This window comes from Mesorhizobium sp. WSM4840, from assembly GCF_055811755.1.
The window spans coordinates 1-54,216 of the sequence record NZ_JBVVQD010000009.1 but is presented as its reverse complement, the minus strand read 5'-3'; the positions used below and the strand labels follow the sequence as shown (position 1 = coordinate 54,216).

Annotated in this window: 59 protein-coding genes, 1 tRNA gene and 3 pseudogenes (1 of these 63 only partly in view); 28 read left to right on the top strand and 35 right to left on the bottom strand. The window is 62.4% G+C overall.

Features of this window, described 5'->3' with window-relative positions; translation table 11 throughout:
- From AC0L3I_RS14400 to AC0L3I_RS14340, 13 genes and pseudogenes are all read right to left on the bottom strand, one after another.
- A protein-coding gene (locus AC0L3I_RS14400; RefSeq protein ID WP_473527299.1) for a hypothetical protein crosses the window boundary here: on the bottom strand, window positions 1-371 show its start. 1,129 nt of this gene lie to the left of the window's left edge; 371 of the gene's 1,500 nt are visible here — the first part of the coding sequence; it begins with the start codon at window positions 369-371; the stop codon falls past the left edge of the window.
- 77 nt (window positions 372-448) lie between these two features.
- Entirely contained in the window at window positions 449-1,150 is a 702-nt protein-coding gene (locus AC0L3I_RS14395; RefSeq protein ID WP_473488014.1) for a class I SAM-dependent methyltransferase, read from the bottom strand.
- Window positions 1,131-2,180: a glycosyltransferase family 2 protein gene (locus AC0L3I_RS14390; RefSeq protein ID WP_473488013.1), complete on the bottom strand. Its 1,050-nt coding sequence runs from the start codon at window positions 2,178-2,180 to the stop codon at window positions 1,131-1,133. The genes AC0L3I_RS14395 and AC0L3I_RS14390 overlap by 20 nt, the downstream gene beginning before the upstream one ends.
- A gap of 172 nt (window positions 2,181-2,352) precedes the next feature.
- Window positions 2,353-2,535, bottom strand: coding sequence for a hypothetical protein (locus AC0L3I_RS14385; RefSeq protein ID WP_165848837.1), 183 nt, complete (start codon window positions 2,533-2,535; stop codon window positions 2,353-2,355).
- Entirely contained in the window at window positions 2,535-2,723 is a 189-nt protein-coding gene (locus AC0L3I_RS14380) for a DUF3606 domain-containing protein (RefSeq protein WP_473373169.1), read from the bottom strand. Before AC0L3I_RS14380 ends, AC0L3I_RS14385 begins: the two co-directional genes overlap by 1 nt.
- 216 nt (window positions 2,724-2,939) lie before the next feature.
- Entirely contained in the window at window positions 2,940-3,200 is a 261-nt protein-coding gene (locus AC0L3I_RS14375; RefSeq protein ID WP_352965393.1) for a DUF982 domain-containing protein, read from the bottom strand.
- Between the two features lie 295 nt (window positions 3,201-3,495).
- Entirely contained in the window at window positions 3,496-3,720 is a 225-nt protein-coding gene (locus AC0L3I_RS14370) for a hypothetical protein (protein WP_473488012.1), read from the bottom strand.
- A 122-nt stretch (window positions 3,721-3,842) separates the two neighbouring features.
- The gene (locus AC0L3I_RS14365; RefSeq protein ID WP_473488011.1) at window positions 3,843-4,604 is read right to left on the bottom strand and encodes an NYN domain-containing protein; all 762 of its coding nucleotides are present in this window, start codon (window positions 4,602-4,604) and stop codon (window positions 3,843-3,845) included.
- Between the two features lie 88 nt (window positions 4,605-4,692).
- Window positions 4,693-4,881 (bottom strand): annotated as a pseudogene (locus tag AC0L3I_RS14360) (Atu4866 domain-containing protein); the annotation flags it as partial.
- 87 nt (window positions 4,882-4,968) lie between these two features.
- Window positions 4,969-5,673 (bottom strand): outer membrane protein, encoded by a 705-nt coding sequence (locus AC0L3I_RS14355; RefSeq protein ID WP_473527298.1) that lies wholly within the window; start codon window positions 5,671-5,673, stop codon window positions 4,969-4,971.
- 344 nt (window positions 5,674-6,017) lie between these two features.
- Complete coding sequence (locus AC0L3I_RS14350) at window positions 6,018-6,311, bottom strand: Atu4866 domain-containing protein (RefSeq protein ID WP_473488052.1); 294 nt, start codon at window positions 6,309-6,311, stop codon at window positions 6,018-6,020.
- A 70-nt stretch (window positions 6,312-6,381) separates the two neighbouring features.
- Window positions 6,382-6,770 (bottom strand): annotated as a pseudogene (locus AC0L3I_RS14345) (carboxymuconolactone decarboxylase family protein).
- A gap of 97 nt (window positions 6,771-6,867) precedes the next feature.
- Window positions 6,868-7,593: an SDR family oxidoreductase gene (locus AC0L3I_RS14340; RefSeq protein WP_473527297.1), complete on the bottom strand. Its 726-nt coding sequence runs from the start codon at window positions 7,591-7,593 to the stop codon at window positions 6,868-6,870.
- Window positions 7,594-7,715: 122 nt separating this feature from the next.
- Between AC0L3I_RS14340 and AC0L3I_RS14335 the strand changes: the two genes are divergently transcribed.
- The 3 genes and pseudogenes from AC0L3I_RS14335 to AC0L3I_RS14325 all read left to right on the top strand — a co-directional run bounded on the left by AC0L3I_RS14335 (window position 7,716) and on the right by AC0L3I_RS14325 (window position 9,859).
- Window positions 7,716-8,606 (top strand): LysR family transcriptional regulator, encoded by an 891-nt coding sequence (locus AC0L3I_RS14335; protein ID WP_473527296.1) that lies wholly within the window; start codon window positions 7,716-7,718, stop codon window positions 8,604-8,606.
- Between the two features lie 162 nt (window positions 8,607-8,768).
- Window positions 8,769-9,166: pseudogene (locus tag AC0L3I_RS14330) on the top strand (hypothetical protein).
- 237 nt (window positions 9,167-9,403) lie between these two features.
- The gene (locus AC0L3I_RS14325; RefSeq protein ID WP_473488007.1) at window positions 9,404-9,859 is read left to right on the top strand and encodes a YybH family protein; all 456 of its coding nucleotides are present in this window, start codon (window positions 9,404-9,406) and stop codon (window positions 9,857-9,859) included.
- Between the two features lie 250 nt (window positions 9,860-10,109).
- Here AC0L3I_RS14325 and AC0L3I_RS14320 read toward each other — a convergent pair whose 3' ends face one another.
- A complete protein-coding gene (locus AC0L3I_RS14320) occupies window positions 10,110-10,298 on the bottom strand; it encodes a DUF3606 domain-containing protein (protein ID WP_473527295.1) in 189 nt (62 codons plus the stop codon).
- A gap of 138 nt (window positions 10,299-10,436) precedes the next feature.
- Between AC0L3I_RS14320 and AC0L3I_RS14315 the strand changes: the two genes are divergently transcribed.
- A complete protein-coding gene (locus AC0L3I_RS14315; protein ID WP_473527294.1) occupies window positions 10,437-11,267 on the top strand; it encodes an ATP-dependent DNA ligase in 831 nt (276 codons plus the stop codon).
- 592 nt (window positions 11,268-11,859) lie between these two features.
- Here the strand turns inward: AC0L3I_RS14315 and AC0L3I_RS14310 are convergent.
- Window positions 11,860-12,285: a hypothetical protein gene (locus AC0L3I_RS14310; protein WP_473488005.1), complete on the bottom strand. Its 426-nt coding sequence runs from the start codon at window positions 12,283-12,285 to the stop codon at window positions 11,860-11,862.
- A 1,339-nt stretch (window positions 12,286-13,624) separates the two neighbouring features.
- Between AC0L3I_RS14310 and AC0L3I_RS14305 the strand changes: the two genes are divergently transcribed.
- A complete protein-coding gene (locus AC0L3I_RS14305; protein WP_473488004.1) occupies window positions 13,625-13,852 on the top strand; it encodes a hypothetical protein in 228 nt (75 codons plus the stop codon).
- Window positions 13,853-13,964: 112 nt separating this feature from the next.
- Here the strand turns inward: AC0L3I_RS14305 and AC0L3I_RS14300 are convergent, their stop codons facing one another.
- Both AC0L3I_RS14300 and AC0L3I_RS14295 read right to left on the bottom strand, forming a co-directional pair.
- Window positions 13,965-14,297, bottom strand: coding sequence for a hypothetical protein (locus AC0L3I_RS14300; protein WP_473488003.1), 333 nt, complete (start codon window positions 14,295-14,297; stop codon window positions 13,965-13,967).
- Between the two features lie 323 nt (window positions 14,298-14,620).
- Window positions 14,621-14,710 (bottom strand) — tRNA-Ser (locus AC0L3I_RS14295).
- A 413-nt stretch (window positions 14,711-15,123) separates the two neighbouring features.
- Here AC0L3I_RS14295 and AC0L3I_RS14290 point away from each other — a divergent pair.
- The 3 genes from AC0L3I_RS14290 to AC0L3I_RS14280 all read left to right on the top strand — a co-directional run bounded on the left by AC0L3I_RS14290 (window position 15,124) and on the right by AC0L3I_RS14280 (window position 17,384).
- Window positions 15,124-15,441, top strand: coding sequence for a hypothetical protein (locus tag AC0L3I_RS14290; protein WP_473527293.1), 318 nt, complete (start codon window positions 15,124-15,126; stop codon window positions 15,439-15,441).
- Window positions 15,442-15,523: 82 nt separating this feature from the next.
- Window positions 15,524-16,186 (top strand): peptide-methionine (S)-S-oxide reductase MsrA, encoded by a 663-nt coding sequence (msrA, locus tag AC0L3I_RS14285; RefSeq protein ID WP_473527292.1) that lies wholly within the window; start codon window positions 15,524-15,526, stop codon window positions 16,184-16,186.
- 208 nt (window positions 16,187-16,394) lie between these two features.
- The gene (locus tag AC0L3I_RS14280; RefSeq protein WP_473527291.1) at window positions 16,395-17,384 is read left to right on the top strand and encodes a BMP family lipoprotein; all 990 of its coding nucleotides are present in this window, start codon (window positions 16,395-16,397) and stop codon (window positions 17,382-17,384) included.
- A gap of 319 nt (window positions 17,385-17,703) precedes the next feature.
- On the opposite strand, the gene AC0L3I_RS14275 is transcribed toward AC0L3I_RS14280, so the two are convergent.
- Window positions 17,704-17,910: a SlyX family protein gene (locus AC0L3I_RS14275; RefSeq protein WP_473527290.1), complete on the bottom strand. Its 207-nt coding sequence runs from the start codon at window positions 17,908-17,910 to the stop codon at window positions 17,704-17,706.
- 317 nt (window positions 17,911-18,227) lie between these two features.
- On the opposite strand from AC0L3I_RS14275, the gene AC0L3I_RS14270 reads away from it, so the two are divergent.
- From AC0L3I_RS14270 to deoA, 6 genes are all read left to right on the top strand, one after another.
- Window positions 18,228-19,760 carry an ABC transporter ATP-binding protein gene (locus tag AC0L3I_RS14270; RefSeq protein ID WP_473527289.1) on the top strand — a complete coding sequence of 511 codons (1,533 nt, stop codon included), beginning with the start codon at window positions 18,228-18,230 and terminating at the stop codon, window positions 19,758-19,760.
- A complete protein-coding gene (locus AC0L3I_RS14265; RefSeq protein ID WP_473527288.1) occupies window positions 19,757-20,896 on the top strand; it encodes an ABC transporter permease in 1,140 nt (379 codons plus the stop codon). Before AC0L3I_RS14270 ends, AC0L3I_RS14265 begins: the two co-directional genes overlap by 4 nt.
- A 1-nt stretch (window position 20,897) precedes the next feature.
- Window positions 20,898-21,869: an ABC transporter permease gene (locus AC0L3I_RS14260; RefSeq protein ID WP_352954527.1), complete on the top strand. Its 972-nt coding sequence runs from the start codon at window positions 20,898-20,900 to the stop codon at window positions 21,867-21,869.
- Between the two features lie 118 nt (window positions 21,870-21,987).
- Window positions 21,988-22,380, top strand: coding sequence for a cytidine deaminase (gene cdd / locus AC0L3I_RS14255; protein WP_352965424.1), 393 nt, complete (start codon window positions 21,988-21,990; stop codon window positions 22,378-22,380).
- A 30-nt stretch (window positions 22,381-22,410) separates the two neighbouring features.
- A complete protein-coding gene (locus AC0L3I_RS14250; protein ID WP_473527287.1) occupies window positions 22,411-23,229 on the top strand; it encodes a purine-nucleoside phosphorylase in 819 nt (272 codons plus the stop codon).
- Window positions 23,229-24,548 carry a thymidine phosphorylase gene (gene deoA / locus AC0L3I_RS14245; RefSeq protein ID WP_473527286.1) on the top strand — a complete coding sequence of 440 codons (1,320 nt, stop codon included), beginning with the start codon at window positions 23,229-23,231 and terminating at the stop codon, window positions 24,546-24,548. The genes AC0L3I_RS14250 and deoA overlap by 1 nt, the downstream gene beginning before the upstream one ends.
- Before the next feature lie 59 nt (window positions 24,549-24,607).
- Here deoA and AC0L3I_RS14240 read toward each other — a convergent pair whose 3' ends face one another.
- From AC0L3I_RS14240 to AC0L3I_RS14230, 3 genes are all read right to left on the bottom strand, one after another.
- On the bottom strand, window positions 24,608-25,171 hold the full coding sequence (locus tag AC0L3I_RS14240; protein ID WP_473527285.1) for a TIGR02281 family clan AA aspartic protease: 564 nt from the start codon (window positions 25,169-25,171) through the stop codon (window positions 24,608-24,610).
- Between the two features lie 107 nt (window positions 25,172-25,278).
- Window positions 25,279-25,908, bottom strand: coding sequence for a uracil phosphoribosyltransferase (upp, locus tag AC0L3I_RS14235; RefSeq protein WP_123151264.1), 630 nt, complete (start codon window positions 25,906-25,908; stop codon window positions 25,279-25,281).
- A 250-nt stretch (window positions 25,909-26,158) separates the two neighbouring features.
- Window positions 26,159-27,133 (bottom strand): adenosine deaminase, encoded by a 975-nt coding sequence (locus AC0L3I_RS14230; RefSeq protein ID WP_473527284.1) that lies wholly within the window; start codon window positions 27,131-27,133, stop codon window positions 26,159-26,161.
- A gap of 148 nt (window positions 27,134-27,281) precedes the next feature.
- Here AC0L3I_RS14230 and ubiE point away from each other — a divergent pair, with 148 nt between their 5' ends.
- The 3 genes from ubiE (at window position 27,282) to coaBC (ending at window position 31,182) form a co-directional block, all read left to right on the top strand.
- Complete coding sequence (gene ubiE, locus AC0L3I_RS14225) at window positions 27,282-28,058, top strand: bifunctional demethylmenaquinone methyltransferase/2-methoxy-6-polyprenyl-1,4-benzoquinol methylase UbiE (RefSeq protein WP_473487986.1); 777 nt, start codon at window positions 27,282-27,284, stop codon at window positions 28,056-28,058.
- 13 nt (window positions 28,059-28,071) lie between these two features.
- Window positions 28,072-29,646 carry a 2-polyprenylphenol 6-hydroxylase gene (gene ubiB / locus AC0L3I_RS14220; protein ID WP_473487985.1) on the top strand — a complete coding sequence of 525 codons (1,575 nt, stop codon included), beginning with the start codon at window positions 28,072-28,074 and terminating at the stop codon, window positions 29,644-29,646.
- A gap of 66 nt (window positions 29,647-29,712) precedes the next feature.
- Complete coding sequence (gene coaBC, locus AC0L3I_RS14215) at window positions 29,713-31,182, top strand: bifunctional phosphopantothenoylcysteine decarboxylase/phosphopantothenate--cysteine ligase CoaBC (RefSeq protein ID WP_473527283.1); 1,470 nt, start codon at window positions 29,713-29,715, stop codon at window positions 31,180-31,182.
- Here the strand turns inward: coaBC and AC0L3I_RS14210 are convergent.
- From AC0L3I_RS14210 to rpsU, 4 genes are all read right to left on the bottom strand, one after another.
- On the bottom strand, window positions 31,179-32,615 hold the full coding sequence (locus AC0L3I_RS14210; protein WP_473487983.1) for an MFS transporter: 1,437 nt from the start codon (window positions 32,613-32,615) through the stop codon (window positions 31,179-31,181). The genes coaBC and AC0L3I_RS14210 overlap by 4 nt on opposite strands.
- A 295-nt stretch (window positions 32,616-32,910) precedes the next feature.
- Entirely contained in the window at window positions 32,911-33,384 is a 474-nt protein-coding gene (locus AC0L3I_RS14205) for a DUF992 domain-containing protein (protein ID WP_123151260.1), read from the bottom strand.
- Window positions 33,385-33,549: 165 nt separating this feature from the next.
- Entirely contained in the window at window positions 33,550-34,395 is an 846-nt protein-coding gene (locus tag AC0L3I_RS14200) for a tetratricopeptide repeat protein (protein ID WP_473527282.1), read from the bottom strand.
- Between the two features lie 150 nt (window positions 34,396-34,545).
- Window positions 34,546-34,818 carry a 30S ribosomal protein S21 gene (rpsU, locus tag AC0L3I_RS14195; protein ID WP_023675331.1) on the bottom strand — a complete coding sequence of 91 codons (273 nt, stop codon included), beginning with the start codon at window positions 34,816-34,818 and terminating at the stop codon, window positions 34,546-34,548.
- Between the two features lie 408 nt (window positions 34,819-35,226).
- Here rpsU and AC0L3I_RS14190 point away from each other — a divergent pair, with 408 nt between their 5' ends.
- The 3 genes from AC0L3I_RS14190 to AC0L3I_RS14180 are packed head-to-tail and all read left to right on the top strand — an operon-like array spanning window position 35,227 to window position 36,166.
- Window positions 35,227-35,736: a ferritin-like domain-containing protein gene (locus AC0L3I_RS14190; RefSeq protein WP_473488051.1), complete on the top strand. Its 510-nt coding sequence runs from the start codon at window positions 35,227-35,229 to the stop codon at window positions 35,734-35,736.
- Window positions 35,723-35,875, top strand: a complete 153-nt coding sequence (locus tag AC0L3I_RS14185; RefSeq protein WP_473527281.1) for a hypothetical protein — start codon at window positions 35,723-35,725, stop codon at window positions 35,873-35,875. The genes AC0L3I_RS14190 and AC0L3I_RS14185 overlap by 14 nt, the downstream gene beginning before the upstream one ends.
- Before the next feature lie 45 nt (window positions 35,876-35,920).
- On the top strand, window positions 35,921-36,166 hold the full coding sequence (locus AC0L3I_RS14180) for a DUF6766 family protein (RefSeq protein ID WP_473527280.1): 246 nt from the start codon (window positions 35,921-35,923) through the stop codon (window positions 36,164-36,166).
- Between the two features lie 87 nt (window positions 36,167-36,253).
- Here AC0L3I_RS14180 and AC0L3I_RS14175 read toward each other — a convergent pair whose 3' ends face one another.
- The gene (locus AC0L3I_RS14175; protein WP_473487981.1) at window positions 36,254-36,640 is read right to left on the bottom strand and encodes an SET domain-containing protein; all 387 of its coding nucleotides are present in this window, start codon (window positions 36,638-36,640) and stop codon (window positions 36,254-36,256) included.
- A 109-nt stretch (window positions 36,641-36,749) separates the two neighbouring features.
- Window positions 36,750-37,508, bottom strand: coding sequence for an SDR family oxidoreductase (locus tag AC0L3I_RS14170; RefSeq protein WP_473527279.1), 759 nt, complete (start codon window positions 37,506-37,508; stop codon window positions 36,750-36,752).
- A gap of 263 nt (window positions 37,509-37,771) precedes the next feature.
- Between AC0L3I_RS14170 and AC0L3I_RS14165 the strand changes: the two genes are divergently transcribed.
- The 5 genes from AC0L3I_RS14165 (at window position 37,772) to AC0L3I_RS14145 (ending at window position 43,256) form a co-directional block, all read left to right on the top strand.
- On the top strand, window positions 37,772-39,025 hold the full coding sequence (locus tag AC0L3I_RS14165; protein WP_473527278.1) for a sarcosine oxidase subunit beta: 1,254 nt from the start codon (window positions 37,772-37,774) through the stop codon (window positions 39,023-39,025).
- An 88-nt stretch (window positions 39,026-39,113) separates the two neighbouring features.
- Complete coding sequence (locus AC0L3I_RS14160) at window positions 39,114-39,410, top strand: sarcosine oxidase subunit delta (protein ID WP_095492142.1); 297 nt, start codon at window positions 39,114-39,116, stop codon at window positions 39,408-39,410.
- Window positions 39,407-42,400 (top strand): sarcosine oxidase subunit alpha, encoded by a 2,994-nt coding sequence (locus AC0L3I_RS14155; RefSeq protein WP_473527277.1) that lies wholly within the window; start codon window positions 39,407-39,409, stop codon window positions 42,398-42,400. Before AC0L3I_RS14160 ends, AC0L3I_RS14155 begins: the two co-directional genes overlap by 4 nt.
- A complete protein-coding gene (locus tag AC0L3I_RS14150; protein WP_473487977.1) occupies window positions 42,393-42,974 on the top strand; it encodes a sarcosine oxidase subunit gamma in 582 nt (193 codons plus the stop codon). Before AC0L3I_RS14155 ends, AC0L3I_RS14150 begins: the two co-directional genes overlap by 8 nt.
- 51 nt (window positions 42,975-43,025) lie before the next feature.
- Complete coding sequence (locus tag AC0L3I_RS14145; RefSeq protein WP_292182999.1) at window positions 43,026-43,256, top strand: hypothetical protein; 231 nt, start codon at window positions 43,026-43,028, stop codon at window positions 43,254-43,256.
- Between the two features lie 86 nt (window positions 43,257-43,342).
- Here the strand turns inward: AC0L3I_RS14145 and AC0L3I_RS14140 are convergent, their stop codons facing one another.
- The 4 genes from AC0L3I_RS14140 to AC0L3I_RS14125 form a co-directional block, all read right to left on the bottom strand.
- The gene (locus AC0L3I_RS14140; protein ID WP_473487976.1) at window positions 43,343-43,588 is read right to left on the bottom strand and encodes a DUF680 domain-containing protein; all 246 of its coding nucleotides are present in this window, start codon (window positions 43,586-43,588) and stop codon (window positions 43,343-43,345) included.
- A 219-nt stretch (window positions 43,589-43,807) separates the two neighbouring features.
- Complete coding sequence (locus tag AC0L3I_RS14135; protein ID WP_473487975.1) at window positions 43,808-44,455, bottom strand: TetR/AcrR family transcriptional regulator; 648 nt, start codon at window positions 44,453-44,455, stop codon at window positions 43,808-43,810.
- Between the two features lie 98 nt (window positions 44,456-44,553).
- The gene (locus AC0L3I_RS14130) at window positions 44,554-45,048 is read right to left on the bottom strand and encodes a MaoC family dehydratase (RefSeq protein WP_029348059.1); all 495 of its coding nucleotides are present in this window, start codon (window positions 45,046-45,048) and stop codon (window positions 44,554-44,556) included.
- 26 nt (window positions 45,049-45,074) lie between these two features.
- Window positions 45,075-45,890, bottom strand: a complete 816-nt coding sequence (locus tag AC0L3I_RS14125) for an SDR family oxidoreductase (RefSeq protein ID WP_473487974.1) — start codon at window positions 45,888-45,890, stop codon at window positions 45,075-45,077.
- Between the two features lie 189 nt (window positions 45,891-46,079).
- On the opposite strand from AC0L3I_RS14125, the gene AC0L3I_RS14120 reads away from it, so the two are divergent.
- Window positions 46,080-46,343: a DUF4258 domain-containing protein gene (locus AC0L3I_RS14120; RefSeq protein ID WP_473487973.1), complete on the top strand. Its 264-nt coding sequence runs from the start codon at window positions 46,080-46,082 to the stop codon at window positions 46,341-46,343.
- Window positions 46,340-46,531, top strand: coding sequence for a DUF2283 domain-containing protein (locus AC0L3I_RS14115; protein ID WP_123151247.1), 192 nt, complete (start codon window positions 46,340-46,342; stop codon window positions 46,529-46,531). Before AC0L3I_RS14120 ends, AC0L3I_RS14115 begins: the two co-directional genes overlap by 4 nt.
- A gap of 7 nt (window positions 46,532-46,538) precedes the next feature.
- Here AC0L3I_RS14115 and AC0L3I_RS14110 read toward each other — a convergent pair whose 3' ends face one another.
- The 3 genes from AC0L3I_RS14110 to AC0L3I_RS14100 form a co-directional block, all read right to left on the bottom strand.
- Complete coding sequence (locus tag AC0L3I_RS14110; protein ID WP_473527276.1) at window positions 46,539-49,670, bottom strand: efflux RND transporter permease subunit; 3,132 nt, start codon at window positions 49,668-49,670, stop codon at window positions 46,539-46,541.
- Complete coding sequence (locus AC0L3I_RS14105; protein ID WP_473487971.1) at window positions 49,670-50,824, bottom strand: efflux RND transporter periplasmic adaptor subunit; 1,155 nt, start codon at window positions 50,822-50,824, stop codon at window positions 49,670-49,672. Before AC0L3I_RS14105 ends, AC0L3I_RS14110 begins: the two co-directional genes overlap by 1 nt.
- Window positions 50,825-51,084: 260 nt before the next feature.
- Window positions 51,085-52,014 (bottom strand): LysR family transcriptional regulator, encoded by a 930-nt coding sequence (locus tag AC0L3I_RS14100; protein ID WP_473487970.1) that lies wholly within the window; start codon window positions 52,012-52,014, stop codon window positions 51,085-51,087.
- 127 nt (window positions 52,015-52,141) lie between these two features.
- Here AC0L3I_RS14100 and AC0L3I_RS14095 point away from each other — a divergent pair, with 127 nt between their 5' ends.
- Window positions 52,142-52,921 (top strand): alpha/beta fold hydrolase, encoded by a 780-nt coding sequence (locus tag AC0L3I_RS14095; protein ID WP_473487969.1) that lies wholly within the window; start codon window positions 52,142-52,144, stop codon window positions 52,919-52,921.
- Between the two features lie 304 nt (window positions 52,922-53,225).
- Here AC0L3I_RS14095 and AC0L3I_RS14090 read toward each other — a convergent pair whose 3' ends face one another.
- Window positions 53,226-53,654: a CBS domain-containing protein gene (locus AC0L3I_RS14090; RefSeq protein ID WP_473488049.1), complete on the bottom strand. Its 429-nt coding sequence runs from the start codon at window positions 53,652-53,654 to the stop codon at window positions 53,226-53,228.
- Window positions 53,655-54,216 lie beyond the last annotated feature (562 nt).

Sequence of the window (54,216 nt, the reverse complement as noted above, 5' to 3'; positions counted from 1 at the left end):
TACCATGACAGCAGCGCGCCCATCAGGGCGATGGTTGAGATGATCAGCACCGCCACGCCGTTCCAGCCACCTGCCGTGTAGGCGAGCGCAAGGAGAACCTGTCCAAGCCATTCCTTGGCGATCCACGGGTGTCCGGCGAAAGTGTGAGAATAGCTGTCGACAACCGGGAACGTACGATTTGCCAGCAGATCGAGCCCAACCTTGACCTGCCACCAGCAGTCGGGGTCCTGCAGGATGGCCTGGGTGTGGGCGGAAAGCGCGAAGGCCACGAGAGGCGCGACGAGCAGGCAGAACATCACTCTGGCCCGCTGCGCGTCGTTGAGCGACGACGCGGTCGCAACGGTCGCTACGGTCGCCTGAATCCCGTTCATTTCATAGCTCCAGTCCGCTCTGCGGCAGATCGATTGGCGGTTTCAGCTTGTCGCTCATCCGAGGGCAGGGCGTCCGCTCAAACGGCAGGCTTGATCGCATGCACGAAATATTGGGCTCCCATAGGCATCCTGGTCAGGAAGCGCTCCAAGGGTCGCAATCTTGCGAGCACGCGTGGGAAAAAGATCCGGTAGACGACGTCGGATTTGGAGAAGCCGGCCGCAGCCATTCGCTTGCGCACATCACGGCTGTTGATCAGGATTGCGTTCGCGTCGAAAGCGCAGTTTCGCACCGCGTGCGTCGTCAGCGGATTCCAGGGATTGTGCTCGAACAAAAAGAAGCTGCCACCGCCCGTCAGCACTCTCTCGATCTCCTTGATCAGGGCGACATGGAGGTTTTCGGGGATGTGATGGAACACGCAGGCGGCGAAGGCGAGATCGAAACTCGCGTCGTCGTAAGGGATCGTTTCGCCGTCGAAGTGCCTGAAATCGGCCTGGCCGGGAAAGCGCGTGCGGGCGATGTCGAGCGACTGCGAGGAGGGGTCGAGCAAGGTGATTTCGCTGTCGGGAAATGCGGCGCGCATAGGTCCCAGCGCATTGCCGACACCCGCGCCGAAGTCGAGTATCCGCCGTGGCTTCACGCCTGAGCGGGCGAGCCTTGCCGCGACATCGTCGATCTTGTACTGCGCGAAGAAATCCGGGGTTTCGCCGCTCAGCCGGATACTTGCGGCATGCTGCTGCTGATACTCCAGCGCGAACTGGTCAAACTCGGCCTGAAGCACGCGCGGCTCCCTTCGTCAGTTCATGGGCCATTTCCTGAAGGTGATGGACCGGCAGCTTCCCGGCGGCAGGATCATGGGCAGCGATCTCGTTTATGAGGTAGAGCGGCCGTCGCTTGGTCTCCATATACATGCGCCCGAGATATTCCCCGAAAATCCCAAGGACCAGAAGCTGGACGCTGCCGAGGATCAGGACGATTGCCGCCAGGCTGGTCCAGCCGGGCAACACGCTGCCGGCGAACCATGAGAAGAGCGTGTAGCCGAGCGCAGCAAGCCCGAGAAAGCCGAAGATCATACCGAGATGCGAGGCGAACCGCAGGGGCACGATGGAAAAGCTCGTCATCGCATCCATTGCCAGAAGCACCATCTTCTTCAATGGGTAATGCGTGGTGCCTGCGAAGCGCTGGTGCCGCTCATAGGCAAAGGCCACCTGCTTGAGGCCGATCCAGCTCACCATGCCGCGAATGAAGCGGTAACGCTCGGGCATCGCATTGAGATGATCGAGCGCGCGGCGGTTCATCAGGCGAAAATCCCCGGAATCGAGCGCCATGTCGACGTCGACCATCTTGCGCAGCAGCCGGTAGAACAATGCGGCGGTTGCGCGCTTGAACCAGCCTTCGCCCTGGCGCTTCAGCCGCTGGCCATAGACGACGTCGAACCCCTCATCCATCTTTGCCATCATGGCTTTGAGCAATTCCGGCGGGTCCTGGAGGTCGGCATCGAGAATGAGAATGCGCTGGCCGCGGCAAAACTCCAGGCCGGCGCTGAGCGCAATCTGGTGGCCGTAATTTCGGGCGAGGTCTATGCCGACGACGTGGCTGTCCTGCTTGGCGAGTTCGAAAATGGCCTCGCGGGTGCCGTCGGTGGCTCCGTCGATGACCAGCACGATCTCGTAGGAAAGCCCCGCTTGTTCACGGCAAACGGCTGTGACGCGCCGGTAAAGTTCGGCGACCCCGCCGATTTCATTGTAGCACGGCACGACAACCGACAGCGCGACGGCGCGTCGCGCAGCGATTTTCTCTGTTTGCGCCAAAAGCCCAGCTCCCATGATTAGAACGGGAATAGGCCGAATTTGTTAGAAAATTGATAAGCCGCTCAGGATTGCCGGCCCGCGACGCCAGATAAGCGAAGCGTACGGATGGCCGGGCGCGTGCGACGGTGATGCGGGGATACGGCGAGGGCAGACGCTCCGCCAAATCGGCGGCTCAGCCTTCGGCCTTGAAGTTCTTCGCTTCCTTCTCGACCTTGGCGCGGTCCTTGCCGTGCTTGCGCATCAGATCCTTCGCCTGGTTGGGCGAAACGTCGGTGGTCTCGGCCAGGCGCAGGGCCTCCTTGTCGTCCGGTTCGCGTTTCTTCCGATCCGCCATTGTGGTCCGCTTGTCAGACATCACGACGCCTTTATGCTCTCGGCGATTTCGTTCAGCACCCTGCGATCGGTGCCGTGGCGCTTGATCAAGGTGCGTGCCTGTTTGGGAGTAATGCCGGCTTCCTCGGCGAGATGCCTCACCTCATAGTCTTCGTCGCCGGCAACTTGTGAGCGATCGCGGTTGTCGGTCTTGGTCTTGTCGTCGGGCATGGCAGTTCTCCTCGTTTCGACCTAGAGCATAACGACGGAGATTTCGTGAGGTTCCTTAATGCATGTCGCCCAAAAGTGCGCAGCGGTTTTGGGACAACGACATGCATAAACAACAGCAATGCATGTCGCCCAAAAGTGCGCAGCGGCTTGGGACAACGACATGCAAAAACAAGAACTAAAAGCGCGTCGCACGAATCTCTTCAGACGTGATGCGCTTTAGTGCCGGCCTTCGCGCACAAACACATGGGCTTCCTTGGCGGCGGCCGTGAATGCCCGCCGCGCACTGCCAACCGCCCGTCGCTGCTCCATCGCGTCCATCATGGCTTTCAAGGCCGCGCGATATTTCGGCCCGCGCTTTTCGTCTGGCCATTTGTCGACCAGCAGCGAGGCCGCCTGGACCGTCCTCGTCACAGAGAGAGGGCGGCCGACCCGTTCGCTCTCGATCGTCACCGGAACGTCGAATTGTTCATCACGCATTACCGCCACTCCTTGACTCCAAGGACAGCAACGGCGCAGCGGGACTATCCGTTCCGATGACGAATGGCGTGATCCATCCCGATCACAATTCATGGTTACTGAGTGGCTTACGTCGCCGCCCTAATGCATGTCGCGCAAAAGCATGCCCTCGGGCCCTGACCCGAGGGTGTGCAGCGGTTTTGCGATAACGACATGCATAAAACAGCAACCTGAAGCGCGTCGCATGAGGCCGATCAAACGCGACGCGCTTTAGTTCCGACAGTGCGCAAGCTGATTGGGCGCAGGGCGACATGCATTAGCGGGACCGATGGTCGAACACGACCCCCATGGTCCTACCAATTGCGGTCATCACGACAAGCTCGACCAGATGGTCGTCGCTGTCCTCACAAGCCGGGGCTGCCCGGCGGATGGCGTCTATTGCGGCTCTGGTCGATATGGTGTCGCCAGCGCGAAATTTTGAAAGCGCAGATGAAACAAGTTCCTGGGCCGTCACGACAGGCACTCTCGAAACGATGTTCATCGGCCTCCTCCGCCATGAACCCCCCTCCGACGAGAATGATACGCCGAATGGCGGTTTCCGCCAGCGAAATAGTGGTCCGACCAGAGGCCAATCGGACCGGGGACAGTTGCCTTTTTGCAGGCTCAGCGCGACGCTGCCGACTTCGATTTCTCTCGGCTCCTCGCAGCTGGCTTGACCCTTATACGCATCGCTCCGCCCTCGGGATGATCGATCTCAAAGGCATTGGTCTTCCGCACGAGATCGCTCAGCTTGCGAAAGCCGAAGGTTCTCGGATCGAAGTCCGATGCCAGATTGGCGAGCTGATTGCCTACGATGCCGAGCGGCACCCAGCCGTCCTCGTTTCCCATCTGTGAAATGACCTTGGTGATGATCGGCGTCGCGGCGCTGGGCGGCTGCAAAGATTTCGTCGGCGCCGCATCCTGAGCGTTGGCTGGTGCGGTCGCAAGCAGGTTCTCGGTGTATACGAACCGGCGGCATGCCTGCCGGAAACTCTCCGGTGTCTTCTGCTCGCCAAACCCATACACGTCGATCCCGTGTTCCCTGATGCGAGCTGCAAGGCGGGTGAAATCGCTGTCGGACGACACCAGGCAGAAGCCTTCGAACCGCCCGCTGTGGAGAAGGTCCATCGCGTCGATGACGAGCGTGATGTCGGATGCGTTCTTGCCGGTGGTGTAGGCGAATTGCTGCTGCGGGATGATCGCATGCTTCGACAGCACATCGGCCCATGCCTTCGAACGGGTGCTGGAAAAATCGCCATAGATGCGACGAACGCTCGCCTCGCCGATCTTTGCGATTTCCTCGAACAACCCGTCGGCAATCTTGGCCGAGGCATTGTCTGCGTCGATCAGCACTGCAAGCCGTGGAGAACGTGGTTCGGTAGGCAAGGTGGGCTCCTTTTTGGCGTCGCACCAAATGACATATGGTGCAGCGGCACGATGCGAAACCTTTTTATCGAGATTCGACGAACGTCGGCTAGCTCTCCCGATACAAGATCATGCCTGCCTGGTGCAGAACGCCGTCAATGAACGTTCCGTCCGCGGTAAAGCCGGTGTCGTCCCAATAGTCGATGTGATTTCCTCGGATCTCATAGCGGCCCTGGTATGCGCTCTCACGGTTTCCGCGCGTTTCGTCATAGCGACCGTTTGGAAGCAAGTTGTGGCGGTGCGGATGTTGAGGCGGTGATAGCTATTCGAGCCCAAACGAAAACCCCGGCCGCTAGGCCGGGGTTTCCCTTGCGTCCCCAAAGGATCAGAACTTGTAGCTGACGCCGACCCTCACCGCGTGGGTGGTTAGGTCAACCGGCATATCGACATCCGGGAATCCCGGAGCCAAATTGCCCGAGGCTTCTCCGAAGTCTGTATACCGATACGCCAGTCGCGCGGTCCAATGTTCGTTGAAGGCCCACTCGCCGCCGGCACCGATCGTCCAGCCGTTGAGCGTATCCGAATAGTCCCCGCTGACAGGAAGCGGGAAGGGGCCGCCACCGAAGTCGAAATCGCCAATCGCCCAGCCGCCGGTAACATAGAGAAGCGCCTTATCGTATGCGTAGCCGAGCCTTGCGCGGATCGAGCCCTGCCAGTTCAATTCGCTGGTTCCAACAGATGTCAGTCCGGCTGTGTTTTCGAAGCTGCCATCCACGCTACCGCCTTCGAAATCACCCTCGACACCGTAGACAAAAGAACCGGATTGCCAATTGTACCCGACATGGACGCCACCAATGAAGCCATCGGGATCGGAATCGTCACTTGGCGCACCGTTGGAGTAGCTGTGATCTGCCTGCCCCCAGAGATAGCCGCCCTGAACACCGATATAAAGGCCGCTCCAGTCGTAGGCAACGGCCGCAGCCGGCGCGGGCTCGTAAACAATTGCATCGGCCGCGAAGGCCGGAACCGGAATCAGGGCCAAGGCCGCACCGCTGAAAAGGAACGTAGTGGCAAACACGATTTTCTTCATGGACTGATGCCTGTGTTAAAAGGAAGTGACCAAGAATGGACTACCACAAAAGGTTGTGGCTTAACTGTAACTGCGGCGCAACACACGGAGGCAAATGCACCGTTCGGTTGTGGCGGTGATCCTGGTTCCTTTTTGCGCGCGTGACTCTTGCCGACTTCCTGACCGCCGAGGAGTCGCTGTATGTGAGTTGCAGCAGCGCGTGTGCGAAATGCGGCGGGAAGGAGGCAGGCGTTATCTGCACGCCAGGCGCGAGCAGTACGGTGACAGGTGCGCCGGGAGACCGGCTTCGCACCAATGACATATGGTGCAGCGGTAACGTTTTTGTCGAGACTCGACGAACGTCACTACTTCTCCCGATACAAGATCATACCGGCGTGATGCAGCACGCCGCCAATGAACGTTCCGTCAGCGGTAAAGCCGGTGTCGTCCCAATAGTCGATGTGATTTCCTCGGATCTCATAGCGCCCCTGGTACGCGCTCTCACGGCTTCCGCGCGCTTCGTCATAGCGACCGTTTGGAAGCAAGTCGTGGCGGATATGGCCATCGGCCGTGACCCACATCCCGACATAGGGATGGCTTGCCGAAGGTTGGGTAACTGTATTTTGCTCGACATTCATCCGGGCGTGACCTTTCTGCATGGGTAAGACGGCCGCCCCGGCAACAAGCACGGCAGCGGCAAGTATCGAAATCTGTTTCATGGACAGCTCCTCAGGGCTGTTTGCCGGGAGCGGCGCGACGCTCGGTGAACAGCTCGGAGAGCGCTTGCGATGCTGCGATCGCGCGGGGGAATCCGGCCGGAACCGTCACCATGTAGATGACTTCCTTCAGCTCTTCCTCGGACACGCCGATATTGAGCGCATAACCGGCATGAATTCTTATGAACGCAGTCTCGCCCATGGCTGCGAATACCGCGACGGCGGCGAGTTGGCGTGTGCGGTTGTCGAGCCCCGGACGGGACCGGACGTCGCCGAGCGCATAGCCTTGGGTTGCTCAGGCCAGAAACGGAAACTCCTGTCTCTGCGTTCCAGCGCAGGCTGCGGAGCGCCATTGTTCAGGCTCCTGACGACGGCATCGCCGCGTTGCAGTCGCTCTTCCATCGTCTGCGATTTGGCGGTTTGAGGGACCGCGCCGTGCAGCAACGCGACGGCAATCGCGCTATACGAGCTGTGAAAACGAAAATCCATTGTTGCCTCCCTACTTGCTGGCTGTCGGTCGTATGACGATCTCGTTCACGTCGACATCGTCCGGCTGTTCGAGGGCGAAGCGAACGGCACGGCCAATCGCGTCGGGCTGCAGCGCAATGGCGCGATAAGTCTTCATCGCTGCCGCCGCCACCGGATCGGTGATCGTGTCGGCGAGTTCGCTCTCGACCACGCCGGGATGGATGCACGTGACGCGGATGTTGTCGTGCTCCTGCCGCAAGCCATCGGAGATCGCGCGGACCGCGTGTTTGGTTGCGCAATAGACAGCGGCTGTCGGCGACACCGAAAGCGCGCCGATGGAGGCGATGTTGACAACGTGGCCGGAGCCTCGGGCCGTCATCTCCGGCAGCACCGCGGCAACGCCGTAGAGCACGCCCTTGATGTTGACGTCGACCATTCGGTCCCATTCATCGACTTTCATCGACGCCATCAGCGACAACGGCATGACGCCGGCATTATTGACGATCACGTCGACGCGTCCCCAGGCCCGGCGCGCCGCTTCGGCAAAGGCGGCGACATCGGCGCGGTCGGTCACGTCCAGGCGGCGTGTCATTGCCTCCCCGCCGTTTGCCCTGATCTCTTCTGCGAGCGTGTCCAGCCGATCGGTGCGGCGCGCACCGAGCATGACCTTTGCTCCGGCAGCACCGAGCTCCCGGCCGATGGCGGCGCCAATGCCGCTCGAAGCCCCGGTAATGAGCACAACTTTGTTGAGGGACATGTTTCGTCTCCGTCTGGTTGATCTTGCGAACCGCCATGCAGGCGGTTGCCACCAAGATGGATCTGTTCCACTGTTGCGATAAGACGACCATTTGTTCGCAGCATGGAAAGAACAGCTAACCAATGCAGCCGGATCTCAATGCGCTTGCGGTGTTCGCCCTCGTGGCCGAGGAGCGGAGCTTTCGCGCGGCTGCGGACCGCATGGGCGTCACCCGCTCGGCGGTGAGCCAGACGATGAAGCGCCTGGAAGAGACGCTCGGTATCGCTCTTGTCCAGCGCACGACGCGAAGCGTCAGCCTGACCGAGGCTGGCGAACGCCTCTACGCCGAGATAGCGCCCGCCATTGCCGACATGCGCGCCGCGATGGAGACCACCGGGGACCTGCGCGGGCGTCCGCGCGGGCAGTTGCGGCTCGCCGTCTCGTCGATCGCCGAGCGCTTTCTTTCAGGGCCATTCCTGGCGAGCTTTGCCGAAGCCCATCCGGAGGTTCAGATCGACATCACGGTGACGGACGAGGAATTCGACATCGTCGCCGAGGGATACGATGCCGGCGTCAGGCTCGGCGAAGTGGTCGAGCAGGACATGATCGCGGTGCCTGTCGCCGGTGACGAGCGGCAGCTGGCTGTCTGCGCGCCGGCCTATCGCGGTCGGTGCGGGGCCCCTTCGCATCCGAGGGAACTCGCCGGCCATCGCTGCATTGGCTGGCGCCGCGCACCGAAGGTCGCGCCCTATCGTTGGGAATTCGCCGAGAACGGCAAGGAGTTCAGCGTCGCCGTTGCGCCGGAGATCACGACCAACGACATGGCGTTGATGATAAAGCTGGCCATCGCCGGCGCCGGCGTCACCTTCGGCATGGAGGAGAGCTTTCGCCCGTGGATCGATCGGGGCGAGCTGGTGCCAGTTCTCGAGGACTATTGCCCGCGCTTTGCCGGCTTCTACCTCTATTATCCGAGCCGTCGCAACGTCGCGCCGAAGCTGCGCGCCCTTGTCGATCACCTACGGCGTCATGGCTAGCGTCTTTCGCCGGTATGGCGACCATGTCGATGTTGCAATTACATTAGCGTGAGTGCATGTTTTCGTCAGCCGGCGCAAGCCGGTCAGGCCCGGTGGCTGGCCGGTCACCCCCATAGGCTGCCGGGCCGCCAGCAACGGCTTGGGAGGACAAGATAGCCGAAAATCTCGGAACTCTTTTTCAAGACAGCGATCGTCTTTCTTATCTTGGGAATCGCAGCCGGCCTGCAGATGGCAATTTCAGGCAATCACGGTGCTTACCCGGCTCACGCACACATCAGTCTTCTGGGATGGGTCACAAGTGCAATATTCCGGGGGGTACTACGCCCTGAACCCGACAAAAGCCGCCCGCAGGATCGCGATGGTCCATTACGGCGTCTACAATCTTGGCCTGGTCGTGATGTTACCGGCTCTACGTGATGCTGCATGGAAATCCGGCCCTCGAGCCGATCGTCGCCACGGGCTCGATGATCGTCGCTGTCAGCGTGCTGATCTTTGCCTTCGTGGTCTTCTCCGTCGAAACGGCGCGCTCAGTCTCGGGAATACCTGCGGTTCCACACTGAACGGCGTCGGGACCTTGCTGAACCAAGCGCGCGCCTCTGGCGGAGGAAGCGGGCCGATCGGGGTTGTGGGCTGAGAGCGTCTGGCGCTTGCGCCATAATATTAGATAAGCCTAATGTAAATCATGGTTTAGATATGCCTAATATACATCATGGTCTGGCCGATTGAGCGGGCGCGGCGGCGCGCTCGGGTTGGGCGTGCTATTCATAGATATGTCGATCACGCAAAGGGAGGACGAAATGAGACTGGTTAAGTCATTTGCATTTGCTGCTGTGCTGCTTCTTTCCTCTGCATTGTCTGCGGCCGCCCAGTCGGCTCGCGAGGACATCGAAGCGGCGCTGACGAAATTCACGGACGCCTTCAACAGCGGAAACGCGGCGGCGGTGGGTCAATTGTATACGGAGGACGCTGCGGTGCTGCCGCCCGACGGCAAGCGCGTCGATGGCCGCAAGGGCGTGGAAGAATTCTGGCAGGGCGCGATCAAAGGCGGGATGAAGAATCTCACCCTGAAGGCAGTGGAAGTGGAAGAGAGCGCGAACCTCGCCTACGAAGTTGGCGCATTTACGCTCGATGTGCCGAGCAAAGACGGCGCCCTCTCCACCGTTGCAGGCAAGTACATCGTCGTCTGGAAAAAGGGCGACGACAGGACATGGCGCCTGCATCGGGACATCTGGAATTTAGGTGCGGCCCAATAGGGATTGATATCCAGGCCTCATTGACCGGCTTGGCGAAAGGTGCGGCAGGTTTTTTGCGTTGGAACAAAGGCTTAGAAAGTTCAGCTTCCGCGGCATTATTTCCTGTGCAGACATGCTGCAAGATCGGATCGTCCCTCCGATCAGCCCGCGTCCTCTTCCCCTCCACGGGGCGCGGGCTTTTTCTGCCTATCGTACGGGATAGCCAACGACCAGCCGGCGATCGGCGGCCTCAGGTCTGAAAGTTTGGTCATCATTGTGCCGGCAATGCCTTCGCGGCCTCGGTCAGGGTTGCCCGATCGTTGCCGTGCTTGCGGATCAGTTCGCGCACCTGCACCGGCCTGATGTTGTTCTGCAGAGCGAAAAAGTTCACCTCATAATCATCGTCCGCCGATATCTTGCTGCGGTCACGGAAGTCGCGTTTGGTTTTGTCGTCTGCCATATCGCACGTCCTTTTTTGAATTTCGTTATGTTAACTATGGCTAATATACGCCGGTGACCTAGACTAGGTTCCATGCGCAGGCGGGGAGGTGCCGGCACCGGCCGGCTAGAGTTCATACTTCCGATGGAGCCCCAACTGGTGGCCAAGCCGCCCGAGGGTGACAATTGGATTCATAAGATCAAGCTGGATGGCTACCGCTCCCAGGTCGTCATCAACAGCCCCGAAGATATTCGCGTCTTCACCAAAACCGGCAAGGACTGGACGCGCAAATATCTGGGCATTGTGGAAGCCGCGGGGGAGCTCGAGGTCGAGAACGCCATCATCGACGGCGAAGCGGTCATCACCGACAAGGCCGGAATGCCCGACTTCAACGCGCTCCAGAACGCCGTCCACAACAATCCCTATGGCATGTATCTCGTCGCATTCGACATCATGCATCTGAACGGCCATGATCTGCGTGACATCGGCTGCAAGGCGCGCCGCGAAATTCTCCACGGCATCATCAAGCCGAACAGCCGGATCCAGTTCAGCGAGGCCATGCCTGGTGACGCGAAGTCTGTCTTCTATCTCGTCGATCAGGTCGAGCTTGAGGGAATTGTCTCGAAGCGCCCCGACAGCAAATATCGCAGCGGCCCGACCTCGAACTGGCTGAAGACCAAGAGCTTCACGGTCGACGAATTCGAACTGCTGGGCGTCGAGCGCGAGCCTGGCAAGGCGGCCTTCGCCCTTTTGGCGCAGCCCGGCACCGGGAAATATGTCGGTTCCGCCCTCATCAGCCTGGGCCGCGACATGAAGGAGCGGCTGTTGAAGCGGGTTCGGGACCACGCCAGGCCGCCGCCAGAGGCCATGAAAAAGCGGCCGGCGACGCAATGGGTCGCTCCTGGCGTCAAGCTGCGCATCAAGCATCTCCGCGGCGATCACAGCCACATACGCCATGCCTCGCTGCTTGGTTTCGGTGACGAGGAGTAGCGTCGTTTGGACACCGGCTTAGCCGCTCGACCGTCTCGATGATAGCCTTGGCACGCGGCGCTACCGAGCGGATGAAGAGACGGCGACACAGGGGTCAAGCCGGGGATGATCGGCCATGATGCGACTTTTGGCAGGGACTTCGTCGAGGCCGCGTTTTCCTCCATTTAAAAGGCCGGGCTATAAGCCGCACAAGTTTTAACCAGTAGCAGGTTAATTCAGATCGGCATGCCTCGCTGCAGGATTTTTGGGATGAAGACTAGAACGCCGTTTGTGTCTCGAAGACGCGACAACGCAAAGTTCACCGGCCCGGCCAAACGCCCACTATTTGACAAGCTCGGGTAGATCAGCTCCCACTGGATTCAAGCCGCCGCATCGCCGAGCTACTGCCAGCGACGCGGGTTGACGCCCGATCGGGCCGTTTCTCTCATGGCGCACCGCAAAAAGCCGCCAGCCGAAGCCAGCGGGAAGGTCTACTGGAGTCGCCAGAGTGCTGGCAGATTGCAAACGGTCCAATCCGCCTTTTGTTTCAGGATTGCTAAAACGGCCTTGAAGCTTCGTCCACATGCGACGCCGGCCATCTTCACAGGCAACTTTATGCAACCTTCAGGTTAATCACCCGCATCACAGCGACCACCGTTCCGTTGTTCGTCGCCGCCTCCTTCGTGCTACCCTTGCCGCAGCTCCACACGTCGCCTTCCTTGGCCGTGAACTGCATTTCCCCGGCCGTGACTTGCAGCTCGCCTTCAGTGACCGTGCAGACCATGTCGTCAGCCATAACATCACCCAGCGGACTAGTTCCCTTTGGCTGATACACTACGTCTTCCATGGCGATTTTCTTGTACCCCTTGATATGGGAGTCCCGTGTTCCCAGTTCGACGAGTCGAACGCCGGGAAAAATCTCTTTGCCATCAGTCGGACCGTAGGTCTTGGCCGCTACCGAAGTGGGCTTTGCGACCAGTAGCGGGGCCGCCAACGAGGTGGCACCAAGGGCAAGAGCATTACGTCGATTCATCTTCATAACATCCTCCCTGAGTTTAGTCCGCCCAACCGGGGCGAACCTGATATTATACGCGCCCGTGCAGCCAAATAGTCAAAACACAATTGAGCAGGCCGATGCCGCCTCCTCACTCGGTACGCCGCCCCCTTTTGGACTCTTCCTCACGCCGGTCGCATTCTCTCCTCGGGAGCTAGGGGACGTGGACATATCTCGCTACGACAATCGGTCAGAGAAGTGGCGGCGGCGTACCGGCGCGAAGCGTCGATCCCGAGAAGGAACCAGAGCGGCATTCAGGGCGTGGGAGACGCATCTCGCCCGCGCACGCTGGATGACGACGCACGGCTATAAATATCTCCTGGCGGGTGTTGCGCCGCACTGACGCTCCACAGACCTCAGGCGGCAGGAACTGGCGCCGCCCGGCGGCTTTCCATCTGCTCGAACGATGCGCTGTCTTCATGGAACACGTCAATATTGAAGCCGGCGGGGCTTGACCCCAACCTGGACTATCTTCCATTGCCCGCTGGCTTCGGCTAGCGGGCTTTTTTGCGTCTCTTGAACGGGGCAAGGCTGCATTCGCCCTGCTGGCTGAGCCAGGCACCGGGGAGTATGTCGGTTCGGCCTTCATCACCCTTGGTCGCGACATGAAGGATCGCCTCTGGAAGCGTGTTCAGGAGCAGGCTGGCCCGCCGCCCGAGGGCATAAAGAAACGGCCGCGACGCAGCGGGTCAAGCCTGGGATGAAGCTGCGCGTCAGGCATCTTCGTGGCGACCACAGCCACATACGCCATGCATCACTGCTGGGTTTCGGGGATGAGGACTAGAGAGCCGGCCGGGGCAGGCCATTGCGGAGGATGGGAGTCTGCCGGCGCCACTGCAAATAGCGTATCGAAGCGGACTGGGATGGATTTCCCCGTCCCTTTCTCGGGCGCGGATTGCGCCTCGCGATCCGACGCGCGAGGCGGACCTAACCGGCCAGCGCCATGCCGATGGCTATCCCCAGCCCGATAGCAACGCCTGTGAAGAGCTTCGCCGAGATCGAGGACAAAGGCGCTGATCAGCGCCCGCACGTCTGTACGGGGCTCTCTGAGGGCTCGGAAAAGGTCATCAAACACCGTGTCCATAGGGCGATTCTAGATCGGAACGCGGCGAATGTGAATCCCATCTTCCTGGTGTTATCGCACCAGTGCTGAGCGATTGCTAATTTAAGCCGGCCCAAACGCGCGCTGGCGACGCGCACGCCGCGCTATATCGGCGCCATGAGCACACGTGCTGCTGTAGCCCGTTCAAAAGCGCGACCGTCGGTTGATTGCCAAACCTTATGTTAGTGCGTCTAATCTGCCGTCCACATTGGGGTTTTCAAAATGCCGCACGTGCCCGCGCATGCCGATGATCTTGTCGTTGATCTTCTGGAAGCCGCGAGATGTCTCGAGAAGCTGACGCCGGATGAGATAAGGGGGTTCTGCGAGATGCTGCCGCCGTCCTTTGCGAACTGGTTAACCCCGACTGTCCGCCCGAAGCTCGGGAAGCAGGCTGTCAACGAAGCCCAAGCGGCAGACGGCGCGCTCTGCGACTTGTGCGGAAATGATTGACATCGCGGCAAACGCAGTGGGCTAGGACAGAAGCCCCGCCAGACCGGCGAGGGCGGTGACGCGCCAACATTTGCGGTCGAGCGTTCGCAATAGGTGCGGACTGCCCAAAGTATCAAAATGTCGTGCAGTTCACGGTGTTACCGAAGCGGTTGCAAGTCGTCGTTTTTGGCTGACTGTTTTGCATGTTTGTAAACGCCGCATTTGCTCTAGCGGATGCCCTGCCGCGAGACGAAATGGACTCGTTTTGGATGCATTGGGCCATGGCTGGGGTTCCTGGCTCGAAGCCGTAGGAGACACATCGGTTCCGGAAATAGGTTGCCTGTTCCGCCTGCGGTGTGGTGGCAAACCAAGCCGGTGAGCCAGGCATACCTAAGCCCGAACCGGAGCAGCCGCTTAAAAGGATGGTCGCGGTCCCTGCCGCCGCGAAAATGTAGCGTTTGCGCATGGTGATTTCCCCCTGCGCACAGTGAACTTCAAAAGCTTCGCCCCCGCAAGAGGCGCCCCTGACAGGACCCGTCGAAGGATGATGCGCTGTCCGCAGCAAATACCATGCACTCGTTTACTTTGACGCAAACGCAAACAGTCATGGCTATTTCCCCCACCGCGTAGAGGGAAGCTTCCGATTCCTAAGCAAAGTCAACAAAAGGGGGCTGGCGGCACGATGGCCGAGCTTCATCGTTTGTGGACGTTAGGAACGGAGTTAGGAACAAAAAGGCCGCAACTCACAAAGCGCAACGACAACAAATACTTAACTGGATATCTGATATCTGGCGGAGAGAGCGGGATTCGAACCCGCGTTACGGTTTCCCGTAAACACACTTTCCAGGCGTGCGCCTTCAACCACTCGGCCACCTCTCCGTCTTAGCATTTTCGCCACGGCCGGTTCACCGCGCGGGTTGGGGGCTCCCTTGGGGATTGCGGTCCGGAACTCCGCACCGTGGGCGCCGTCAACCAGCGGACACCCTTTCCCTGCACCTGAGCCGTCAAAGCAACAGGTGCGGGGCTCATCTAGTCGATCCGGTGTCGAATGCCAAGACATAACGGCACTCTATTCGCTTTGTCGGACAGCGATGCTCTGTCCATGTCACCAGCGCTGCCTTGGTAGCCGATCGCCGCGATCGGCGGCGGCGTCCTAGCCGACGGGCGCCTCAGCGGCGCAAACCGGCGGCGTCGGTTCAACTTCGCGTGTCGCGATTGCGGATAAAGCGCGCAGATCCTATTTATCAGGCCGATACAGATATCTGATAAGCTTCCGGGGAGGTAAGGTCTGGGTGTTCCGCTTCGTCTTCCGTCTCGCGGCATTGGTTGCGCTTTCGGTTTCCGTCATCATGGCGGTGATCGACGCGACACGCTCGGTGGCGGCCTCCGCGCTGGTCATGACCCCGCTCAACACGAGCTGGCTCGCCGTCTCGCCGGATACGCGAAGCGCCTTCGAAAGCTTCGTCCGCGACAGGCTTGGTCCGCTGCTGTGGGACGGCGCCATCGCCTGGGTGCTCAACCAGCCCGGTTTCGCCGTGTTTGCGGTGGTTGCCTTCATTCTCTACTTGATCGGCTACAGGCGGGAGCGGCCGACCGGGCGCTTCGCCTAGACTTGATGATTTGTTGTTGATGACCTTCTGGCGTCCCCAAAACAAAGAGAAAGCCCCAAACAAAGAGAAAGGGAGACCGCACATGTTTCTCAGCGACATGCTGAACAAGAAACTCAATCTGCCGAAGCCTGCCGAGGCGCTGCCGGGTCGGGCCAAGCCTATCCCGACGGCATCCAAGCACTTTGTCTCGAAGCGGCCGCTCAAGGGGCCGTATCCCGAGGGGCTGGAGACGGCGATGTTCGGGCTGGGCTGCTTCTGGGGCGCCGAACGCCTGTTCTGGCAGGTCGAGGGTGTCTGGGTCACGGCCGTCGGCTATGCCGGCGGCGTCACCCCCAACCCGACTTACCAGGAAACCTGCACCGGCCTTACCGGCCATGCCGAAGTCGTGCTCGTCGTTTACGACCCGAAGATCGTGTCCTATGCACAGCTTCTGAAGCTGTTCTGGGAAAGCCACGACCCGACGCAGGGCATGCGCCAGGGCAACGATGTCGGCACCACCTACCGCTCGGCGATCTACACGTTCGGCGATGCGCAGTACCAGGCGGCGATCGCCTCGCGCGATGCCTATGAGGCCTCGTTGCACGGCGCCGGCCGCGGCAAGATCACCACCGAGATCGCCCCGGCGCCGGAATTCTATTTCGCCGAGGAAGACCACCAGCAATATCTGGCGAAGAATCCCTACGGTTATTGCAATCTGCAGGGCACCGGCGTCGCCTGCGCCATCCCGGCTGCCGTCTCCGCCTGAGGCCTTTGGCGAGACGATGATCGGTGGCGCCGGGATGCGGCGCCACGCTTTCCAAAAGGTCAAAATTCCGCGTGAATTTTGTTTCGGGCCGTGCCAGATTGGCCCGAAGCGGGAGGAAGACACTCCTGTCTGATGTCGCATGCCTGCCGGAGAACCGGGCAGGCAGGCGGTGCATAACGGAAAAAATAACCGACAGGGTGTGGATCACATGAAACGTATCGTTCTCGGCCTCCTGGCCGCAACTGCGATGGTTCTTCCGGCCTTCGCCGCGGACATTCAGCCCGCACTTCTCTACGATCTCGGCGGCAAGTTCGACAAGTCGTTCAACGAGGCGTCCTATGAAGGCGCCGAAAAGTTCAAGACCGAAACCGGCATCGCTTATGTGGAATTCGAGGTCAGCAACGCGACCCAGCGCGAGCAGGCGCTGCGCCGTTTCGCCGAGGATGGCCGCAACCCGATCGTCATGGCGGGCTTTTCCTGGGCGGACGCGCTGGAGAAGATCGCTGTCGAGTTTCCCGAGACCAAATTCGCCATCATCGACATGGTCGTCGACAAGCCCAATGTCCGCTCCCTTGTCTACAAGGAGCAGGAAGGGTCCTACCTCGTCGGCGTGATGGCGGCGATGGCCTCGAAGTCGAAGAAGGTCGGCTTCATCGGCGGCATGGACATTCCGCTGATCCGCCGATTCGGCTGCGGCTATGTCGGCGGCGCCAAGGCGGCCGGCGCGACCGATGTCATCCAGAACATGACCGGCGACACGCCGGCAGCCTGGAACGATCCGGCCAAGGGCGGCGAGATCGCCAAGACGCAGATCGACCAGGGCGCCGATGTGATCTACGCGGCGGCGGGCGGCACCGGTGTTGGCGTGCTGCAGGCAGCGGCGGACGCCGGCAAGCTCGGCATCGGCGTCGATTCCAACCAGAACGGCCTGCAGCCGGGCAAGGTGCTGACCTCCATGGTCAAGCGCGTCGACGTTGCCGTCTACAACACCTTCATGGACGCCAAGGACGACAAGTTCACCGCCGGCATCAACGATCTCGGCCTCAAGGAAGGCGGTGTCGACTACGCCATGGACGACAATAACAAGGCGCTTGTCGACGACGCGATGAAAGCGGCGGTTGAAAAGGCCAAGGCTGACATCATTGCCGGTACTATCAAGGTGCACGACTACATGTCGGACAATTCCTGCCCCTATTGATCGCGGGCAATCGCATTTGGATTCTTGCGAAGGTGGACCCCCACCCTAACCCTCCCCACAAGGGGGAGGGAACGCCGCGCGGCGGACAGGCCAACGTCACCGCTGAATGCCACGCCCATTTTTGCAGAACTTGACACACACAACTATCAGCGCCAACGGAAGTCTCCCTCCCCTTGTGGGGAGGGTTTAGGGGTGGGGGGTACATCGTAGAGCGAAAGCCTCGGCTTTCCACCTGCGATAGCCCTGCCATTGATCGCGAGATTGCCGATCTGATCGACGCCGCTGGGTGAAACCCGGCGGTTTTTTCTTATCCGCAAGCTCACCAATGCGGCGGCTTGGTCACCGGCACGTCGGGTGCTGTCTGTTCCTCCAGCGCCAGGAACCGGTCGGTCAGCGCATCGAGCTTGCGCTGCATGCGCTCGATCACCTTCCACTGCTCGGCGATCTGACCGGACAGTTCTTCTATGGTCTTCTCCTGCTCGGCGGCGCGGATTTCCAGCGTCGTCAGTCGGTCGGCGGGCATCATTTGAAAAGCCTCGGGTTCTTGCTGCGCAACTCCCAAGAGGTGCGAATTTCAGATTCGGCACAATAAAGCGACGTGCATCCAATTGGACGCACAAAGTACGCTCTAAGACTTGCAATCTTCGCATCGTGCTTTCCGAAAATCGAATCCGATTTTCGGGCCGATGCGATAGCGAATGTGAAGGCTACGGCCGCGTTCGAAATTGACAAGCACGCGGGGATTTGTCGAGAGTGAACGCTGCTCCAGCCAATTGGCACAGACGGGGCGTCATGCTAGGCGTTTTGACCAAGCGATAAAAAAATAACAGTGGGACAGGCTGCATGGCGCAAGCCGCAATCGAGCTGATTGGCATCAACAAGAGTTTTGGCGCCGTGCGCGCCAATCGCGACATCAATCTGGAGATCGTGCGCGGCACCATCCACGGCATTGTCGGCGAGAATGGCGCCGGCAAGTCGACGCTGATGTCGATCCTCTATGGTTTCTACCAGGCCGACAGCGGCGAGATCCGCGTCGGCGGCCAGCCGGCGTCGATCAAGTCGCCAAACGACGCCATCGCGCTCGGCATTGGCATGGTGCATCAGCATTTCATGCTGGTCGACAATTTCACGGTGCTGGAAAACGTCATTCTCGGCGCCGAAAGCGATGCGCTGCTGAAGAAGAGCATCGCCAAGGCGCGGTCGGAGCTGGAACGGCTCGAGCGCGAATACGGGCTGGAGGTCGATCCCGATGCGATCATCGAGGAATTGCCGGTCGGCCTGCAGCAGCGTGTCGAAATCCTCAAGGCGCTGTATCGCGGCGCCGAGATCCTGATCCTCGACGAGCCGACAGGCGTGCTCACCCCGGCTGAGGCCAACCATCTGTTCCGCATCCTCAAGCAGCTGAAGGAGCAGGGCAAAACGATCGTGCTGATCACCCATAAGCTGCGCGAGATCATGGCGATCACCGACACTGTCTCGGTCATGCGCCAGGGCACGATGGTGGCGACACGCGAAACCAGGAAGACCACCGTCGAGGAATTGGCCGAGCTGATGGTCGGGCGGCGCGTGCTGCTCAGGGTCGAGAAGGGCGAGGCGGAAGCCGGCGGCGTCAAGCTCGCCGTCAAGAACCTGACGGTGAAGGATTCGCGCGGCGTCACCATGGTCGACGACGTCTCCTTCGATGTGCGCGCCGGCGAGATCGTCGGCATCGCCGGCGTCGCCGGCAACGGGCAGTCCGAAATGCTCGAGGCGATTTCAGGCATCAGGCGCGCCGTCTCGGGCTCCGTCATGCTCGACGGCAAGCCGATCGATCTGACCGGGGCCGCCGATCCCGGCGAGCTGCGCGACCGCGGCCTCGCCCATGTGCCGGAAGACCGTCATCACGTCGGGCTGGTGCTGGCGTTCGAGGAGAACGAGAATTCGATCCTTGGCTATCACGACGATCCCCGCTACCTAAAGGGGCCGTTCCTCGACATCGATGCCATCCGCGACGACGCCAGGGACAAGATCACCAAATACGACATCCGTCCGGCGGACTGCCGCCTCAAGACCGCGAATTTCTCCGGCGGCAACCAGCAGAAGATCGTGCTGGCGCGGGAAATGGAACAGGATCCGGGCGTGCTGATCGTCGGCCAGCCGACGCGCGGCGTCGATGTCGGCGCCATCGAATTCATCCACAAGCGGCTCATTGCCATGCGCGACCAGGGCAAGGCGGTGCTGGTGGTATCGGTCGAGCTCGACGAGATCCGCTCGCTCTCCGACCGCATCCTGGTGATGTTTGCCGGCCGCATCGTCGGCGAGCGCGGCCCGGAGGCGACCGAAGGCGAGCTTGGACTGCTGATGGCCGGTGTCGAGCACCGGGAGGCGGCCGAATGAGTACGCCTTATGCCAAGCTGCCGGCCTGGGCGGATTACGGGCTGATCCCGGTGATCAATCTCGCCGTTGCCTTCGTCGTCGCCGGGTTCGTCGTGCTACTGGTTGGCGAAAATCCGTTCCGCGCGGCCGCCGTTCTGGTCGAGGGCGCCTTCGGCCGCGGGCAAGGCATTGCGTTCACGCTTTTCTACGCCACCACCTTCATCTTCAGCGGGCTTTCGGTGGCGGTTGCGGCGCATTGCGGCCTGTTCAACATCGGTGGCGAGGGCCAGGGCTATATCGCCGGTCTCGGCATCGGCATCGTCTGCCTGGCCTTCGACAGCGTGCTGCCATGGTGGCTCACCTTCCCGCTGGCGATCATCGCCGCTGCGGCGATGGGGGCGCTGTGGGCGCTGATCCCGGCCTATCTGCAGGCCAAGCGTGGCTCGCACATCGTCATCACCACCATCATGTTCAACTTCATCGCCGCCAGCGTCATGGTCTACGCACTGGTCGGATTCTTGAAGCCGGCCAATTCGATGGCGCCGCAGACACGCACCTTCCTCGAAGGCGCGCAACTGCCGAAGCTCAACTGGGTCATCGAGTTGTTCGGCGCCAAGATCCGCTCGGCGCCGTTCAACATCAGCTTCCTGCTGGCGCTGGCCATGGCCTTTCTGGTCTGGATGCTGATCTGGCGCACCAGGCTCGGCTACGAGATGCGCACCTACGGCCACAGCTCGAAAGCGGCGCGCTATGCCGGCATTTCGGAGACCCGCATCATCATCGTCGCCATGATGATTTCGGGCGCGCTCGCCGGCATGATGGCGCTCAACCCGACGATGGGTGACCAGCACAATGTCGCGCTCGAATTCGTTTCGGGCGCCGGGTTCGTCGGCATCGCCGTGGCGCTGATGGGGCGCCTCCACCCGGTCGGCATCGTTCTCGCCGCAATATTATTCGGCATGCTCTACCAGGGCGGCGCCGAGCTCGCCTTCGAGATGCCGGCGATCAGCCGCGACATGATCGTCATCATCCAGGGCCTGGTCATCCTGTTCGCCGGCGCGCTCGAGCACATGTTCCGGCCCTATGTCCAGGCGCTGTTCGCCTCGCTCAGCCCGAGATCTGTCGGCATGGAAGCGATCAAAGGGAAGGGGGCCTGAGATGGATTTGTTCAACGCCGTCATCCAGGTTCTGGACTCGACCATCCGCCTGTCGGTGCCCTTGCTGCTCGCCTGCCTCGCCGGCCTTTATTCGGAGCGGGCCGGCATTTTCGACATCGGGCTCGAGGGCAAGATGCTGGTCGGCGCCTTCGCCGGCGCCGCCGCAGCCTCCGTCTTCCATTCCGCCTATATCGGCCTCGGCATGGCCATTCTCATCTCGGTCGCTTTCGCGCTGGTCCACGGCTTTGCCTCGATCACCCATCGCGGCAACCAGATCGTCTCCGGCGTGGCGATCAATTTCATCGCCGCCGGATCGACGATCATGCTCGGCCAGGCCTGGTTCCAGCAAGGTGGACGTACGCCGGCTCTGGCCTCGGATGAGCGGTTCGGGGCGATCATCTGGCCCGGTGCGGACGCGCTCAGGAGCGTGCCGATCCTCGGCCCGATATATTCGGAACTCATCTCCGGCCATTCCGTGCTGGTCTATGTCGCGTTTCTCGCCGTGCCGTTCACCTGGTGGGTGCTGTTCCGTACCCGCTTCGGCTTGCGCATGCGCGCGGTCGGTGAGAACCCGGCCGCGGTCGACACCGCCGGCATCTCGGTCGCCTGGCTGCGCTACCGGGCGCTGATCTGCACAGGCGTGCTCACTGGCATTGCCGGCGCCTACCTGTCGATGGTGCAGAATGGCGGCTTCGTGAAGGACATGACCGCCGGCAAGGGTTATATCGCGCTGGCCGCGCTGATCTTCGCCAAGTGGAAGCCGGTCAACGCCATGTTCGCCTGCCTGTTGTTCGGCTTCCTCGACGCGCTGTCGATCCGCCTGCAGGGCACGCCGCTGCCGCTGATCGGCAAGGTGCCGGTACAGCTCATGCAGGCGCTGCCCTATATCCTCACCGTCATCCTGCTCGCCGGCTTCATCGGCAAGGCGATCCCGCCGCGCGCCGGCGGCGTGCCCTATGTCAAGGAACGCTGAGCATGGTCCCGACAAGTGCATGCCGGTTTTCGGATCGGGCCATGCGAAAAGGAAAATATGAGCATGATCCCGAAAAGTGGAAGCCGGTTTTCGGACAAGATCATGCGAGGGAAAAACAATGTCGCATGATCTGTTCGAAGCGGCTAAGGCCGCCATGGCGAAGGCCTATGCGCCCTATTCGAAGTTTCCGGTCGGGGCGGCACTGCGCACCGAGGACGGCCGCGTCTTTGCCGGCGCCAACATCGAGGTCGCTTCCTATCCGGAAGGCTGGTGCGCCGAAACCACCGCGCTCGGCCACTACATCATGGGCGGCGGCGGCAGGATCACGGAGATCGCGGTGATCGCCGAGCGCATGGCGAAATGCTCGCCCTGCGGCGGCTGCCGGCAGCGGCTGGCCGAATTCTGCCGGCCGGAAACCAAACTCTATCTCTGCGACAATGGCGGCGTGGTCGAGACCGTGACCATGGGCGAGATGCTGCCCTACGGCTTCCAGGGCGACATGTTGAAATGAAGAGCTGGTTGAAATGAAGAGCTGGTTGAAATGAAGGAAGCGCTTGATCGTCTCGTCGAAAGGCTGGACGGGCTGGCGCCCGCCACCGCGCTGGTGCTGGGTTCGGGGCTTGGCGGGCTTGTCGACCAGGTCGAGGATCCTGTCCGCATTCCCTATGCCGAATTGCCGGGTTTTCCCAGAAGCGGCGTCACAGGCCATGCCGGCGAGGTCGTGGCGGGACGTTTTGCCGGCACGCCAGTGCTGATGCTGTCCGGCCGCGCGCATTATTACGAGCATGGCAACGCGGCTGCGATGCGGCCGGCGCTGGAGGTGCTCGCCGGCCTCGGCATCTCGCAACTGATCCTCACCAATGCCGCCGGCTCGATCGATCCGGACATGGGGCCGGGCTCGGTGATGCTGATCACCGACCACATCAATTTCTCGGGCTCCAATCCGCTGATCGGCGAGCCGAGCGATCGCCGCTTCGTCGGCTTGACCGAAGCCTATGATGCCGGCCTTCGCTCAGCGATCGAGACGGCGGCGAAGGCGACGGCTACCGCGCTGCACAAGGGCGTTTATATGTGGTTTTCCGGGCCGTGCTTCGAGACGCCCGCCGAGATCCGCATGGCGCGCGTCATGGGTGCTAACGCCGTCGGCATGTCGACCGTGCCGGAGGTCGTTCTCGCCCGTTTCCTCGGCCTGCGCGTCGCGGCCTGCTCGGTCATCACCAACCTTGCCGCAGGAATGACCGGGGCGGAGCTTTCGCACCAGGAGACCAAGGACATGGCGCCGGTCGGCGGCGCGCGGCTGGCGACGATCCTCCAGCGTGTGTTCCAGGACGGGTTGTCGGAGCGTAAGGTCCCGGCCTGATGCTTCCCCAGGAAATCATTCGCAGCAAGCGCGACGGCCACAAACTGTCGACGCAGGAGATCGCCAGCTTCATCGAAGGCGTGACCGCCGGCACTGTCTCGGACGGGCAGGTGGGGGCGTTCGCCATGGCGGTGTTCTTCAACGGCATGAGCCGCGACGAGGCGGTGGCGCTGACGCTGGCCATGCGCGATTCCGGCGACGTGCTCGACTGGTCGGACCTGCCGGGCCCGGTCACCGACAAGCATTCGACGGGCGGCGTCGGCGACAATGTCTCGCTGTTGGTGGCGCCGATCGTCGCCGCCTGCGGCGCCTATGTGCCGATGATTTCCGGCCGCGGCCTCGGCCATACCGGCGGCACGCTGGACAAGATGGATGCCATCCCCGGCTATATCAGCCAGCCGGATGTGGCGGGCTTTCGCAAGGCAGTGCTCGAAGCCGGCTGCGCCATCATCGGCCAGACCGCCGATCTCGCGCCCGCCGACCGCCGGCTCTATGCGATCCGCGACGTGACGGGAACCGTCGAATCGGTGCCGCTGATCACCGCCTCGATCCTCTCGAAGAAGCTGGCCGCGGGCTTGCAGTCGCTGGTGCTCGACGTGAAGGTCGGCAACGGAGCCTTCATGGAAAAGTCGCGCGACGCGACGACACTGGCAAACAGCCTGGTCGAAGTCGCCAATGGCGCCGGCCTGAAGACCTCAGCACTGGTCACCGGCATGAACGAGCCGTTGGCGTCGGCAGCCGGCAACGCGGTCGAGGTGCAAAATGCCGTCGATTTTCTCACCGGCCGCGTCCGCGACCGGCGACTGGAGGATGTGACGCTGGCACTGGCCGCAGACATGCTGCAGTCGGCTGGGCTGGTCTCGTCCAACCAGGACGGCATGCGGCGCGCCGCCGAGACGCTAGCCGGCGGCGGTGCCGCCGCCGTCTTCGCGCGCATGGTGGCGGCGCTCGGCGGTCCGGCCGACTTCGTCGAGAATCCAGAAAAATACCTGCCGAAGGCGGCGACGGAGTTTGCGGTCAAGGCGACCGAAAACGGCTTCGTCACCGGCATCTCGACCCGCGACATCGGGCTTGCCGTCGTCGGGCTTGGCGGCGGGCGCATACGGCCGGACGACAGGATCGACCATGCGGTCGGCATCACCCGGCTGTTGCCGGTCGGTGCGGAGGTGCGCGCCGGTGAGGCGCTGGCGCTGGTCCATGCCCGCAATGCCGGGGATGCCGAAGCGGCCGCCACCGCCGTGCTTTCGGCCTATGCGATCGGCGCCTCGAAGCCGCCTGCGGAAAAAACCGTCATCCGGCGGATCCTGCCGCGCGGATGATCTTTTTTATTGGACCATGATCTTTCCGAAAACCGGTTTCCACTTTTCGGGATCATGGTTCACTGGACGAGCAGCAGCGCGCCGTTCTCGACCTGGTATTTTTCAAGCCGCTGGAGAAAACTCAGGCCGATCAAATTGGTGCGCAGCGCCTTGTCGTCGAGCACCACCGCCTGAACGCCGTCGACCGTGATCTTGCCGATCTGCAGCCGATCGACGGTCACCAGGGCAGCGTTGATCGCGCCGTTGGCGGTGTTGACCTGGTGTTTGAAGTCCAATGCGTTCAGCGAAATGCCGATCCTGCGTGCCGTCGAACTGTTGATGGCGACCAGCGTTGCGCCGGTGTCGATCATGCCGTCAACCGTTCGACCGTTGAGCTTGAACGCCGACGTGAAATGCCCGCGCGCGTCGGCGGTGACCACGACCTTGCGGCCGAGCGGCTGCGGCGTCGCCGGTCTGTCGGGAACCGCAGCCAGGTTCAGGTCCGTTTGCGTTTCGACCTCCGGCCTGGCCCCGACCGCCGATTTCAGCAGGCCTTCGAACATCTGCGGATTCGACTGATAGAGCATCGGGAACGACGCCGATGTTACGGCGAACACGCCAAGGATGAGAAGATTGCGCAGCATGGACCGGCCTTCGTGAAGGCCCATGCTTATCGCGACATGGTGTTTGCGGCTTTAACGGATGCGGAAAGCGGCCGTTTGCGTAAACGATCGGTAAACGAGTGGCACGGTCATTTGGTCCCGTACAGACGATCGCCGGCGTCGCCGAGACCGGGCATGATGTAGCCCTTCTCGTTAAGCTGGCGGTCGATGGAAGCGGTGAAGACCGGGACATCGGGATGCGCCTTGGTGAAGCGCTCGAGGCCCTCTGGCGCCGCCAGCAGACAGAGGAAGCGGATGTTGGTGGCACCGCGCCCTTTCAGCTTATCGATCGCCGCGATCGCCGAATTGGCGGTCGCCAGCATCGGGTCGACGACGATCACCAGCCGGTCGGCGAGATCGCTCGGCGCCTTGAAGAAATACTCGACCGCTTCCAGCGTTTCATGGTCGCGGTAGAGACCGATATGGGCGACGCGCGCCGCCGGCACCAGGTCGAGCAGCCCTTCGAGCAAGCCGTTGCCGGCGCGCAGCACCGAGGCGAAGACCAGCTTCTTGCCTTCCAGCGTCGGCGCTTCCATCGTCTCGATCGGCGTTTCGATCGTCGTCGTCGTCAGCTCGAGATTGCGGGTAACCTCGTAGCCAAGCAGCAGCGAGATCTCGCGCAACAGCCGCCGGAAGCCGGCCGTCGAGGTTTCCTTCTTGCGCATGATGGTCAGCTTGTGCTGGACAAGCGGGTGGTCGACGACAGTGACGCCCTGCATGGTGTTCTCCTAGCTGCGCAGTTAGTGAATAGTGAATAGTGAATAGGTTTGCGAGTCCTTGGTTCAGCGGAAAAACTCGCGGTTGACGGTCCGGTGAATAGTGAATGGTGAATAGGTTTGCGGGTCTTTGGTTGAGCGGAAAAATTCGCGGTTGACGGACCGAAGCGCCGGGTGGACCATTCACCATTCACCATTCACCATTCACCATTCACCATTCACCATTCACCATTCACCATTCACCATTCACCATTCACCTGCCCTTGACGTCGAGGCGGCCCAGCAGCATTGCCTTAGTCTTCTTGTCGACGAAGGCGGCCTCGATGGCGGTTCTGGTGACGGCGGCGAGCGCCTTGTCGTTCATCGAAAAATGCTCTGCGGCAATGTCGTATTCGCGCTTCAGCGACGTCCAGAAATAGGGCGGATCGTCAGAGTTTAGCGTCACCTTGCAGCCTGCCGCCTGCAGTGCCGGAAAAGGGTGATCGGCGAAACTATCGAAGACCTTCAGCGCGATGTTGGAGCTGGGACAGCATTCGAGCACGACGCCTTCCTCGGTGATGCGACGAACAAGGTCGGGGTTTTCGATGGCGCGCACGCCATGGCCGATGCGGGCGGGGCGGATGTGATCGAGTGCGGCCTTGACACTCTCCCAGCCCATCAGTTCGCCGGCATGGACGGTGATGCCGAGGCCGGCCTCCCGCGCGATTTCGAAAGCCCTGACATAATCCTCCAGATCGCCCATCCGCTCGTCGCCGGCGACGCCGAAGCCGGTGACCAGCGGATGCCCGCAGCGGGCGGCGAAGCGCGCCGCCTGCTCTATCGATTCGACGCCGGCGTTGCGCACGCCAGTGACGATCATGCGGCCCTCGATGCCGGTCTTGGCCTTGGCGCGCGCCATGCCTTCGCCAAGCGCATCCGTATAGGCCTTGGCCGACAGGCCGGCGTTGCCGGCGTGGTCCGGCGAGGTGAAGATCTCGGAATAGATGGCTCCGTCGCGGGCGAGGCTTGTCAGGTAATGATCGGCCAGCCGCGCATAGTCCTCTTCCGTGCGGAACAGGTCGGAGGAGAAGTCATAGGCGGCGAGGAAGGAGGTGAAATCGTGCCAGACGAAAGAGCCGTCCTGAATGTAGGGCGAGGTGTCCTTGCCGTATTTCTGCGCCTGGCGGACGACGAGTTCGGGCGCCGCTGCCCCTTCGATATGGCAGTGCAGTTCCGCTTTCAAAGGCATGCAGTCATCCCGTCAGGTCAGTCCAGGTCGCGCACCCATAAGCATGATTCCACGACCGGGAAGCGCGGCCGAACACCGCGCCTTAAACAATAGCGTCGGCACCATCGATCGGCTATGGTCCCGCCGGTTTTATGGCGGATCAAAAATAATGTCGGTAGAGAGAACCACGGCCGTTGGCGGCATGGAAACCTCCTATGGTTTCAAGCGTGTAGGGGCAGGCGAGAAGCAGTCCCTGGTCAATGACGTTTTCCACAAGGTCGCGAACCGCTACGATCTGATGAACGACCTGATGTCGGCCGGGCTGCACCGGCTGTGGAAGGACGCCATGGTCACATGGCTCAATCCACCGAAACGACCGGGCTGGAGCGTTCTCGACGTTGCCGGCGGCACCGGCGACATCGCCTTCCGCATCGTCGAGGCGAGCGGCAGGAACGCCCATGCCACGGTTCTCGACATCAACGGCTCGATGCTCGCGGTCGGCCGCGACCGGGCCGAAAAAAAGGGCCTGACTGATAACACCGATTTCGTCGAAGCCAATGCCGAGGAGCTGCCTTTCACTGAGGCCAGTTTCGACGCCTACACGATCGCTTTCGGCATTCGCAACGTGCCGCGCATCGATGTGGCGCTTGCCGAAGCCTATCGCGTGCTGAAGCCCGGCGGGCGCTTCCTCTGCCTCGAATTTTCCGAGGTCGACATGCCTCTGCTCGACAAGGTCTATGAGGCGTGGTCGTTCAATGCCATCCCCAGGATCGGCAAGGCGGTGACCGGCGACGGCGAGCCCTATTCCTACTTGGTCGAATCGATCCGCAAATTTCCCAATCAGCAGAATTTCGCGGCGATGATTTCCCGAGCCGGCTTCGAGCGCGCTTCTTTTCGCAATTATTCCGGCGGCATAGCTGCGCTTCATTCGGGCTGGAAGCTTTGAGGCTGGCGCAGTCATGAGCAGTGTCGGCGCTGGTTTCAGGCTCGTGCGGGCCGGCTGGGTGCTGGTCCGCGAAGGCGTCGTCGCGGCGCTGCCGGGCGACGAGCTCTTCGGTCTGCCGAAACTCGGCTGGCGGATAGCGCGGCTGTTCACCCGCCGCCGCGCGCTTGCCTATGAGCGTGGCGACCGGCTGGCCAAGGCCGTCGTCCGGCTCGGCCCATCCTATGTCAAGCTCGGCCAGTTCCTGGCGACCCGGCCCGATGTCGTCGGCAACGACATAGCGCTCGATCTCGCCATGCTGCAGGACAAGATGCAGACCTTTCCGCAGGCCGATGCCATTGCGGCGATAGAAGCTTCGCTCGGGCGCAAGGTCGGCGAACTCTACACCAGTTTCGGCGAGGCCGTTGCCGCGGCTTCGATCGCTCAGGTCCATTTCGCGGAAACCCTGGAGAACGGCGTCGGTTCGCGGGTGGCGGTGAAGGTCATCCGGCCGGGCGTGCGGCGCCGCTTCTTTCGCGATCTCGAAAGCTATTTCCTCGCCGCTCGTCTCCAGGAAAAATACATCCCGTCGTCGCGCCGGCTGCGGCCGGTCGAAGTGACCGAGACGCTGGCGCAGACCACCAAGATCGAAATGGACCTGAGGCTCGAGGCGGCAGCGCTTTCGGAGCTCGGCGAGAACACCAAGGACGATCCCGGCTTTCGCGTGCCGACCGTCGATTGGGAACGCACCGGCCGCGACGTGCTGACCATGGAATGGGTCGACGGCATCAAGCTGAACGACATTGCCAGCCTCGCTGCCGCCGGCCACGATCTGAAGGCGATCGCCGCCAATCTGGTCCAGTCGTTCCTGCGCCATACGCTGCGTGACGGTTTTTTCCACGCCGACATGCATCCGGGAAACCTCTTCGTCGAGCCTAATGGCACCATCGTCGCTGTCGATCTCGGCATTGCCGGCCGGCTCGGCAAGAAGGAGCGCCGTTTTCTCGCCGAAATCCTCTACGGCTTCATCACCCGTGACTATCTGCGCGTCGCCGAAGTGCATTTCGAGGCCGGCTACGTGCCGCGCCGGCATAATGTCGCGGCATTCGCCCAGGCGATCCGCGCCATAGGCGAGCCGATCCACGGTCAGCCGGCCGAAACCATCTCGATGGCCAAGCTCTTGGCGCTCCTGTTCGAGGTGACCGACCTCTTCGATATGGCGACGCGGTCCGAACTGGTGCTGCTGCAGAAGACCATGGTGGTGGTCGAGGGCGTTGCCCGCACCCTCGACCCGGCCTTCAACATGTGGAAGACGTCCGAACCGGTGGTCGGCGGCTGGATATCAGGCAATCTCGGCCCGCGTGCTCTGCTGGCCGACGCACGCGACGGCGCCAACGCGCTGCTGGCGCTGGCCCGCCAGGCGCCGGACCTCGCCGCCCGCACCGAGCGGCTGTCGCGCGAGATCGATCTGATGGCCGAACACGGGCTGCGCTTCGACGAAAGGACGGCGCATGCGATCGGCAAGGCCGAGGCGCGCTATAGCAGATCCGGCCGGCTGGCGCTGTGGGTGATCGCGCTGACGCTGGTCTACATCGCGTGGCGGATTTTCTAGCCGGCTTGCCCTGAATTGATTGCATTGCTATCATTGCATTCAACATATCAGCAAAAATGCAATCATATGGCCAGCATCACCATTCGCAACCTTGATGACGAGGTCAAGGACCTGCTGCGCCGGCTGGCGGCAGAGAATGACCGCTCGATGGAAGAACAAGCGCGGGTTATGATCCGGGCGGCGGTCGAAGGGCAGCTCGGTCCGGTCGGCCGCATCGACCAGATCGAGAAAACCCTGCGCGAATTGACAGGCTCGCACGGTCCGGCAACGCCAGTTGCCGCCGTGTCCAGCCAGATCCCGCGAGGCACCCTCTCCGGCAAGCGAATCCTGCTGATCATCGGCGGCGGCATCGCCGCCTACAAGGCGCTCGACCTGATCCGCCGGCTGCGTGAGCGCGATGCCGCCGTGCGCGTGGTGATGACCGCTGCGGCGCAGGAATTCGTCACCACGCTGTCGGTTGGAGCGCTGTCGGCCGACCACGTCTTCACCGATTTGTTCGACCGCAATGACGAGCACGATGTCGGCCACATCCGCCTGTCGCGCGAGGCCGACCTTGTCGTCGTGGCGCCGGCCACCGCCGACCTGATGGCGAAGCTTGCCAACGGCCATGCCAACGACCTCGCCTCGACCGTGCTTATCGCCACCGACAAGCCGGTTTTGATGGCGCCCGCCATGAACCCGAAAATGTGGTCGCATCCGGCGACCCGGCGCAACCGCGCGACGTTGCAGAAGGATGGCGTCGCATTCGTCGGCCCGGCAAAGGGTGAGATGGCCGAGAGCAATGAGGCGGGCGAAGGCCGTATGACCGAGCCGCTGGAAATCGTTGCCGCGATCGGGGCGCTGCTCGATATCAGTCCGAAGCCGCTGGCAGGCAGGAAGATCATCGTCACCTCTGGGCCGACGCATGAGCCGATCGACCCGGTGCGCTACATCGCCAACCGTTCTTCCGGCAAGCAGGGCCATGCCATCGCGGCGGCGCTGGCAAGGCTGGGCGCCGATGTGCGCCTCGTCTCCGGTCCGGTTGGCATTGCCGATCCCGCTGGTGTCACCACGCAGCATGTCGAAACCGCGAACGAGATGAAGGACGCGGTCGAACAGCTTTTGCCGGCGGACGCGGCCGTATTCGTCGCTGCGGTTGCCGACTGGCGCAGCGAGACTTCGGCCGGCGAGAAGATCAAGAAGGTGGCGGGCGAGGGGCCGCCGGCGCTGCAGATGGTCGAAAACCCTGACATTCTTGCCGGTGTCGGTCATCACAGGAAGCGGCCCAGCCTGGTCGTCGGCTTCGCCGCCGAGACGCAGGATCTCGTCAGGAACGCCGAGGCCAAGCTCAGGAAAAAGGGCGCCGACTTCATCGTCGCCAACGATGTGTCGCATGACAGCGGCATGGGGTCTTCGGGCGTGATGGGCGGCGACCGCAACAAGGTGCGGCTCGTCTCGAAGGCCGGTGTCGACGAATGGCCTGAGATGAGCAAGGACGAGGTGGCGACGCGGCTCGCCGCCTTGATCGCCGAACGGCTGAAGACGATTACTGTCTAGCCCGTCGCTTCCTGTGGCCGGGCTGCCGGCCCCGAGATCCTCAGCGCTGCAAGGCATCCTAGAATCCCGAGTGGCACGAAGGCGAGGAACAGCCAGGTGGCGACATTTGCCGCCGCCGCACGGTTCAGGCCTTCGGAAAAACCGCTGGCGTTGGCGACGATGCCGGTCAACGCGGCACCGACCGCATAGCCGATGCGCTGCATCGTCGGCACGGCGGCGGAGGCGATCGTGTGTTCGCCGTCCCTAGCCGATGCCACGATCACGCGTGTAACGAAGGGCCAGGCAATGCCGAAGCCGCCGCCTTGCAGCAAAGCGCAAAACAGGATCAGCGGAATCGAACCTGCCGGCACGGCGTAGGCGAAACCGGCGATGCCGGCCGCGATCATCAGTGCGCCGCCGGTGATGATCAGCCTCTCGCGTTCCGGCGGCGCATTGGCGACGAGGATCGACAGGATCGACCAGGCGATCGATTCGGCGGCGATGATATAGCCGGTGGTCAGGATCGGAATGCCGTGCAGGCTGGTCAGAAGCAGCGGCCCGTAGACGGCGAAGGAACAGGTCGCCACCGAAAAGGCGGCGACCATGGTCATGCCTGCGCCGACCGGCGAGCGCCAGGAGAACAGCCGCGACGGAAACAGCCGCGAGCCCGGCTTCAGCGCGTCGATGCGGATGAACAGTGCAAGCCCGATCAGGCCGAGCGTAAGCAGCAGGGACGAGCGCAGCAGGGCAATGTCGACACCGGCCGTGGCGATCAGCACGACGCTGACGGCCAGGCAGCCGAGCGCGGCAAAGGGGAACGGCGGCGCCGTTCCAGTGATCGCCTGCGGCCTGGTTGCCTCAGGCGTGTCGAGCACGATGAAGCTCGCCAGCGCCATGGCCGTGCCGCCGATCGTGAAGATACCGAAAGCCCAACGCCAGGAGAGCAACTCGGTCATCAATGCACCGAGCACCGGCCCGCTGAAGGCGGCGACGCCCCAGATCGCCGACATGACACCGAAAAGCTGCGGCCAGATGGCGCGTGGAAACAGCCGTTCGACCGAGACGAAGGCCAGCGACACCAGCGCGCCGCCGCCAAGCCCCTCGATCAGGCGGCCGGTCAGGAACAGCGGCATGGAGGGCGCGATGGCGCAGACCAGGGCACCGGCGGCATAGAGCAGGGCGGCGACCACCATGTTGGTGCGCAGCGCGACATAGCTCACCAGCCGTCCGGCGGCGGCGCCGGCGACGATGGCGCCGAGCTCGTAGATCGCCAGCGACCAGCCGACCAGCTGAACGCCGGCGAGTTCGCCGACCATGGCCGGCATCACCGTTGCCACCATGGTTTCGTTGGTGGCGTGCAGCAGGATGCCGAGGCTGATGAAGCAAAAGCGCGCCAGATCGCCGCTCGCCCACAGCGCGCGCCAATCGACCCTGTTTGTGCTGGTTTCGGTCACCCCGCCCTCCGAACTTTCTTATACGCCGATTCAAAATGGTGGAGCGCTCTTCGTCTCCAACGGGCACGCGGCGCTTCGAGGACGGGTTGTAGAACCTCAACCGCAGTTGAGCTCAAGCGGTTTTTGCGGGTGCGCTGAGATGCTGATGAACGCGAGAAGTCAGGGTGATCGAAGGTTGATGCCGGCGGCGATCATGGCGTCAGCGATGATCATCGTTGGCATGGCGGTATTCCAAAAATCATGCGGCGCGGAACAGTCCAATCCTGTTCCGCGCCGCAGAGCCACGCTATGGCGCTTATTTGAAAGAGTGGATCAGCTCCAGTGAGGTGACGGCGACGGCCAGGTTGACGCCGGTCTGCGCCTGCACGTTGAGAGGCTGCAGCGAGAAGGCGCTGTTCAGTCCGCCGACCAGAAGGTTGGCGCCGCCACCGGTCACCAGGCTGGCCTCGGCGTTGACGCCATAATAGCTGCCGGCAAGATCGCCGGAATTACGATCGCGGGTGGCCGCCAGAACTGCCCATATCAATTCGCCCTGGTACGTCCTGCCGACGTCGACGCCGAGCTTGGAAATGACCCCGGTATAGGCTTCGGGGGGACCGCCATGATGAGGGCGAAAGGTGCAGGCCACGCCTTTGTTGGATGTGACGATGTAGCCGGTGCCGCCGTCGATGGTGCAGTCGAGCACGCCAAGCTCCAGCCTGCCCGCGCTGGCAGGGGCAGCAAGCACCGTGGCGGCGAGGGCGGCGGCACAGGCGAGTTTCTTGATCATGGGAGGGGTCCTTTTCGCGAATTGCCTTGAACAACGGCTGAACACCCCGAGCGTTCCGCCGAAAACTTGGCGCGATCAAGGCGAGCGTCAATGCACAGTCATTGAAGGTTTCGAAGGCATGCCAAACGGCAGGCCTGCCATATCAGGCCGAAACGCCGCCGTCGGTCAGCCGGTGCTGGTGCGCGCCAGGCCGTCCCTGGCCGGCTGGTAGGTGGGGTTGAGGCGCACTGCCTCGCGGTAGGATTTTGCCGCCTTGGCCTTGTCGCCGCGCCGCTCGTAGATCAGCGCCTGGTTGGACCAGGCCTCGGCATTCTTGCCGTCGAGCTTGATCGCCATGTTGATGTCGGCGAAGGCATTGTCCTCATCGTTCATGGCGAGGTAGGAGAGGCCGCGGCCATTGTAGGGTTCGGCGGCGTCCGGCGCCAGCGAGATGGCGGTCGAGAAATCCTCGATGGCGAAAGCGTGCTGGCCCTGGCTCTGATAGATCAGGCCGCGATTGTGATAGGCGCGCGCATCTGTGGTGTCGAGCTGGATCGCTTTCTGGAAATCGTTGAACGCTTCCTGGATGCGGCCGGCTTTTCGGTAGAGATTGCCGCGGCCAATATAGGCGGCGTCATAGTCGGGATTGATCTGGATCGAGCGGTTGTAGTCGGCAAGCGCGGCCGCCTGGTCGCCGAGGAAGCGCTGGATGAGAGCGCGGTTCGAATAGGCCTGGTAGAAATTCGGATTGAGCTGGATGGCGGTATTGAAGTCCTTGAGCGCCGCCTGATACTGGCCGCCGCGGCCATAGGCCGAGCCGCGCACATTGTAGCCTTCCGGATCCTGGGGGCTGCGCTGGATAACGGCCGACAGCGAGGAGATGTTTTCGGCCGACCCTTGTGCCTTGTCGATGTTGGTGAATTCGCCGGTCGGGGCTGTCTGGCAGCCGGCGAGCGCTAAGCCGGAAAGCAGGGCTGCCGTCAGGGCGAAGCCGCGTATTGCGGTTCTGCGCTCCACGCTTGTTGCATTCATGTCTGCTCTGTCCTCACTGCCCGCCGCGCCGTCAGGTCTGTTCCCTCTCCGAACCGGCCCTCTCCGAACTGGTCGAATTCAACAAAAAGGTGGCGGCGATTACGCATCGCGCCACCCTGGGTATCCTTCGAAAAGGACGAAAAATTGGCGTCAGAACCGCGGCGGACGCGGAGCACCGGCACCAGCAGCACCAGCCGCCACCGGGCGCGGCGTCATCGGCAGCAGGCCTTCGCGCTGGGCGCGCTTGCGGGCCAGCTTACGGGCGCGGCGAACGGCTTCCGCCTTTTCGCGGGCGCGCTTCTCGGAAGGCTTCTCATAATGTCCGCGCATCTTCATTTCGCGGAAGATGCCTTCGCGCTGCATCTTTTTCTTGAGCGCGCGAAGCGCCTGATCAACATTGTTGTCGCGGACGAGTACCTGCACGGGCAATCCTGTCTTTCGGGTTTGTTAACAACAGGCAAGTGGCCATAGTCGCTTGCCTCCGCGGCGGTCTACACCACGAATTGTGGCGGCTGATAGCAGAATCATGCCGCTCTGTCCACTGCCGAAACGAAAAACCCGCCTCGGCGGCGGGTCGTCGGCGCAAATCAGCATGATGCGGAAATCAATAGCATAACTGCCGTCACAAAGCAAGGAATTACGACCTCTGGTAGTAGATTTGCCTTCTCGGGGCGGGCTCTCCGCACCGATGAGCGATCGTTGGCGTTTTCTTCGCCACCGATAAATTCTGGCTGCCCCAATCCGGCAGAACGCTCCGCCCGGCTCTATCAACGAAGGAACCAACCTCGTTCCCCAATGGTTGTTGCGGCGAAACAAGCACAGGGGAAGCCCATGTCAGGCACGCGTGAATGGCTTGTCCAATGGCTCAAGGACGCGCATGCGATGGAGGAGCAGGCCGAAACCATGCTGAACGGACTGCTGAGCCGGCTGGAGAGTTATCCCGAGCTCAGTAAGCGCATTAGCCTGCACCTCGATGAGACGAAGGGACACGCCGCGCGCCTCGGAACCTGCCTCGAAAGATTGGGCGAAGATACATCCGCGCTGAAGGACGCCGGCGGCAAGCTGCTGGCGATGGCGCAGTCCCTAAGCGGCGTCTTCGCCGGCGACGAGGTGATGAAAGGCTCACTCGCGAGCTACACCTTCGAGCATATGGAGATCGCCTCCTACACGATCCTAATCGCAACCGCCGAATCCCTCGGCGAAACAGAGATCGCCCGGGCCTGCGAACAAAATCTGCGTGAGGAGCAGGCGATGGCCGAGTGGCTGAAAAACAAGCTGCCCGCGACTACGCAGCAGTTCCTGGCTCGCTCGGCGTCGGACAGCGACAATGCCAAGCGGTAACGACAGCAGGCCGGCGGGCAATGTGAAACGATCTTCGGTGTGGCGCGCCTACAGCTACGCCTGGATCACCCTCGGCTTCTTCATCATTTCGCTTTTCGGCCACTGGGTTTTCGGCTGGTTCGCCTATCTCGACGAGTAGCGAGCGCTTGGCCAACCGCCCGAGTTCGGCGGCTATCTGATCGAGATGAGCCGCGACACGCTCGAGAACTGGCAGTCGGAATTCCTGCAGCTGCTCTGGCAGGTCGGTGGCCTGGCGTTCCTGCTCTTCGTCGGATCGCCGCAATCGAAGGAGAGTACCGACCGTATGGAGGCCAAGATCGACGCGCTTCTCAGGCTTGTCGATCCAGAGAAGGGCAAGGAGGCGATTCGGGAGCTGGACCTGCAGTACGACGGCCGCCACACCGACGAGCCGCATTCTCACCGGAACTAGGGCTGGAAACGTGGCCTGGAGCCGATCGTCGACCCGGGCCGTTTTATGGTCAGCATTCGCAACAGAGCAAGCGGACAGGCGCTTCCTCTATGCCGTGGCCAAATGAAGCCGCTCGAAATCCTCGAAGAACTCGCCATAGTCGCAGGTTATCTCCTCGCCCGCCGCTATGTCGCGGATCGCGGTTGCCCCGCCATGCCGAGAAAAATCCGTGTTCGGCCTTTCGGAATGGTTCATGAAGCGGCCGTTGTCGACTTCATAGACCATGAATCCGGGCCGGTCCGGGCTTGGATAGGCATATCTGTCGAGTAATTCCCTGAGGTGCGGCGGCGCCGTCTTATATTTTTCCGTCGGGATCAGCCGGTCGAAATCCGGATCGAGCCGCCAGATCGACGCTCCCTTCCTGATCGGCTCGGCGGCGAACACGCCGACGCCCTCGATTGCGCTCGCGGCGATGTAGGTCCTGATCAGCAGCATGTTTTAGGCCCGTCTTCGAACAGAAGTGTCCGAAGAAATCGCCAAATCGCGCTGGAAAGCAAGACCGCTTTTGCGAGATTGCGACTCGCTCGTCCACGCGGGAAACGCCTCACGTCCGGCTGATCGAGACACCGCCATCGGCAAACAGCGCCGCGCCGGTGGTGAAGCTCGATGCATCCGAAGCCAGGTAGAGCGCCGAGCGGGCGACCTCTTCAGGCTCGGCAACGCGCTTCAAGGCATGCAGGTTTTCGACGAAGGCTCGCGATTCGGGTGTCTTGAACGTTGCCGAAGGCGTGTCGGTGCCGCCCGGCAGCAGTGCGTTGACCCGCACGCCTTTCGCGCCATACTCGGCGGCAAGCACCTGCGTCAATCCGATCAGCCCGGCCTTGCTTGCGGCATAGCTGGTCATGCCGGGCATGCCGACGGTATGGCCGACGAAGGTAGAGGTGAAGATCAGCGATCCGCCGCCGCGATCGACCATCGCCGGTACCTGGTATTTCGCGCCGAGAAAGGCGCTGGTCAGGTTGGTGTCGAGCGTCTCTCGCCATCCCTCCAGCGACAACTCCGAAATCGGACCCATCTTGCCGACCGAGCCGGCGTTGTTGAAGGCGATATCCAGCCCGCCGAATTTCTCGACCGCCAGCTCGACAAGGGCTTTGGCATAGGCCTCATCGCGAACGTCGCCGGCAAGCGCAATGGCGGTGCCGTCGGCCTCCTCGATTTCTGCGACGAGCGCGTCCAGCTCTGCCTGGCGACGGGCCGCGACGACCACCTTGGCGCCTTCCTCCGCAAACACCTTGGCCGTGGCGCGGCCGATGCCGGAACTGGCGCCGGTGATGATGGCAACTTTGTTGGCGAGTGCGAGCATTTTTGCATCCTTTTCTTTCGCGCCAGCTTTGCCGGCAATCGGATGCTTGGTCGCAGATCGAGGCAAAGCGAGCCACCCGATACCTGCGAAGGCGTCCGGAGGCGTCGTTCGGTTCGTTGCTTCGACAGGTCTTTTTGGCCGTGGCGCAAAACGGCAAGCGCCGTCGCAAACAGCGCAAGGGTGGCAGCGCGGTTTCGCTAGTGATACACCTCGCGCGCCGGGGCTCGATTGGATGCCGGGCCGCTATCTGCGAGGCTGGAACGTTGAAGAAATATTCGGTATTCGCCATCGCCCGCGAGGCCATGCGCGGCCACAAGGGCTGGGAGGAACAGTGGTCCTCGCCGGAGCCGAAGAAGGAGTACGACGTCATCATCGTCGGCGCCGGCGGCCATGGCCTGGCCACCGCCTACTACCTGGCAACGGTGCACGGCATCACCAATGTCGCGGTGCTGGAAAAGGGTTGGCTCGGTGGCGGTAACACCGGCCGCAACACCACCATCATCCGCTCCAACTATCTCTATGACGAGAGCGCCGGCATCTACGACCATGCGCTGAAGCTGTGGGACGGGCTCAGCCAGGAGCTCAACTACAATGTCATGTATTCGCCGCGCGGCGTCATGATGCTGGCCCACAATGTGCACGACATCCAAGTGCTGAAGCGCCACGTCCATGCCAACCGTCTGAACGGCATCGACAATGAATGGCTGACGCCGGAAGCCGCCAAGGAATTCTGCCCGCCGCTCAACATTTCGCGCGATGCCCGCTATCCGGTGATGGGCGCGACCCTGCAGCGTCGCGGCGGCACGGCGCGTCACGATGCCGTCGCCTGGGGCTATGCGCGCGGCGCTTCGGCGCGCGGCGTCCACATCATCCAGAATTGCGAGGTCACCGGCGTCAAGCGGGCGCCGAACGGTGCGGTCATCGGCGTCGAGACGGCGCGCGGCTTCATCGGCGCCAAGAAGGTCGGCGTCGTTGCCGCCGGGCATTCGTCCGTCATCATGAACATGGCCGGCGTGCGCATGCCGCTGGAAAGCTATCCGCTGCAGGCGCTGGTGTCGGAGCCGGTCAAGCCGGTCTTCCCCTGCGTGGTGATGTCGAACACGGTGCACGCCTATATCTCGCAGTCCGACAAGGGCGAACTGGTCATCGGCGCCGGCACCGACCAGTATATCTCCTATTCGCAAACCGGCGGCCTGCCTATCCTGCAGCACACGCTCGACGCCATCTGCGAGATGTTCCCGATGTTCACCCGCATGAAAATGCTGCGGTCGTGGGGCGGCATCGTCGACGTGACGCCCGACCGCTCGCCGATCTTGGCCAAGACGCCGGTGCCCGGCCTCTATGTCAATTGCGGCTGGGGCACGGGCGGCTTCAAGGCGACGCCCGGCTCGGGCCATGTCTTTGCCCACACCATCGCCAGGGACGATCCCCACCCGATCAACGCGCCCTTCACCATCGAGCGCTTCCGCACCGGCCGGCTGATCGACGAGGCGGCAGCGGCAGCGGTGGCACACTGATGATGGCTCCCTTCGGGATGTTGGGTCAGGGGCTTTGCGATCAACCGGCCGGCGCCCGTGTCGGCCATGGCGAATTGTAGGAACAACCATGCTTCTCATCCGCTGCCCCTATTGCGAGGAAGAGCGTCCGGAACTCGAATTCCGCAACGCCGGCGAGGCGCATATTGCACGTTCGGCAGATATGGCCGCGACAAGCGATGACGACTTCGAAAAGTTCTTCTTCATCCGCTCGAATCCCAAAGGCATCATTTATGAGCGCTGGCGGCACATGCATGGCTGCGCGCGGTTCTTCAATGCCGTGCGCGACACCGTCAGCGACAGGTTCCTGATGACCTACAAGGCCGGCGAACCCAAGCCGGCGAAGCTGCCGGGAGCCGCCAAATGATCGCAGCGTTCCGCATTCCCGGCGCCGGGCGCCTCAAGCAGGCAGAGACGACCCGCTTCAGCTTCGACGGCCAGTCCTATGCCGGTGTCGAGGGCGATACGCTGGCCTCGGCGCTGCTTGCCAACGGCGTGCATCTGGTCGGCCGTTCGTTCAAATACCACCGCCCGCGCGGCTTCCTGTCCGCTGGGGCGGAAGAGCCCAATGCGCTGGTCGAGATCAAGCGCGACTCCGCCAGGAAGACACCAAATGTCCGCGCCACGGTGCAGGAGCTCTATGACGGGCTGACTGCACAGTCGCAGAACCGCTGGCCGTCGCTTTCCTTCGACGTCAGTGCGGTCGGCGACATCGCCTCGCCGCTGCTTTCGGCCGGCTTCTACTACAAGACCTTCATGTGGCCGAAGTCCGCCTGGAAAAACCTCTACGAGCCCAAGATCCGTGCCGCCGCCGGCCTCGGCGTCGCCCCCGACCAGCCGGATCCCGACCATTATTCGGCGCGCTACGCCCATTGCGACGTGCTGGTGCTGGGCGGTGGTGCTGCCGGCATCGCCGCCGCACTTGCCGCGGCCGAAACCGGCGTGCGCGTGATCCTTGCCGACGAGCAGGCGGATTTCGGCGGCAGCCTTCGTTTCGAGAGCGGCGCCAAGGTCGACGGCCAGGACGGTTTTGCCTGGGCGCAGGCGGCAGTCGCGCAGCTCAAGGCCATGAACAATGTCCGCGTGCTGTCCCGCACCACGGCCTTCGGCTATTATGCGCAGAATTTCGTCGGCCTGGTCGAGCGCGTCAGCGATCATCTGCAGAACCCCGGCCGCGACCTGCCGCGCGAGCGGCTGTGGCAGGTTCGCGCCAAACGCGTGGTGCTGGCGACCGGCGCCATCGAGCGGCACATGGTGTTTGCCGACAACGACCGGCCCGGCATCATGCTGGCGTCAGCGGCGCGCACCTATCTCAACCATTACGGCGTCGCGGTCGGCAGGAATGTCGGCGTCTATACGGCCAATGATTCCGCCTATGCGGCGGCGATCGACCTCAAGAAAGCCGGCGTCGGCGTGGCGGCGATAGTCGACCTGCGCGACAACCCGACCGGGTCGGTGATCGACGAGGCGAGGGCGCTCGGCATCGAGGTCAATTTCGGCCGCGCGGTGATCCGCGCCGGCGGCAAATTGCGAGTCTCATCGATGACCGTGCAGCCGAAGAATGGCGGCGGCGAGCGCACCATCCCGGTCGACGCCATCCTGATGTCGGCCGGCTGGACACCGTCGGTGCATCTGTTCTCGCAGTCGCGCGGCAAGGTTGCCTTCAACGACGAGACCAAGCGCTTCGTGCCCGGCACCTACGCGCAGGACTGTGTCTCCGTCGGCGCCTGCAACGGCACGGACGGGCTGTCGGCGACGATCGAAGAGGCCTATGCGGCGGGCGCCAAGGCGGCAAAAGATGCCAGCGCCAACACCGTCAAGGGAACCAAGCCGAAGGTCGACGCCAGCGAGAGCTGGTCGCGCGGCATGCTGGGTGCGGCGCCCGGCGCCGGGCCGGATACGACAGTCAAGGCCTTCGTCGATTTCCAGAACGACGTCACCGCCAAGGACATCCGCCAGGCGGTGCATGAAGGCATGCGCTCGATTGAGCACGTCAAGCGCTTCACCACCAACGGCATGGCGACCGACCAGGGCAAGACCTCGAACATGCACGGCCTGGCTATCGCCGCCGAGACGCTGGACAAGCCGATCCCGCAGGTCGGTCTGACGACGTTCCGGGCGCCCTACACGCCGGTGACCTTCGGCGCGATCATCGGGCACGCGCGGGGTCCGCTCTTCGACCCGACCCGCAAGACGGCGATCCATCCCTGGGCCGAGGCTCAAGGTGCGATGTTCGAGGATGTCGGCCAATGGAAGCGCGCCTGGTATTTTCCGAAGGCGGGCGAGGACATGCACACCGCCGTCGATCGTGAGTGTGTCACGGTGCGCAAGACAGCCGGCCTGTTCGACGCCTCGACGCTGGGCAAGATCGAGGTGGTCGGGCCGGATGCGGCCAAATTCATGGAACTGCTCTACACCAATCCGTGGGAGAAGCTGGAGCCCGGCCGCTGCCGCTATGGCATCATGCTGCGCGAGGACGGTTTCATCTATGACGACGGCGTGGTGGGAAGACTTGCAGTCGACCGTTTCCATGTGACGACGACGACGGGCGGTGCGCCGCGTGTCATGAACCATATGGAGGATTACCTCCAGACCGAGTTCCCGCATCTCAATGTCTGGCTGACCTCGATCACCGAGCAATGGGCGGTGATCGCCGTGCAGGGACCGAAGTCCCGGGAGATCATCGCGCCGCTGATCGAGGGCATCGACATGTCGGACGGGGCGCTGCCGCATATGTCGGTGCGCGAGGGCAGGATTTGCGGCGTGCCGACAAGGCTGTTCCGCATGTCGTTCACCGGCGAGCGCGGCTTCGAGGTCAACGTGCCGGCCGACTACGGCCAGGCCGTCTGGGAAGCGTTGTGGGCCGAGGGCCAGAAGCATGGCGCCGGCGCCTACGGCACCGAGGCGATGCACGTGCTGCGTGCGGAAAAGGGCTACATCATCGTCGGCCAGGACACCGACGGCACGGTGACGCCAAACGACGCCGGGCTCGACTGGGCCGTCGGCAAGAAGAAGGCCGATTTCGTCGGCATTCGCGGCATGGCGCGGCCGGATCTTGTCGCCAAGGGCCGCAAGCAGTTGGTCGGCCTGAAGACCAAAGACCCTAAGGTGGTGCTGGAAGAAGGCGCGCAGATCGTCGGCGATCCGAAGCAGGCGATCCCGATGACCATGATCGGCCATGTCACCTCGAGCTACTGGTCGGAAAATTGCGGTCGCTCGATCGCGCTGGCCCTGGTTGCCGGCGGCCGCGACCGGATGGGTGAGACGCTTTACGTGCCGATGCCCAACGGGACGATCGAGGTGGAGGTCACCGGCATGGTGTTCTTCGACGAGAAGGGGGAGCGCCTCAATGGCTAAGGTTGCCGCGAAGAAATCTGCAGCCGCTGCGCCGTCGGTCGAACGCCGGCCGGTCCTCGCGGGCCAGGAGCTTTCCGTAACCGGCGTTACGCTTGCAGTGTTGCAGCCGGCGGAGCGTATTTCGCTGCGCGCGCCGGACGCCTCGGTCGCGGCGCTTTCGAAGGCGCTCGGCGTGACCCTGCCGCGAAAGCCCAAAACTTCGGCGGCGAAGGCCGGGCGCACGGCGTTGTGGCTTGGGCCAGACGAATGGCTGGTTATCGACGAGGTGGGAAGAGACCCGCTCGCCGACTGCGCCGAGGTAACAGTGCTACATTCTGCGGTCGGCATCTCGCATCGCAACGTCGCCATATCGGTCACCGGCCCGGCAGCGGCGGCGACGATCAATTCAGGCTGCCCGCAGGATCTGTCGCTCGACGCCTTTCCGGTCGGCGCGGCGTCGCGCACCATTCTGGGCAAGGTCGAAATCGTGCTGCTGCGCACCGCGACCGACGCGTTCCGCGTTGAATGCTGGCGTTCCTTTTCCGATTATGTCTTTACTTTCCTGTCGGAGGCGGCAGGCGACGCAGCGGCTTAGGAATACTCGCTGCGCTCGGCTGTTGCCGGAGCAAGTCGAGGGAGAATGTCGATGCCGTCGAAATCGGCGCCGAATCCACCGGTCCAGAAGACGCCGGCCGTGCGCTCGTTCGAACACGAGCAGCACCAAGAACCAAACATTGAAGAGGAACTCGAGGAAGGGCTTGAGGACACGTTTCCGGCCAGTGATCCCGTGTCAATCACCGGGACCTCCATTTCCGGTGCTCCCGCAAGACCCGGCAAGGCCAAGATCGTGGCCGGAATGAAGAAGCGAAGGAAATAGCTTCCATCGGGCTCCAGCGGCGCCGGGCTGAAATGGCCACGAAAACGGGCGGTCAGGATTTCCTGTCGCCCTTTTGTCTTCGAACCTCAGAACGTGCTTGGCACGATCCACGGATCGATGTCGATACCGAGCCGCGGGCCCTTGTTTTCAGTCGAGCCGTTGCGAGTGGCCGAGCCTGACTTTTCGACCGATCCGGTCGCGTCGCAATCGAGCTCGATGTTGATGTCGGCGCAGGCTGCGGCCGGCGCCTGCTTGCCGGGCTGGCTCTGGCCGGCGAAGGCCGCGCCCGAGAATGCCAGGACGGCCGCGAGGGCGAAGATCGGCTTTCTCATCTTCTGTCTCCAGTTCAACCGCTGAATTTTCCGTACATGTACGGTAAAGCGTACATATACACCCGGCAATCAGAGGGTTCAAGCCAGAAGTCGTACATGTACGAAAATTTTATGTGGATGTTGGGAATCGCGTCGCACCAGCGCGCGCCGAGTTGCGCACGCGGCGCCGTTCACCCGTGCCGTACACGATCTTCAGGTACCCGAAACCGAAGGAACCTTTCAGCAGCAGTTGACCCGCGTCTCGGTCAGCGGCGGCACGTCCTGGGTGGCCAGCGCGGCAAGCGTGAAGTCGCACATCCGCTTGACGAAAGCCTGCTGGTCGCCGAACGGATAGAAAGGAAAGGTGATCAGCAGCGAGATCGTGCCGTGACCGACCGCCCATAGCATGGTGGCGATGGCGCGCGGGTCGCCCTTCAGCCTGCCGGCGGCAACGCAGGCCTCGACCCTATTGATCAGCACTTTCATCAACGGGTTGCCCTCTTGCATCTCGGCGAAGTTCCTGCCTTCCGGGGGCTTGACCTTTTCGGTCATGAACACCGTGCGATACTCGTTGGGGTTGCCAAGGCCGAAGGCCGCGTATTCGGTCATCACCACCCGCAGCGCCTCGATCGGATCGTCGGCCGGGTGATCCTCGATACGCTTTGCCAGAGTCTCGAACGCATCCTCGGCCAGCGCGAACAGAATGTCCTGCTTGTCGGCGAAATAGGAATAGACCGACATCGGTGCATAGCCGACGCGCTTGGCCAGCTTGCGTATGGTGAGGCCTTCATAGCCTTCCTCCTGCACGAGCTTGTGCGCCGCATCGACAAGTTCGGAGCGCAGTTCGGCCTTTTGTTTCTCGCGGCGTGTCTGGACGCTGAGCGGCAATCTTCGCCTGCCTTTATTGTTAGTGGCTGGCTAAATTATATACGCTGTACGGAATCGGACAAGATGATCGCCGTAACAGGGTTACCAGCGTTCGCCACTCAAGCCGCTTCTGGCTGGCGTTCGATCAATGTCAGCGTCAGCCAGCGCGCGGTCAGCGCCGGTTTTTTCGACCCCTCGATCTCGATGGTCACATCATGCGCCGTCTGCACCCAGCCCGACGGCCTGACCTTGACGTCGGCCAGCACGAATCGGGTGCGGATGCGCGCGCCGGTCTTCACCGGCGCCAGGAAGCGCAGCGAATCGAAGCCATGATTGACGCCCATCTTGCTGTTTTCGAGCGGCGGCATGGTCTCGAAGGTCATTGCCGACAAAAGCGAAAGCGACAGGAAGCCATGCGCGATGGTGCCGCCGAACGGCGTCTCGCGCTTGGCGCGCTCCGGATCGCAATGGATGAACTGGTGGTCGTCGGTGGCATCGGCGAATTGGTCGATCATGCGCTGCGAGACCACCCGCCAGGGCGACACGCCGACTTCCTTGCCGACGCTGGCCAGAAGCACATCGAGACTGATCGGTTCCACGCTGATGTCCTCCATTTCAACCGTCCGGAACGCGAGCGGCTTCATTCCTTGAACAGTGTCAGCCCATGCTGCACCGACTGCCCGCCATCGATCGGCAGGATGGCGCCGGTGACATAGCTGCCGGCACGGCTGCACAAATAGAGCGTTGCGCCGGCAATGTCATCCGGCGCGCCGATGCGGCCGATCGGAACATGGCCGCCGACATGCTTGGCCTGGTCCTCGGTCGCGGTGGCGAAGGCGGTCATCCGGCTCTGGAAGGGGCCGGGCGCGAACGCGTTGACGGTGACGCGGCGGGCGGCGAACTCGATCGCCAAGGTGCGCGTCAGATGATGAACAGCAGCCTTCGACGCAGCGTAAGAGTAGGCGTCGTCGGCCAATGGCTGCGTGCCCATCACCGAACCCAGATTGATCACCCGGGCCGGATCGGCATCGCTGGCGGCGGCGTCGAGCAGCGGCAGAAGCTCGCGCGTCAGATGGAAGACGGCGGTGACGTTGACGCCGAACACCTTGGCCCAGGCATGGTAGGGGAAGCTTTCCAGCGGCGCGCCCCAGGAAACGCCGGCATTGTTGACCAGGATGTTCAGCCGCTCGGCCCGCGCCTTGACCTCATCGACCAGCGCTGCGATGCCAGCTTCGCTGGAGACATCGCCGGCAAAGCCTTCGGCCCGGCCGGAGCCGCCGAGGCCGTTCAGTTCGCCGGCAACCCTGATGCAATCCTCGCCCTTGCGCGAGGCGATCATCACGGTTGCGCCGGCCCTGACCAAAGCGGTTGCAGCCATGCGGCCGATGCCGGTCGCAGCCCCGGTCACCAGCGCGGTCTTGCCGGCCACCGAAAACAGCTCGTCCAGATAGCTCATTGCAATTTCCTCCGGATAATTCCCTCGCTCCTGCCCCCTTGTCCAGACGAAATGGCTCGCGTTGACAAGGCTTCCCGAAGTACGATCATTCCTTGCCACGGGTAAAGTGCCTAAACCGAGGCGATGGGGCGCGTGTTGGCTGACTGGCCGGGCCCGGCGGCACGGTGTTGATCGGGATATGGCTGCGGAATGATTGCGAAACGCCCGCTGCTGTACACCAACCATGCCGAGACAGTCATTCGTGAACGTTCGCTCGACAAACGCTGGATCGAACGAGCTGTGTGGGAACCGGATTGGCAAGCGGCGGATGTGAAAGACACCTCGGTGATACGTCTGTACAAGCGGGTGCCCGAAAATGGCAATCGCATCCTGCGCGTCATCTGTGTGGTAACGCCTGAGGAAATCCGTATACTGTCTGTCTACTTCGATCGCGGGGCGAGAAGGCCGAAATGACACTCAAACTCGAATATGACCCGGAAGCTAATGCTGCCTACATCCGTTTTTCCTCGGAAGCGATTCAGGAAAGCGAGGAAGTTTCCGCAGGCATAGTCCTCGACTATGATGCTGAGGGTCACATCGTCGGCATGGAGGTGCTGGATGCCCGAGAACACCTTCCCGCCGCGATGTTGAAGGCTGCCTGACCCGAACCTACTCCGCCGGGTCGACATTGGTGTAGGCGGCTTCCTCGAGCTCGCGCTTCAGCCGCGATGCCTCTTCCACCTTCGGCGTGACGAAGCGGCCGAGCAGGAGATAGGCGACCGGCGTCAGGAACAGCGTCGACACGGTGGCCAAACCCAGGCCGCCGACGATCACCCAGCCGAGCGCGATGCGCGCCTCGGCGCCGGCGCCGCTCGCCAGCACCAGCGGCACACCGCCGAGCACGGTGCAGATCATCGTCATCACCACCGGCCGCAGCCGGATGGTGGAGGCCTGCTCGATCGCCTCGCGCACGCCGAGCCCGCGGTCGCGCAACTGATTGGCGAACTCGACGATCAGAATGCCGTTCTTGGCCATCACGCCGACCAGCAGCACCAGGCCGATCTGGCTGTAGGCGTTGAGGCTGGTGCCGCTGAGCAAAAGGGCAAAGATCGCGCAGGCGAGGCCGAGCGGCACCGTCGCCATGATGATGACCGCGCTGACGAAGCTCTCGAACTGTGCGGCGAGCACCAAAAGAATGATGACCAGCGAGAAGCCGAAGATGGTGATCATGGCGCTGTTGGTCTCACCCAGCGTCGCCGCCTCGGCCAACGGCACGATGCGGCTGCCCGCCGGCAGCAGCGGCGTGGCGATTGCTTCGGCGCGGGTCAGCGCCTGGCCGAGTGCGAAATCGCTGCTGAGGTTGGAGGTGATCGCCACCGACGGCTGCTGCTGCTCGCGGGTCAGCGAGGGCGGTACGGCGCGCTCGGTCAACGTGGCGATGGTCGACATCGGCACGAAGCGGCCGTCGGCCGTCTTCAGGAAGATGTTCTCCAAATCGGTCGGATCGTTGATCGGGTTGGTCGTCGAGACGAGCTTCACCCCGTAGCTGCGGTCGGCGATATAGACGTCGACGACATCATTGCCGTCGAGCATGGCCTGGGAGGTATCGGCAAGCCCGGTAATGTCGATGCCGAGGTCGGAAGCGCGCTCGCGGTCGATGGCGACGGAAAGTTGGGGTTGCGTCGGGTCGACGGAGAGCCGCGGCGACTGGAAGCGGGGATCCTTCTGCATCTCGGCGATGATCTTCACCGCAGCGTCGCCGAGCGCCGCACGGTTGTTGCCGACCAGCGCGAACTGCAGGCCGTTGCCGGCGCCGCGAATACCGAGGCTGTTGGGCTGTATCGGAAAGACGCGCACGCTCGGCACCTGCCGGGTGAGCCGGCTGATGTCGGCCATGATCTGCTGCTGGCTGCGGTCGCGCTCGTCCCATGGCGCCAGCGTCATCACCATGAAGCCGGCGTTGTAGGCGCCGTTCCGGCCGGCGCTCTCGAAGGTGTTGCGGATTTCGCCGGAATCGCGCAGCGGCTGGATCAGTTTTTCGATCTTCTGCATCTGCTGCGTCGTGTAGTCGAGGCTGACGCCTTGCGGCGCGTCGACGCGCATGAGCACGACGGCACGATCCTCGGTCGGCGTCAGTTCCTGGCGAATCGTGCCGAACAGCGTGAAGGCGGTGGCTCCAAACAGCAGCGCGACCAGGAGCACGATCCACGGCGCATCGAGGCAGGTACGTAGGCAGCGCCGGTAGAGCCTGTTCAGCGCGCCGCCGATGCGGGCGCCGATGCCGCTGCCGCCTTCGTGATGAAGCGGCGCGACCGACAGCATGCGCGAGGCAAGCATCGGACAAAAGGTCAGCGCCACGACGGCGGACAGAAGCACCGATATTGCGAGAACGAAGCCGAATTCGCGAAACAGGCCGCCGGTCTGGCCGGGCAGGAAGGAGATCGGCACGAACACGGCGACCAGCGTCAGCGTCGTGGCGATGACGGCGAAGAACACTTCCTGGGCGCCAAGCACGGCCGCGGCGCGTGGCCCCATGCCTTCGTTGCGTCGTCGCACGATATTTTCGAGAACGACGATGGCGTCATCGACGACCAGGCCCGTCGCCAGCACCAGGGCGAGCAGCGTCAATATGTTGACCGAGAAGCCGGCGAGATAGATGGCGGCGATCGTCCCGATCATGGCGACCGGCATCGCAAGCCCCGGAATGAGCGTCGCGCGCCAGTCGAGGAGAAACACGTATATGACGATCAGCACGATGGAGACGGACAGGCCGAGTGCGATTTCGACTTCATGCACCGCGCCGTTGACGAAGACCGCATCGTCGCTGGTGACCTTGATCGACATGCCCTGGGGCAGATCCGCCTGCAGCGTGGCGACCGCGGCTCTGACGCCGGTCGAAATATCCAGCGTGTTCGATTCCGCCTGGCGGATGATGCCGAGACCGATGCCGGTCTTGCCGTTCGAGCGCAATGTGGTCTGGCCGATGTCGGGGCCGAGCGTGACGGTGGCGACGTCGCGGATGCGGGTCGTGCCGCCGATGATGATGTTTTCGAACTCCTCCGGCGTGGTCACGTCCGCCGTCGGACGCACGATCAGGTCCTGGTTGGTCGTGGTGATCGAACCGGCCGGCGAATCGAAAGCGACCGAAGCCAGCGCTGTCCTCAGGTCGGCGACGGTGAAGCCCAGGCTGGCAAGTTTGTTCTGGTCGACATCGATGCGGAAGATCTTGTCGCGGTCGCCATAGACCTGGACGTCGGCAACGCCGGGCACGGCGGCAAGCTCGTCCTCGATCTGGTCCTGGACTAGCACCGTCATGTCCTGCACCGACATGGTGTCGGAGGTGACAGCCAGCCGCATCACCGGCTCGGAATTGGCGTCGGCCTTGACGATGCGCGGCGCATCCGCCGTGTCAGGCATCTGGTCGACGACGCGGCCAACGCCATCGCGCACATCGGAGGCGGCGACGTCGAGGTCGACGCCGTCGTTGAATTCGATGGTGACGCGGCTCGTGCCGAAGGACGAGGTGGACGAGATCGACCTCACACCGGAGACGCGGGCGACCGCGCCCTCAATCACGTCGGTCAATTCGCGGTCGACGGTCTCGGCCGCAGCGCCTTCAAAGGTCGTGTTAACGGTGACGACGGCGCGATCGACATCAGGCAGTTCGCGGACCTCGACACCGTAGAAGGCAGCAAGGCCGGCGACCGCGATCAGCGTGTTCAAGACCAAGGCCATCACCGGCCTGCGGATGAACAGCGCGGTGAAGCCTGTGTCGCCGGCGGCGTTGTTGGTTGCGGTCATCAGCCGTCGGCGTCCGCGGCGCGCTGTTCTTCGCCGGCGATGCGGACCTCGCCGCCTTCGCTGACGCTCTGGGTGCCTTCGGTCACCACCATGTCGCCGCTGACGATCGGGGCGTCGATCAGCACGGTCTCGGTGTTGCGCTGGATGATGCGCACGGCCACCCGCTTGGCCTTGCCGTCCACGATGGCCCAGATATAGGCGCCGTCCGAACCCCACTGGATCGCCAGCGGACTGACCGCCGGATAGCTGTCGCCGGGGAATTTCATGGAGATCTGGAAGGACATGCCGGCACGCAGCGAATCGGCCGGGTTGGCGATCTTTGCCTTGACCAGGAGGGTACGGCTGGCTTCATCGATGTGGTTGTCGATAGCGGAAACCGTACCGGTATAGGCTTTGTTGGGATTGGCAATCGGCGTCGCCGACAATTGCGCGCCGATCTTGACGGCGGCGGCGAAGCGCTCCGGCACCCAGAATTCGACCAGTATGCTGGAGCGGTCGTCGAGGGTGGCGACCGCCGACTGGCTGGTCACATAGTTGCCGGCGGCAATCGGCAGGATGCCGACGACACCGGCGATCGGTGCGACGATCGAGCGGCGCCGCAAGGCCAGTTCCGCATCGCGAAGCGCCAGCTTGGCATTGGCCAGCACCACTTCGGCATCGGCAACGGCGACCGCTGTCGCAGCGTTGGAAGCCCGCAGCGATTTGACCCGGACGAGCTTGGCCTGCGCGTCCTGCAAAGCAACTTTGGCGCGGTCCTGTGCGATCACCTCGGTGTCGGAATCGAGGGTGGCGATCACCTGCCCCTTTTCGACATGCGCGCCGGACTCGACCAGGAATTCTACTAGGCGGCCGGAACTGTAGGGATTGATCGTCACCGAGGCGTTGGCGCGGCCGGTGCCGATCGCCTGCAGGCGATCGTTGATGATGGCGGCGGACGCCGGCAATGCAACGATAGTCACCCGCCGGCCGGCGGCGTTGCGGCTGCCTGCTTGCCCGGCGTTATCGACGGCGCCCGTTGGTGGCGTTGCGGCATAAGCCCAATCGATGCCCCAGCGCGCCAGCACATCCGGCGCGCCTGGAAAAAAGCGAACCCAGGCGGCCGCAGCCGCGACGAGGATCACAAGTGCAAATACGATCTGTTTCCAGGTGGCCATCGGCGCTCCGGTTGGCAAATATACCGCCTACGGTTCCCAAGGTGAAGTAGACGCGACGGCACACTCCGACACGCAGGATGACTCGTCGATATCAAAGCTTTATGGCAATTCTCCCGCTCGCTTGCACATTAAATCGGCGTAACGTTGATAAGGGCTAGCTCGGGTCAAACTGCATCAGCCGGCTACTGCCAAAGGGGGTAGTGGGTCAGTTTAACGCCCGGCGATGCGGCGGAAGAAGCGCTTTGTGCGCAGGATCGGCTTCAGATGTGGCTCCCTTTGCTGTCAATCCTCTTCAAGTCGAGCCGCGGAATGAGGAAGTCCAAGAATGCTTTAACCTTGGGCGGCTGAACGCCGCCTCCTGGCCGGATCGCATAGAGGGTCGGTTCGGGCCCTGCCCACTCGGGCAGGACACGAACCAGTCTTCCAGCCGCAACGTCCGACTTGACGCGCACATGGTTGGTCATGAACAGGCCAACTCCCTCCAGCAGGAACCCGTGAAGAGCCTCTGGATCGCTGGCGACGGCCACTGCTCGTACTTTGAACTGGGACTGCTCGCCGCCGCTCGACAGGGGCCATTCTACAGCCGGACGATTGAAATAGAATTCTGTCAACAGACAGGCATGTTCTGCCAGCTCCGAAGGATGCTGTGGCATTCCCGCACGTTCCAGGTAGGTCGGGGCTCCATAGATGCCCATCGGTAATGCGCCGAGCCGCCGAGCCGTGAGCGTGGAATCGGGCAGGGTGCCTTCCTGGAGCCGGAAAGCGACGTCGATGCCCTTGGTGACAAGATCGACGACTTCGTGCCCAAGAAGCAATTGCGGGAACACCTCTGGATAGAAGCGGCGAAACTCGGTGAGCAGCGGCGCGAGGACGCGAGTTGCCAGCCAATACGGGGCTGTAATCCGAAGCCACCCGCGCGGATGTTGCTGCAACTCCGCCACTGCGTTCTCCGCATCCTCCAGATTCTTCACCACTCGCTCGCAGTGCTGGAAATAAACCGCTCCCGCTTCAGTCAGCTTCAGGCTGCGCGTTGTCCGATTCAACAGTTGTGTCTGTAGTCTGGATTCCAGCTCCTGCACCTTCCGGCTGATCCGTGTCTTCGGCACCTTGAGCACGCGCGCCGCCGCTGTGAAGCTCCCTTCCTGCACCACCTTTACGAAAGCGACCGTATCGCTGAAGTCGTGCAGCATTTGCGTCCTCCAGGATTGTCTCTCATTTTGAGACATTGATGTCCGAATCCGCTCGATAATCAAGTCAGACCCTTCAGGGTAGATCATGATTGTCCTATCAACAGCAAAATCCAACTGGAGAATTATTATGATCAAATCCCTAGCGATCGCCGTCGGTGCGCTGACGCTTTCGGCAACTGCTGCCGACGCACAGAGCGCGCCGCTCCGCAATATCGTTCTCGTCCACGGCGCATTTGCCGACGGAGCTGGATGGCGAGGCGTCTACGACCAACTGACAAGTCGTGGCTATAAAGTCTCGATCGTCCAGAACCCGCTCACGTCGTTCGAAGACGATGTAGCCGCAACGCGTCGCGTGCTCGCCCGGCAGGATGGGCCAGCCATTCTCGTCGGCCATTCCTACGGTGGCACGGTAATTACAGAAGCCGGCGACGCTGCCAATGTTGCGGGCCTCGTCTATGTCGCTGCCTTCGCTCCAGATGTCGGTCAGTCCACGCTGGACCAATATGCCGAGGTTCCTCCTCCGCCGAACTTTCAGCCTGACGTGCAGCCCGATGGCTTCGCGTTCCTGAAGACTGAGACGTTTAAGGCCGGCTTTGCCGGGGACACCGACAATGCCGACGCCGCATTCCTGCGCGACTCACAGGTGCCGATCGCTATGAAGGCGCTTGAGGCCAAGGTGACGACGGCGGCGTGGAAGACCAAGCCAAGCTGGTACGTTGTCGCGACTGAGGACGGCGCTATTGCGCCCGAACTGCTTCGGAGCACCGCCGATCGTATCGGGGCGGTCACGACCGAAGTCAAAGGCAGCCATGTGGTGTTCCTTACCCAGCCACAGGCCGTAGCCGAGGTCATCGAACAGGCTGCCAAGGGTGTGGTGCTGGGCGATACCGCGGTGGCACCGAACTGACATCGCCCAATCGTAGCTCTGAGCCACGGCAAGAGCGCAAGCGAAAACGTGCAAAATACTAGTGCAGCCCGGGGGCGTCATCGACGCTCCCGGCATAGGCAGGGAAGGTGTGGTTAGGGCTCGGTCGAGCCATCGCTTTGGGCTCTTTGAGACGCGACAACGCTAGAGGCCATTTCAAACCGACTCGTGCCGCCGCTCCTCTTTTTGTTTGAGCATCGGATATCCCCACACCGGTACCCACTTTGGGTCCGATGTTAGTGCGGGCCGCTGAACTCAGTCCGATCTCGCCTGCCGGGCAGAGCGCTTACGTCGCGTGTGCGCCGCCGGGCACGACCACGCCGGACATCGCGATTCCGACGGTTGCCGGATCTTCCTTCAGCGCCGCGTCCGCGAGCGAGACCACGCCCACCAGGCGCTTGTCGCGATTGAGGACGGGCAACCGCCTGACCTGGATATCGCCCATGTTCTGGACGACGTGCTCGATATCTTCGTCCTCGAAGCAGTATTTGACATCCTCGGTCATCACGTCGCGGACTGTCGCGTTGCCGTCCTTGCCTTCGGCGACCGCACGCACGACGATGTCACGGTCGGTGATCGTTCCGACGAGTCGGTCGTTTTCTCCGACCGGCAGAAATCCGACGTCGTCAACCGCCATTCGTTTCGCGATTTTCTGCAGCGACTCGCCAGGACTGGCGAGATGGACGTTGGGGGTCATTATCTCAGCGACTTTCATGGTGAATCTCCCTGTTGGTGCCCAGAACGGCACCACCGCCTGCGGTCGTAGAGCGATATTGGCCTGGAAGACTTGCTGAGGACCTCAGGCCTGTCGCGCTGCGACGCTCGCTCGGCGGTCCCGTTCTTCGCTGATGGAACTAACAGCCGGGCCGAATGGTTCCAGCCATGATCCTTGAATTTTCCTGTTTTGTTCCCATATAAGCTCACAGGACCGGAGACGGCTCCGCCGCATGGGGACAGGTGAGCTCCTGGTCCCGTGCGGTTCAAATTTTCATGGTGAGAACCTTCGGATCGTGGCGATCCAGCCGGTCTACCTGAAGTTGTCCAGCCCGGAGACAACAAATCGTACCTAAGACATGGTGTGGTGCACCCTGAACTGGGACGCAAAAAGGGTAACAGTTCTCCGTAAAAAAAGACGGAAATCGTTGTTGACACTTTGGACGGCTGCCGACTATATACGCCTCACCAACGAGGGCGGCGCGTCGCTGGCGACGAAGAAGTTCGCTTCTAGATCTGCCCTCTGCGAAATTCAAGAGAGCCGCGTGAGCGACACTCGAACG

Bases quoted from the DNA above. Each gene is read 5' to 3' on its own strand.
- AC0L3I_RS14385 (WP_165848837.1), bottom strand. From the start codon at position 2,535: ATGTCTGACAAGCGGACCACAATGGCGGATCGGAAGAAACGCGAACCG.
- AC0L3I_RS14380 (WP_473373169.1), bottom strand. From the start codon at position 2,723: ATGCCCGACGACAAGACCAAGACCGACAACCGCGATCGCTCACAAGTT.
- AC0L3I_RS14375 (WP_352965393.1), bottom strand. From the start codon at position 3,200: ATGCGTGATGAACAATTCGACGTTCCGGTGACGATCGAGAGCGAACGG.
- AC0L3I_RS14370 (WP_473488012.1), bottom strand. From the start codon at position 3,720: ATGAACATCGTTTCGAGAGTGCCTGTCGTGACGGCCCAGGAACTTGTT.
- AC0L3I_RS14355 (WP_473527298.1), bottom strand. From the start codon at position 5,673: ATGAAGAAAATCGTGTTTGCCACTACGTTCCTTTTCAGCGGTGCGGCC.
- AC0L3I_RS14350 (WP_473488052.1), bottom strand. From the start codon at position 6,311: ATGCAGAAAGGTCACGCCCGGATGAATGTCGAGCAAAATACAGTTACC.
- AC0L3I_RS14340 (WP_473527297.1), bottom strand. From the start codon at position 7,593: ATGTCCCTCAACAAAGTTGTGCTCATTACCGGGGCTTCGAGCGGCATT.
- AC0L3I_RS14335 (WP_473527296.1), top strand. From the start codon at position 7,716: ATGCAGCCGGATCTCAATGCGCTTGCGGTGTTCGCCCTCGTGGCCGAG.
- AC0L3I_RS14325 (WP_473488007.1), top strand. From the start codon at position 9,404: ATGAGACTGGTTAAGTCATTTGCATTTGCTGCTGTGCTGCTTCTTTCC.
- AC0L3I_RS14320 (WP_473527295.1), bottom strand. From the start codon at position 10,298: ATGGCAGACGACAAAACCAAACGCGACTTCCGTGACCGCAGCAAGATA.
- AC0L3I_RS14310 (WP_473488005.1), bottom strand. From the start codon at position 12,285: ATGAAGATGAATCGACGTAATGCTCTTGCCCTTGGTGCCACCTCGTTG.
- AC0L3I_RS14305 (WP_473488004.1), top strand. From the start codon at position 13,625: ATGCCGCACGTGCCCGCGCATGCCGATGATCTTGTCGTTGATCTTCTG.
- AC0L3I_RS14300 (WP_473488003.1), bottom strand. From the start codon at position 14,297: ATGCGCAAACGCTACATTTTCGCGGCGGCAGGGACCGCGACCATCCTT.
- msrA (WP_473527292.1), top strand. From the start codon at position 15,524: ATGTTTCTCAGCGACATGCTGAACAAGAAACTCAATCTGCCGAAGCCT.
- AC0L3I_RS14280 (WP_473527291.1), top strand. From the start codon at position 16,395: ATGAAACGTATCGTTCTCGGCCTCCTGGCCGCAACTGCGATGGTTCTT.
- AC0L3I_RS14275 (WP_473527290.1), bottom strand. From the start codon at position 17,910: ATGATGCCCGCCGACCGACTGACGACGCTGGAAATCCGCGCCGCCGAG.
- AC0L3I_RS14270 (WP_473527289.1), top strand. From the start codon at position 18,228: ATGGCGCAAGCCGCAATCGAGCTGATTGGCATCAACAAGAGTTTTGGC.
- AC0L3I_RS14265 (WP_473527288.1), top strand. From the start codon at position 19,757: ATGAGTACGCCTTATGCCAAGCTGCCGGCCTGGGCGGATTACGGGCTG.
- AC0L3I_RS14260 (WP_352954527.1), top strand. From the start codon at position 20,898: ATGGATTTGTTCAACGCCGTCATCCAGGTTCTGGACTCGACCATCCGC.
- cdd (WP_352965424.1), top strand. From the start codon at position 21,988: ATGTCGCATGATCTGTTCGAAGCGGCTAAGGCCGCCATGGCGAAGGCC.
- AC0L3I_RS14250 (WP_473527287.1), top strand. From the start codon at position 22,411: ATGAAGGAAGCGCTTGATCGTCTCGTCGAAAGGCTGGACGGGCTGGCG.
- deoA (WP_473527286.1), top strand. From the start codon at position 23,229: ATGCTTCCCCAGGAAATCATTCGCAGCAAGCGCGACGGCCACAAACTG.
- AC0L3I_RS14240 (WP_473527285.1), bottom strand. From the start codon at position 25,171: ATGCTGCGCAATCTTCTCATCCTTGGCGTGTTCGCCGTAACATCGGCG.
- upp (WP_123151264.1), bottom strand. From the start codon at position 25,908: ATGCAGGGCGTCACTGTCGTCGACCACCCGCTTGTCCAGCACAAGCTG.
- AC0L3I_RS14230 (WP_473527284.1), bottom strand. From the start codon at position 27,133: ATGCCTTTGAAAGCGGAACTGCACTGCCATATCGAAGGGGCAGCGGCG.
- ubiE (WP_473487986.1), top strand. From the start codon at position 27,282: ATGTCGGTAGAGAGAACCACGGCCGTTGGCGGCATGGAAACCTCCTAT.
- ubiB (WP_473487985.1), top strand. From the start codon at position 28,072: ATGAGCAGTGTCGGCGCTGGTTTCAGGCTCGTGCGGGCCGGCTGGGTG.
- coaBC (WP_473527283.1), top strand. From the start codon at position 29,713: ATGGCCAGCATCACCATTCGCAACCTTGATGACGAGGTCAAGGACCTG.
- AC0L3I_RS14205 (WP_123151260.1), bottom strand. From the start codon at position 33,384: ATGATCAAGAAACTCGCCTGTGCCGCCGCCCTCGCCGCCACGGTGCTT.
- AC0L3I_RS14200 (WP_473527282.1), bottom strand. From the start codon at position 34,395: ATGAATGCAACAAGCGTGGAGCGCAGAACCGCAATACGCGGCTTCGCC.
- AC0L3I_RS14190 (WP_473488051.1), top strand. From the start codon at position 35,227: ATGTCAGGCACGCGTGAATGGCTTGTCCAATGGCTCAAGGACGCGCAT.
- AC0L3I_RS14185 (WP_473527281.1), top strand. From the start codon at position 35,723: ATGCCAAGCGGTAACGACAGCAGGCCGGCGGGCAATGTGAAACGATCT.
- AC0L3I_RS14180 (WP_473527280.1), top strand. From the start codon at position 35,921: ATGAGCCGCGACACGCTCGAGAACTGGCAGTCGGAATTCCTGCAGCTG.
- AC0L3I_RS14175 (WP_473487981.1), bottom strand. From the start codon at position 36,640: ATGCTGCTGATCAGGACCTACATCGCCGCGAGCGCAATCGAGGGCGTC.
- AC0L3I_RS14170 (WP_473527279.1), bottom strand. From the start codon at position 37,508: ATGCTCGCACTCGCCAACAAAGTTGCCATCATCACCGGCGCCAGTTCC.
- AC0L3I_RS14160 (WP_095492142.1), top strand. From the start codon at position 39,114: ATGCTTCTCATCCGCTGCCCCTATTGCGAGGAAGAGCGTCCGGAACTC.
- AC0L3I_RS14155 (WP_473527277.1), top strand. From the start codon at position 39,407: ATGATCGCAGCGTTCCGCATTCCCGGCGCCGGGCGCCTCAAGCAGGCA.
- AC0L3I_RS14150 (WP_473487977.1), top strand. From the start codon at position 42,393: ATGGCTAAGGTTGCCGCGAAGAAATCTGCAGCCGCTGCGCCGTCGGTC.
- AC0L3I_RS14145 (WP_292182999.1), top strand. From the start codon at position 43,026: ATGCCGTCGAAATCGGCGCCGAATCCACCGGTCCAGAAGACGCCGGCC.
- AC0L3I_RS14140 (WP_473487976.1), bottom strand. From the start codon at position 43,588: ATGAGAAAGCCGATCTTCGCCCTCGCGGCCGTCCTGGCATTCTCGGGC.
- AC0L3I_RS14130 (WP_029348059.1), bottom strand. From the start codon at position 45,048: ATGGAGGACATCAGCGTGGAACCGATCAGTCTCGATGTGCTTCTGGCC.
- AC0L3I_RS14125 (WP_473487974.1), bottom strand. From the start codon at position 45,890: ATGAGCTATCTGGACGAGCTGTTTTCGGTGGCCGGCAAGACCGCGCTG.
- AC0L3I_RS14120 (WP_473487973.1), top strand. From the start codon at position 46,080: ATGATTGCGAAACGCCCGCTGCTGTACACCAACCATGCCGAGACAGTC.
- AC0L3I_RS14115 (WP_123151247.1), top strand. From the start codon at position 46,340: ATGACACTCAAACTCGAATATGACCCGGAAGCTAATGCTGCCTACATC.
- AC0L3I_RS14110 (WP_473527276.1), bottom strand. From the start codon at position 49,670: ATGACCGCAACCAACAACGCCGCCGGCGACACAGGCTTCACCGCGCTG.
- AC0L3I_RS14105 (WP_473487971.1), bottom strand. From the start codon at position 50,824: ATGGCCACCTGGAAACAGATCGTATTTGCACTTGTGATCCTCGTCGCG.
- AC0L3I_RS14100 (WP_473487970.1), bottom strand. From the start codon at position 52,014: ATGCTGCACGACTTCAGCGATACGGTCGCTTTCGTAAAGGTGGTGCAG.
- AC0L3I_RS14095 (WP_473487969.1), top strand. From the start codon at position 52,142: ATGATCAAATCCCTAGCGATCGCCGTCGGTGCGCTGACGCTTTCGGCA.
- AC0L3I_RS14090 (WP_473488049.1), bottom strand. From the start codon at position 53,654: ATGAAAGTCGCTGAGATAATGACCCCCAACGTCCATCTCGCCAGTCCT.